This is a genomic window from Paraburkholderia sp. FW306-02-B (assembly GCF_058782725.1).
Genome location: NZ_JBYSXZ010000002.1, coordinates 1,093,985 through 1,149,021, shown reverse-complemented (window position 1 = coordinate 1,149,021; position 55,037 = coordinate 1,093,985). Strand labels below are relative to the sequence as shown.

General features: G+C 61.5%; 56 protein-coding genes and 3 pseudogenes (2 of these 59 running past the window's edge). 35 read left to right on the top strand and 24 right to left on the bottom strand.

Going from position 1 to position 55,037, the window contains the following annotated elements:
• The 5 genes in view from AC3WOG_RS26225 to AC3WOG_RS26205 are tightly spaced (at most 48 nt apart) and all read left to right on the top strand, a layout consistent with a single transcriptional unit that may run on beyond the window.
• Positions 1-6: the 3' portion of an ArsI/CadI family heavy metal resistance metalloenzyme gene (locus AC3WOG_RS26225; protein ID WP_492580785.1), read on the top strand. 435 nt of this gene lie to the left of the window's left edge; only the last 6 of its 441 coding nucleotides appear in the window; its start codon lies off the left edge, out of view; it ends in the stop codon at positions 4-6.
• Positions 7-33: 27 nt separating this feature from the next.
• Entirely contained in the window at positions 34-555 is a 522-nt protein-coding gene (locus tag AC3WOG_RS26220) for an arsenate reductase ArsC (protein ID WP_492580784.1), read from the top strand.
• Positions 542-1,627, top strand: coding sequence for an ACR3 family arsenite efflux transporter (gene arsB, locus AC3WOG_RS26215; RefSeq protein WP_492580783.1), 1,086 nt, complete (start codon positions 542-544; stop codon positions 1,625-1,627). Before AC3WOG_RS26220 ends, arsB begins: the two co-directional genes overlap by 14 nt.
• Positions 1,602-2,171 carry an arsenic resistance N-acetyltransferase ArsN2 gene (arsN2, locus tag AC3WOG_RS26210; RefSeq protein WP_492580782.1) on the top strand — a complete coding sequence of 190 codons (570 nt, stop codon included), beginning with the start codon at positions 1,602-1,604 and terminating at the stop codon, positions 2,169-2,171. Before arsB ends, arsN2 begins: the two co-directional genes overlap by 26 nt.
• Positions 2,172-2,219: 48 nt before the next feature.
• The gene (locus tag AC3WOG_RS26205) at positions 2,220-3,191 is read left to right on the top strand and encodes a hypothetical protein (protein ID WP_492580781.1); all 972 of its coding nucleotides are present in this window, start codon (positions 2,220-2,222) and stop codon (positions 3,189-3,191) included.
• 96 nt (positions 3,192-3,287) lie between these two features.
• Here AC3WOG_RS26205 and AC3WOG_RS26200 read toward each other — a convergent pair whose 3' ends face one another.
• The gene (locus AC3WOG_RS26200; RefSeq protein WP_492582454.1) at positions 3,288-3,710 is read right to left on the bottom strand and encodes a winged helix-turn-helix transcriptional regulator; all 423 of its coding nucleotides are present in this window, start codon (positions 3,708-3,710) and stop codon (positions 3,288-3,290) included.
• Between the two features lie 131 nt (positions 3,711-3,841).
• Between AC3WOG_RS26200 and AC3WOG_RS26195 the strand changes: the two genes are divergently transcribed.
• Together AC3WOG_RS26195 and AC3WOG_RS26190 are read left to right on the top strand one after the other, a co-directional pair.
• Positions 3,842-4,072, top strand: a complete 231-nt coding sequence (locus AC3WOG_RS26195) for a tautomerase family protein (RefSeq protein ID WP_492580780.1) — start codon at positions 3,842-3,844, stop codon at positions 4,070-4,072.
• 146 nt (positions 4,073-4,218) lie between these two features.
• Positions 4,219-4,788, top strand: a complete 570-nt coding sequence (locus tag AC3WOG_RS26190; RefSeq protein WP_492580779.1) for a cysteine hydrolase family protein — start codon at positions 4,219-4,221, stop codon at positions 4,786-4,788.
• Positions 4,789-5,095: 307 nt separating this feature from the next.
• Here the strand turns inward: AC3WOG_RS26190 and AC3WOG_RS26185 are convergent, their stop codons facing one another.
• Positions 5,096-5,605, bottom strand: a complete 510-nt coding sequence (locus AC3WOG_RS26185) for a DUF1269 domain-containing protein (RefSeq protein WP_492580778.1) — start codon at positions 5,603-5,605, stop codon at positions 5,096-5,098.
• Between the two features lie 152 nt (positions 5,606-5,757).
• On the opposite strand from AC3WOG_RS26185, the pseudogene AC3WOG_RS26180 reads away from it, so the two are divergent.
• The 6 genes and pseudogenes from AC3WOG_RS26180 to AC3WOG_RS26155 all read left to right on the top strand — a co-directional run.
• Positions 5,758-5,973 (top strand): annotated as a pseudogene (locus tag AC3WOG_RS26180) (transposase); the annotation flags it as partial.
• Between the two features lie 439 nt (positions 5,974-6,412).
• A complete protein-coding gene (locus tag AC3WOG_RS26175; RefSeq protein ID WP_492580777.1) occupies positions 6,413-7,561 on the top strand; it encodes a c-type cytochrome in 1,149 nt (382 codons plus the stop codon).
• 13 nt (positions 7,562-7,574) lie between these two features.
• The gene (gene ctaD, locus AC3WOG_RS26170) at positions 7,575-9,329 is read left to right on the top strand and encodes a cytochrome c oxidase subunit I (protein WP_492580776.1); all 1,755 of its coding nucleotides are present in this window, start codon (positions 7,575-7,577) and stop codon (positions 9,327-9,329) included.
• Entirely contained in the window at positions 9,326-9,937 is a 612-nt protein-coding gene (locus AC3WOG_RS26165) for a cytochrome c oxidase subunit 3 (protein WP_492580775.1), read from the top strand. Before ctaD ends, AC3WOG_RS26165 begins: the two co-directional genes overlap by 4 nt.
• Positions 9,934-10,641, top strand: a complete 708-nt coding sequence (locus AC3WOG_RS26160) for a heme-copper oxidase subunit III family protein (protein ID WP_492580774.1) — start codon at positions 9,934-9,936, stop codon at positions 10,639-10,641. Before AC3WOG_RS26165 ends, AC3WOG_RS26160 begins: the two co-directional genes overlap by 4 nt.
• Positions 10,642-10,649: 8 nt before the next feature.
• Positions 10,650-10,991 carry a cytochrome C oxidase subunit IV family protein gene (locus AC3WOG_RS26155; protein WP_172167237.1) on the top strand — a complete coding sequence of 114 codons (342 nt, stop codon included), beginning with the start codon at positions 10,650-10,652 and terminating at the stop codon, positions 10,989-10,991.
• 19 nt (positions 10,992-11,010) lie between these two features.
• Here the strand turns inward: AC3WOG_RS26155 and AC3WOG_RS26150 are convergent.
• The 3 genes and pseudogenes from AC3WOG_RS26150 to AC3WOG_RS26140 all read right to left on the bottom strand — a co-directional run.
• Positions 11,011-11,115, bottom strand: a pseudogene (locus AC3WOG_RS26150) (PLP-dependent transferase); the annotation flags it as partial.
• 156 nt (positions 11,116-11,271) lie between these two features.
• Positions 11,272-11,829 (bottom strand): hypothetical protein, encoded by a 558-nt coding sequence (locus tag AC3WOG_RS26145; protein ID WP_492580773.1) that lies wholly within the window; start codon positions 11,827-11,829, stop codon positions 11,272-11,274.
• Positions 11,830-11,924: 95 nt separating this feature from the next.
• Positions 11,925-12,059: a hypothetical protein gene (locus tag AC3WOG_RS26140; protein ID WP_492580772.1), complete on the bottom strand. Its 135-nt coding sequence runs from the start codon at positions 12,057-12,059 to the stop codon at positions 11,925-11,927.
• A gap of 927 nt (positions 12,060-12,986) precedes the next feature.
• Here AC3WOG_RS26140 and AC3WOG_RS26135 point away from each other — a divergent pair.
• A complete protein-coding gene (locus tag AC3WOG_RS26135) occupies positions 12,987-13,508 on the top strand; it encodes a hypothetical protein (protein WP_492580771.1) in 522 nt (173 codons plus the stop codon).
• A gap of 85 nt (positions 13,509-13,593) precedes the next feature.
• Here AC3WOG_RS26135 and AC3WOG_RS26130 read toward each other — a convergent pair whose 3' ends face one another.
• Positions 13,594-14,772: an acyltransferase family protein gene (locus tag AC3WOG_RS26130; protein WP_492580770.1), complete on the bottom strand. Its 1,179-nt coding sequence runs from the start codon at positions 14,770-14,772 to the stop codon at positions 13,594-13,596.
• Positions 14,773-15,143: 371 nt separating this feature from the next.
• Here AC3WOG_RS26130 and AC3WOG_RS26125 point away from each other — a divergent pair, with 371 nt between their 5' ends.
• The 6 genes from AC3WOG_RS26125 (at position 15,144) to AC3WOG_RS26100 (ending at position 21,441) form a co-directional block, all read left to right on the top strand.
• Complete coding sequence (locus tag AC3WOG_RS26125) at positions 15,144-16,907, top strand: SulP family inorganic anion transporter (RefSeq protein WP_492580769.1); 1,764 nt, start codon at positions 15,144-15,146, stop codon at positions 16,905-16,907.
• Positions 16,908-17,377: 470 nt separating this feature from the next.
• Positions 17,378-17,935 (top strand): UvrD-helicase domain-containing protein, encoded by a 558-nt coding sequence (locus tag AC3WOG_RS26120; protein WP_492580768.1) that lies wholly within the window; start codon positions 17,378-17,380, stop codon positions 17,933-17,935.
• A gap of 38 nt (positions 17,936-17,973) precedes the next feature.
• Positions 17,974-18,384 carry a hypothetical protein gene (locus AC3WOG_RS26115; RefSeq protein WP_492580767.1) on the top strand — a complete coding sequence of 137 codons (411 nt, stop codon included), beginning with the start codon at positions 17,974-17,976 and terminating at the stop codon, positions 18,382-18,384.
• Between the two features lie 698 nt (positions 18,385-19,082).
• Positions 19,083-19,259 (top strand): hypothetical protein, encoded by a 177-nt coding sequence (locus AC3WOG_RS26110; protein WP_492580766.1) that lies wholly within the window; start codon positions 19,083-19,085, stop codon positions 19,257-19,259.
• The gene (locus tag AC3WOG_RS26105) at positions 19,256-19,414 is read left to right on the top strand and encodes a hypothetical protein (RefSeq protein ID WP_492580765.1); all 159 of its coding nucleotides are present in this window, start codon (positions 19,256-19,258) and stop codon (positions 19,412-19,414) included. Before AC3WOG_RS26110 ends, AC3WOG_RS26105 begins: the two co-directional genes overlap by 4 nt.
• Positions 19,415-20,256: 842 nt before the next feature.
• Positions 20,257-21,441, top strand: coding sequence for a sialidase family protein (locus AC3WOG_RS26100; protein ID WP_492580764.1), 1,185 nt, complete (start codon positions 20,257-20,259; stop codon positions 21,439-21,441).
• Positions 21,442-21,971: 530 nt separating this feature from the next.
• On the opposite strand, the gene AC3WOG_RS26095 is transcribed toward AC3WOG_RS26100, so the two are convergent.
• From AC3WOG_RS26095 to AC3WOG_RS26085, 3 genes are all read right to left on the bottom strand, one after another.
• The gene (locus tag AC3WOG_RS26095; RefSeq protein ID WP_492580763.1) at positions 21,972-22,742 is read right to left on the bottom strand and encodes a methyltransferase domain-containing protein; all 771 of its coding nucleotides are present in this window, start codon (positions 22,740-22,742) and stop codon (positions 21,972-21,974) included.
• Between the two features lie 531 nt (positions 22,743-23,273).
• Complete coding sequence (locus tag AC3WOG_RS26090) at positions 23,274-24,902, bottom strand: hypothetical protein (protein WP_492580762.1); 1,629 nt, start codon at positions 24,900-24,902, stop codon at positions 23,274-23,276.
• A 1,045-nt stretch (positions 24,903-25,947) separates the two neighbouring features.
• A complete protein-coding gene (locus AC3WOG_RS26085) occupies positions 25,948-26,712 on the bottom strand; it encodes a molybdate ABC transporter substrate-binding protein (RefSeq protein ID WP_492580761.1) in 765 nt (254 codons plus the stop codon).
• A gap of 107 nt (positions 26,713-26,819) precedes the next feature.
• On the opposite strand from AC3WOG_RS26085, the gene AC3WOG_RS26080 reads away from it, so the two are divergent.
• The 3 genes from AC3WOG_RS26080 to AC3WOG_RS26070 all read left to right on the top strand — a co-directional run bounded on the left by AC3WOG_RS26080 (position 26,820) and on the right by AC3WOG_RS26070 (position 29,290).
• The gene (locus tag AC3WOG_RS26080; protein ID WP_492580760.1) at positions 26,820-27,800 is read left to right on the top strand and encodes a LysR family transcriptional regulator; all 981 of its coding nucleotides are present in this window, start codon (positions 26,820-26,822) and stop codon (positions 27,798-27,800) included.
• A complete protein-coding gene (locus AC3WOG_RS26075; RefSeq protein WP_492582563.1) occupies positions 27,772-27,957 on the top strand; it encodes a hypothetical protein in 186 nt (61 codons plus the stop codon). The genes AC3WOG_RS26080 and AC3WOG_RS26075 overlap by 29 nt, the downstream gene beginning before the upstream one ends.
• 538 nt (positions 27,958-28,495) lie before the next feature.
• Entirely contained in the window at positions 28,496-29,290 is a 795-nt protein-coding gene (locus tag AC3WOG_RS26070) for a DUF899 domain-containing protein (RefSeq protein ID WP_492580759.1), read from the top strand.
• Between the two features lie 177 nt (positions 29,291-29,467).
• Here the strand turns inward: AC3WOG_RS26070 and AC3WOG_RS26065 are convergent, their stop codons facing one another.
• Positions 29,468-30,487: a nitrilase-related carbon-nitrogen hydrolase gene (locus tag AC3WOG_RS26065; protein WP_492582453.1), complete on the bottom strand. Its 1,020-nt coding sequence runs from the start codon at positions 30,485-30,487 to the stop codon at positions 29,468-29,470.
• Between the two features lie 92 nt (positions 30,488-30,579).
• On the opposite strand from AC3WOG_RS26065, the gene AC3WOG_RS26060 reads away from it, so the two are divergent.
• Positions 30,580-31,449, top strand: coding sequence for a LysR family transcriptional regulator (locus AC3WOG_RS26060; RefSeq protein WP_492580758.1), 870 nt, complete (start codon positions 30,580-30,582; stop codon positions 31,447-31,449).
• Between the two features lie 326 nt (positions 31,450-31,775).
• Here the strand turns inward: AC3WOG_RS26060 and AC3WOG_RS26055 are convergent, their stop codons facing one another.
• Genes AC3WOG_RS26055 through AC3WOG_RS26030 form a run of 6 tightly spaced genes read right to left on the bottom strand, consistent with a single transcriptional unit; the run spans position 31,776 to position 37,374 of the window.
• Complete coding sequence (locus AC3WOG_RS26055; RefSeq protein ID WP_492580757.1) at positions 31,776-31,997, bottom strand: zinc ribbon domain-containing protein; 222 nt, start codon at positions 31,995-31,997, stop codon at positions 31,776-31,778.
• A 6-nt stretch (positions 31,998-32,003) separates the two neighbouring features.
• Positions 32,004-33,425, bottom strand: coding sequence for a dihydropyrimidinase (hydA, locus tag AC3WOG_RS26050; protein WP_492580756.1), 1,422 nt, complete (start codon positions 33,423-33,425; stop codon positions 32,004-32,006).
• Entirely contained in the window at positions 33,422-34,372 is a 951-nt protein-coding gene (locus AC3WOG_RS26045; protein ID WP_492580755.1) for a dihydrodipicolinate synthase family protein, read from the bottom strand. The genes hydA and AC3WOG_RS26045 overlap by 4 nt, the downstream gene beginning before the upstream one ends.
• Positions 34,369-35,529, bottom strand: coding sequence for an NAD(P)/FAD-dependent oxidoreductase (locus AC3WOG_RS26040; protein ID WP_492580754.1), 1,161 nt, complete (start codon positions 35,527-35,529; stop codon positions 34,369-34,371). Before AC3WOG_RS26040 ends, AC3WOG_RS26045 begins: the two co-directional genes overlap by 4 nt.
• The gene (locus AC3WOG_RS26035) at positions 35,526-36,950 is read right to left on the bottom strand and encodes an FAD-dependent oxidoreductase (protein ID WP_492580753.1); all 1,425 of its coding nucleotides are present in this window, start codon (positions 36,948-36,950) and stop codon (positions 35,526-35,528) included. The genes AC3WOG_RS26040 and AC3WOG_RS26035 overlap by 4 nt, the downstream gene beginning before the upstream one ends.
• Positions 36,940-37,374, bottom strand: coding sequence for a (2Fe-2S)-binding protein (locus tag AC3WOG_RS26030; protein ID WP_492580752.1), 435 nt, complete (start codon positions 37,372-37,374; stop codon positions 36,940-36,942). The genes AC3WOG_RS26035 and AC3WOG_RS26030 overlap by 11 nt, the downstream gene beginning before the upstream one ends.
• 30 nt (positions 37,375-37,404) lie before the next feature.
• On the opposite strand from AC3WOG_RS26030, the gene AC3WOG_RS26025 reads away from it, so the two are divergent.
• The 5 genes from AC3WOG_RS26025 (at position 37,405) to AC3WOG_RS26005 (ending at position 41,757) form a co-directional block, all read left to right on the top strand.
• Positions 37,405-38,235: a transporter substrate-binding domain-containing protein gene (locus AC3WOG_RS26025; RefSeq protein WP_492580751.1), complete on the top strand. Its 831-nt coding sequence runs from the start codon at positions 37,405-37,407 to the stop codon at positions 38,233-38,235.
• 69 nt (positions 38,236-38,304) lie between these two features.
• Positions 38,305-38,973 carry an amino acid ABC transporter permease gene (locus AC3WOG_RS26020; protein WP_492580750.1) on the top strand — a complete coding sequence of 223 codons (669 nt, stop codon included), beginning with the start codon at positions 38,305-38,307 and terminating at the stop codon, positions 38,971-38,973.
• Positions 38,973-39,662 (top strand): amino acid ABC transporter permease, encoded by a 690-nt coding sequence (locus tag AC3WOG_RS26015; RefSeq protein ID WP_492580749.1) that lies wholly within the window; start codon positions 38,973-38,975, stop codon positions 39,660-39,662. The genes AC3WOG_RS26020 and AC3WOG_RS26015 overlap by 1 nt, the downstream gene beginning before the upstream one ends.
• Complete coding sequence (locus AC3WOG_RS26010; RefSeq protein WP_492580748.1) at positions 39,640-40,377, top strand: amino acid ABC transporter ATP-binding protein; 738 nt, start codon at positions 39,640-39,642, stop codon at positions 40,375-40,377. Before AC3WOG_RS26015 ends, AC3WOG_RS26010 begins: the two co-directional genes overlap by 23 nt.
• Before the next feature lie 141 nt (positions 40,378-40,518).
• Positions 40,519-41,757 (top strand): ArgE/DapE family deacylase, encoded by a 1,239-nt coding sequence (locus AC3WOG_RS26005; protein ID WP_492580747.1) that lies wholly within the window; start codon positions 40,519-40,521, stop codon positions 41,755-41,757.
• Between the two features lie 15 nt (positions 41,758-41,772).
• On the opposite strand, the gene AC3WOG_RS26000 is transcribed toward AC3WOG_RS26005, so the two are convergent.
• Positions 41,773-42,363 carry a GntR family transcriptional regulator gene (locus AC3WOG_RS26000; RefSeq protein ID WP_492580746.1) on the bottom strand — a complete coding sequence of 197 codons (591 nt, stop codon included), beginning with the start codon at positions 42,361-42,363 and terminating at the stop codon, positions 41,773-41,775.
• A gap of 658 nt (positions 42,364-43,021) precedes the next feature.
• Between AC3WOG_RS26000 and AC3WOG_RS25995 the strand changes: the two genes are divergently transcribed.
• Positions 43,022-43,519 (top strand): ester cyclase, encoded by a 498-nt coding sequence (locus tag AC3WOG_RS25995; RefSeq protein WP_492580745.1) that lies wholly within the window; start codon positions 43,022-43,024, stop codon positions 43,517-43,519.
• Between the two features lie 348 nt (positions 43,520-43,867).
• Here AC3WOG_RS25995 and AC3WOG_RS25990 read toward each other — a convergent pair whose 3' ends face one another.
• Positions 43,868-44,350, bottom strand: a complete 483-nt coding sequence (locus AC3WOG_RS25990) for a lipocalin-like domain-containing protein (protein ID WP_492580744.1) — start codon at positions 44,348-44,350, stop codon at positions 43,868-43,870.
• Positions 44,351-44,785: 435 nt separating this feature from the next.
• On the opposite strand from AC3WOG_RS25990, the gene AC3WOG_RS25985 reads away from it, so the two are divergent.
• Positions 44,786-45,103: a hypothetical protein gene (locus AC3WOG_RS25985; RefSeq protein WP_492580743.1), complete on the top strand. Its 318-nt coding sequence runs from the start codon at positions 44,786-44,788 to the stop codon at positions 45,101-45,103.
• A 167-nt stretch (positions 45,104-45,270) separates the two neighbouring features.
• Positions 45,271-45,531, top strand: coding sequence for a transcriptional regulator (locus AC3WOG_RS25980; protein WP_492580742.1), 261 nt, complete (start codon positions 45,271-45,273; stop codon positions 45,529-45,531).
• A 497-nt stretch (positions 45,532-46,028) separates the two neighbouring features.
• Here AC3WOG_RS25980 and AC3WOG_RS25975 read toward each other — a convergent pair whose 3' ends face one another.
• Together AC3WOG_RS25975 and AC3WOG_RS25970 are read right to left on the bottom strand one after the other, a co-directional pair.
• Positions 46,029-46,787, bottom strand: coding sequence for an SDR family oxidoreductase (locus AC3WOG_RS25975; RefSeq protein WP_492580741.1), 759 nt, complete (start codon positions 46,785-46,787; stop codon positions 46,029-46,031).
• A gap of 65 nt (positions 46,788-46,852) precedes the next feature.
• A complete protein-coding gene (locus AC3WOG_RS25970; protein WP_492580740.1) occupies positions 46,853-47,602 on the bottom strand; it encodes an SDR family oxidoreductase in 750 nt (249 codons plus the stop codon).
• A gap of 101 nt (positions 47,603-47,703) precedes the next feature.
• Between AC3WOG_RS25970 and AC3WOG_RS25965 the strand changes: the two genes are divergently transcribed.
• The 3 genes from AC3WOG_RS25965 (at position 47,704) to AC3WOG_RS25955 (ending at position 51,547) form a co-directional block, all read left to right on the top strand.
• On the top strand, positions 47,704-48,621 hold the full coding sequence (locus tag AC3WOG_RS25965) for an AraC family transcriptional regulator (protein WP_492580739.1): 918 nt from the start codon (positions 47,704-47,706) through the stop codon (positions 48,619-48,621).
• 1,094 nt (positions 48,622-49,715) lie between these two features.
• On the top strand, positions 49,716-50,876 hold the full coding sequence (locus tag AC3WOG_RS25960; protein ID WP_492580738.1) for a porin: 1,161 nt from the start codon (positions 49,716-49,718) through the stop codon (positions 50,874-50,876).
• Between the two features lie 251 nt (positions 50,877-51,127).
• Positions 51,128-51,547 carry a DUF1801 domain-containing protein gene (locus AC3WOG_RS25955; protein WP_492582452.1) on the top strand — a complete coding sequence of 140 codons (420 nt, stop codon included), beginning with the start codon at positions 51,128-51,130 and terminating at the stop codon, positions 51,545-51,547.
• Between the two features lie 60 nt (positions 51,548-51,607).
• Here the strand turns inward: AC3WOG_RS25955 and AC3WOG_RS25950 are convergent, their stop codons facing one another.
• From AC3WOG_RS25950 to AC3WOG_RS25935, 4 genes and pseudogenes are all read right to left on the bottom strand, one after another.
• A complete protein-coding gene (locus AC3WOG_RS25950) occupies positions 51,608-52,468 on the bottom strand; it encodes a class I SAM-dependent methyltransferase (protein WP_492580737.1) in 861 nt (286 codons plus the stop codon).
• A 113-nt stretch (positions 52,469-52,581) separates the two neighbouring features.
• The gene (locus tag AC3WOG_RS25945) at positions 52,582-53,820 is read right to left on the bottom strand and encodes an EAL and HDOD domain-containing protein (RefSeq protein WP_492580736.1); all 1,239 of its coding nucleotides are present in this window, start codon (positions 53,818-53,820) and stop codon (positions 52,582-52,584) included.
• 606 nt (positions 53,821-54,426) lie between these two features.
• Positions 54,427-54,684: pseudogene (locus tag AC3WOG_RS25940) on the bottom strand (PhzF family phenazine biosynthesis protein); the annotation flags it as partial.
• Positions 54,685-54,998: 314 nt separating this feature from the next.
• Positions 54,999-55,037 carry the final stretch of an acyl-CoA synthetase gene (locus AC3WOG_RS25935; RefSeq protein ID WP_492580735.1) on the bottom strand. Its footprint extends 1,602 nt past the window's final position, so 39 of the gene's 1,641 nt are visible here — the last part of the coding sequence; the start codon falls outside the window, past its right edge — the gene reads right to left on this strand; the stop codon is at positions 54,999-55,001.

The window sequence follows — 55,037 nt, the reverse complement described above, 5'->3', positions numbered from 1 at the left end:
GGCTGAACCCATCGTGACCTTCCGGAGCCACCCGTGAGCGATAAACCTTACTCGATCCTCATTCTCTGCACGGGCAACAGCTCGCGCAGCGTTATGGCCGAAGCGATCTTCAACGTGCTGGGAAAGGGGAAGTTTCGGGCGTATAGCGCGGGCAGTCACCCTTCCGGCACCGTCAATCCGTTCGCGATTGAGCGGTGCAAAGCGCTCGGCTATGACACGTCGCAGTTACGTAGCAAGAGCTGGGATGAGTTCGCGACACCTCACGCCCCGCATATGGATTTCGTTATCACGGTCTGCGACGAAGCTGCGGGCGAAGTCTGTCCGATCTGGCCGGGCAAGCCGATGACGGCCCATTGGGGGTTTGAAGATCCGGCCGCTTTCGAGGGCAGCGACGAAGACAAGCGCAAGGTCTTCAGCAAAGTCTATCGGCAGATCATGAACCGGGCGAGTCAGTTCGTGAACCTGCCGCTGCACGTGCTGGACCATAACGCGATTCAGCGTGAGATGCGCGCCATCGGTGAGAAGCCCGCAGAGGAATCAAATGAGCAGCACTGATACGGCGTTCGGCGGCGCACGGCCGGCGATTGGATTTTTCGAACGTTACCTGACGGTCTGGGTCGCGCTCTGTATCGTGGGCGGCATCCTGTTCGGGCAGGTACTTCCTCAAGTCTTCCAGACGATCGGTCGCATGGAAGTGGCGCAGGTCAATCTCCCGGTCGGGGTGCTGATCTGGGTGATGATCATCCCAATGCTGGTCAAGATCGATTTTGCCGCGATGACCCAGGTTAAGAGCCAGTGGCGCGGCATCGGCGTCACGCTGTTCGTGAACTGGTTCGTTAAGCCGTTCTCGATGGCATTGCTCGGCTGGATCTTCATCCGCCACGTATTCGCGTCGTGGCTTCCCGCCGAGCAGCTCGACAGCTATATCGCGGGCCTGATCCTGCTGGCGGCCGCGCCCTGCACGGCGATGGTGTTCGTCTGGTCGCAACTCTGCAAGGGCGATCCGTATTTCACGCTATCGCAAGTGGCGCTCAACGACTCGATCATGATCGTGGCTTTCGCGCCGCTCGTCGCGCTTCTGCTCGGCCTGTCGGCCATCACGGTGCCGTGGGATACGCTGATCATCTCAGTTGGTCTGTACATCATTATCCCGGTCATCCTCGCGCAACTGCTGCGCCGGCGTTTGCTGGCCGAAGGTGAAGCGCATTTCCGGCAGGCTGTCGCTCGTCTCGGTCCGTATTCGATCAGCGCCCTGCTCGCGACCCTCGTGCTGCTCTTCGCCTTCCAGGGCCAGGCGATCGTCAAGGAGCCGCTAGTTATCGCCATGCTCGCGGTGCCAATCCTCATCCAGGTGTTTTTCAATTCCGGCCTTGCGTACCTGTTGAATCGCCGGCTCGGCGTCGCGCACTGTGTTGCGGGCCCGTCCAGTCTGATCGGCGCAAGCAATTTCTTCGAGCTTGCGGTGGCCACGGCAATCAGCCTGTTCGGCTTCCACTCCGGCGCGGCTCTGGCCACGGTGGTCGGCGTGCTGATCGAGGTACCTGTGATGCTGTTCGTTGTTGGTGTCGTCAACCGCTCGCAGCATTGGTACGAAGCAAAAAGTGGCACGAAAGGACAACAGGTATGAGCGTTACGAACTTCCCAGAAGCAATTCGGTAACCATCAACTCAAGTGCGAGTGAGCATGCAGCCATGAAGATAAGAACGGCCAGCGACGCTGACCTGCGCGAAATCCGAAAGCTTCTACGCGCCAATGGCTTATTGGTGGAGGACGTTTCAACGTCGCTCATCGACGGATTTCTGGTCGCGGAAGATGCGAGCGGATCCGTCATCGGCAGCATCGGACTTGAGCAACTCGGCTCCAGTGTGCTGTTGAGATCGCTTGCTGTCGCGTCACAGGTGCGCGGAACGGGCATCGCACGGGAACTGGTCGTACGGCTCGAAGACAAGGTGCGCTCTTGCGGCCAACTGGATGTCTGGCTACTGACAACGACTGCGGAGCATTTTTTTGAACGAGCCGGCTATGAGCGGGTAACCCGAAACGAAGTGCCAGGCGAAGTGCAGCTTTGCAGGCAATTCGCCATTCTGTGTCCTTCGACGGCTACCTGTATGCGAAAGCGGCTTCGCGCGATGCACGCCTCGTCCATCGTCGAACAGCCGCCATCGAACTGATTTCTGCCGTTCGACCTAAGCTTGTCAACGGCTCCTGTTGGCCGAACCTTGCCGATCGTCTGGCGATCGAACGGTGCTTGCCAGGAGCGGGCCGCACGCGGACACATTGCCTCCGTTCGGACCAACGTCACTACCCGTCCGCTTAAGCAGCGAACCGGCCTGAAACTTTTGACGCCGCCTCTTCTGGTGCTGGGTCGACGAGTGCCCTGGTTCGGCACGGTCTGTCAAGATGCGCACCGCCCCATCGAAGCGTTTGTGGCGAAAACACACACCGCATATTTTGCTCTGAATACCCCGCAAACGATTGCTTATACTCTGTGTACCTCTTTCTCCGAGGCGCATCGTATGCGGCAGGAATGGCTTGAATATCTCCAGCGACTTGGCTGGAACACTCCGATGATTTTGGCGCTGGCGTCAGGGGCAGTCGGCTCTGTCATAACGCTCGTGTGGATCTCAGCAAGGGATGCCATGGAGCGCAAGCGTCAGCGACGCGACACTGCATTGGAACTTGCGTTATCGCTGGAAAGCTACGCTCGAACCTGTCGGACAATGATGCATAAGGCCGCCTGGGCGACATCGGAGCCGGTCGGCCCTATGAGCCGCGAAGCCAGCCAGGGCGTGTCCATCCCCGTCTTTGCCTATCCGGACAAGCTTCAGTGGCACGTCCTGAGCCGCAAAGTTATCTCCGAGCTGCGCGAGTACCCGGCAACGGTGTACGCCGCTCGGGAGTATGTGGAAGCGTTCCGCGAATTCGGTGAGCCGATCGACGTTTGTGGCCAGGTTGAATACGAATGTGCAAAGGCTGCGATGGCAGCGTTAGCACTTGCTCGGACCACGCGCCGGCGGCACGGCGCCGCGACGTGGAAGCCGGGCGCCAAAGATTCAGCCATGGAGCGCGAACTGTCCGACTTCATCGCGAACGCTGAAGAAAAGCGCAAGGCGTCGCTCGAGCGTCGAACGGAGTCCACTGTTGGTCGGCGAGCTGACGCGCAACCGTTCAATCAGGCGCTACGCACCTGAAACCTGGACCAGACAAGCGGATATCAATCTGTCAGGCGCCTCATGACCCGGAGCGGACCGTCACCGTTGCGTAAAGCGGCCATTCGAAGTGCACAGCTACAAGCAAATCCGCAATGCGATATTTGACCCTGCAACAATGCGGCCATCCTCAGTCACAAAAGCGTTTTTCACCCGCCGCCCTGAAGCCTGCTCGACGAGGGAGACACGCCTCTGCGCTGACTGTAGATATGTCTGCCCCCAGTCCAACAGCATCAGCAACACTGGCCCGAGGCTTTGGCCCTTCTCCGTGAGAACGTATTCATTACGTTCGCGCTCTCCTGGTTCCCGGTACGGGCGCGGCATCAAAATGCCTGCATTCGTCAGGAGTTCAAGCCGACTGCTCAGCGCATGTTTTGACGCTCCAATGTCTTCGCGTATCGCGTCGAAGCGCGTCACTCCATAAAACGCCTCGCGAAGAATCAACAAGACCCAACGATCACCTAGTAGGTCGGCCGCACGCGCAAGACCGCATTCATTCACCGCAACGAGCGGGCGATTTCGCTGTCTCTCCGAGATTCGTGATGCTTCCTTTGACACACTCTATCCCCCAATGCTAATCTGGGTCTGATTTTCAGACTCAGATATTTTACTCAATTTCCTGGAGCGACGTTATGCCTTTTGTCCACGTACAGACGATCGACGGCATTCTTTCGGGGGACCAGAAAGCCGAGATGCTCAGGCGTATCACTGATTTGATGGTCGAAATCGAGGGGCGCGGTGACCCGTCATTTCGCTCTTCAGTGTGGGTGAGAATTGATGAGCATGCGCCGTCGCAATGGAGCATCGGTGGCATCATGCCAACGTCCGAAATGATCGCGTCAAAGTTCCCCTCAATCGCATAGGCGACGGCATTTCGGCCTGAGACCAAATGACCGTTCGTGGCCGCACCAAGCCGATCAGATGCCGCGCGTCCGGGCTCGCGGCAGACTTGCGGTAAAGTCCTGAATCGAATCGCTTCGCGACAACGTTCGCTCACGCAGAATCAAAAATGACTGCCTTGCTACGCCCGGCCGGCGCCCTCCTTTTGCTGGTGGATCTTCAGAAAGCAATAGACCACCCAAGCTGGGGGTGCAGAAACAACCCGCTTGCCGAGATTCAAATTGCACGTTTGCTCAGCCACTGGCGAAGCAATGACTGGCCGGTATGGCACATTCGGCACGACTCGACGGAACCCGGCTCGCATTATCGACCGGGCCAAGTTGGACATGACTTCAAGCCTGAGGCCGCTCCTGTCGCCGGCGAGCCTGTAATCCCGAAACGGACCAACAATGCCTTTATAGGTACGAATCTAGAAACGCAACTCCGCGTGCAAGGTCATGACACGCTAGTGATCGTCGGCGTCATCACCAATAATTCTGTCGAGGCGACGGTTCGTATGGCCGGCAACCTGGGCTTCTCAACCTACCTCGTAGCGGATTGCTGCTTCACGTTTGATCGAAGGGACTGGAACGGCAACCTGAGAAGCGCGGAAGACGTGCACGCGATGTCGCTTGCCAATCTAGACCCGGAATACTGCACCGTCATCACCGCCGAGACGTTGCTGGGCACGGACAAGTAAGCTGGTCCGCTTCCGATGTTGCGCCAGAAATTCAAGCAGATTCAGGCCCGCCTGCCATACGATCAAATTAGGCCGATTCTCGAAGTCGTAGTTATGGCTTTCAAACAAATGGCCGTGAGGGCCGATCAATGACGGCCGCTATCTACTGTTCGTCCACCGATTGAACGATCTAGCCTGTGATGTCGAACGTCTCATACTGGCCGATCACTGCCTCATGCGTTCGGCATCGATTGGCCGGCCTCTGCCTTTCTGCAATCGGCTGCAGTCGACCCAAAGGGGGCGCCGATGGCCTCGTCTCGACTGCTTCTCAGGGGAAGATCGGTGTCGTGGGCTCCGCGCCTTCGAGATAGGCCTTCGGAAAATGCTGCGCGACCCTCTGCTCGATCTCATGTTCACGCGATCCAGGCACGTCGGCCATGATCAAGAGCTGGCCGTCACGTATGGCGCCACGAAAGCGCTCGAGTCGTGCATTCGGTTCGTCGACGCCGATCATCGCGGCCGTCCAGGCCCCGAAGCCGGCACCTGCCAACGTCAATGCGACGACGGCTCCGCCCGCAATTGCGAGCTCCGCGGGAGGAAACACCAGTGCCACGAGGCCGAGAAGCGCGCCGGTCGCACCGCCGAGCGCCACGCCGCGTTCGAGCGAGTGCACGACGTCGCTGCTTTGCAGCAAGGATGCCTCGGGTAACTGTTCGAGTGCGACACTGTGATTCGCGAGGACATGGATATGTCGCCATGTGATCCGCGCCCGCAGCAAGTCGTCTACGATCGCCTTCGCCGTCGTCGTGTCAGGTACGAGGAAATAAAGACGTCTCATGTCGGCTCTCCATCAATCCAGCATTCCCCCAACGGGTCGATGCTGTTTATCGTACGCCTGCCGCAGGCAATCAGAGGGCGTAGGTGACCTGCCCTGGAATTTTCGGACCAGCTGAAACTTGAGAGAATGGCTTCCAACGGAGAATGGAAGTCATGAAGAAGAGCCGGTTTACCGACGAGCAGATGATCACGATCCTGCGTGAGGCAGACAAGGCGCCAGTCGCCGAGGTCGCAAAGAAGCACGGGATCAGCGAGCAGACGATCTACAACTGGCGGCAGCATTTCGGCGGTCTGGAGGCTGCCGATGTGAAGCGGCTCAAACAGCTCGAGCAGGAGAATGCGCGGCTGAAGAAAATGCTGGCGGAGCGGGGTTCCGGACTTGTTGGCAAACCTGCTGTTCGGTGCGGTCACCGCCATCGTCTACGGCATGCTGGAACGGCGCACGCAGGACGCGATGCACTGACGCGCCGTTTTTTCCCGCCGCGCCGATAGGGTCTGTTCACGTGTGCGACGTACGCACGCGTGAACAGACCCTAAACACCCGGCGCCCTCGGGAGACGGCCGCCTCGGCAACCAATGCTGGAGGCGGCCGTTTTGCATTGCATCGCAGCAAGTGACTCCTCCATTCGCGCGATCCGTATATGGGGGCACTTCCCCCTTGCGCTGCCTTGCACGATGCAGAGGAGAGGACTACCTTTGCTCTAGAGACGTGCCGGCGCAAACAGTACCGAAGTACGGCAAGGCGGCACAACGACGCCAGGAGCGTTTTGTTAGCGGCTCCAGCGAGTGACACGCAGCGAGGTGGCCTATGTCGCTTGCGATTACCCTGATCCTGATCATCGTATTGGCGGTGGGGTTTCACTTTGCCAGTCCCTGGTGGATCACGCCGATCGCCTCGAACTGGGTGCGCATGGACGACATGCTGACGATCACGATCGTCATTACCGGCGCGTTTTTTATCGCGATCAACCTGTTCATCGTGATCGCACTGGTGCGCTACCGCCACCGCAGGGGTCATCGCGCTGCTTACGAGCCGCACAACAAGCGGCTGGAATGGTGGCTGATCGGCCTGACCGCTGTCGGCGTGGCAGCGCTGTTGGCACCGGGGCTCTTCGTCTATGCGGATTACATACGGCCGCCGTCCAACGTGCTGCAGATGGAAGTGCTCGCCCAGCAATGGCAATGGCGCTTCCGCTTTGCCGGCCCCGGTGGCAAGCTGGGCACGACGGACGTGCGCTACATCAGCAACGACAACCCCTTCGGCCTGAACCCCGGCGACCCCAACGGCCGTGACAACTACCTGATCGAGACGCCCGAGGTGCACCTGCCGCTCAACCGGCCGATCCAGGTCCTGACACGGTCGCGCGACGTGCTGCACGACTTCTACGTACCGCCGTTCCGTGCGCGCATGAACATAGTGCCCGGCATGGTGACCACCTTCTGGTTTACGCCGACCAAGGCAGGGCGTTACGACATCCTGTGCGCGCAGCTTTGCGGTATCGGGCACTCCAACATGCGCGGCGTGGTGGTGGTGGAAGACGAAGCATCGTTCTCGCGCTGGCTGGCGCAGCAGAGCACGTTCGCGCAGCGGCAGCAGGCCAAGGTGCAGGCCGCACCCGCCGCTGCAGGCGGCAGCGCCCAGGCGCTCGCTGACCAGGGCAAGACGCTCGCAGAGGCCAAGGGCTGCATCGCCTGCCATACCGTGGACGGCAGTCCGCGCGTGGGCCCCACCTGGAAGGGCCTGTACGGCAAGACCGAAACGATGGCCGACGGCAGCACCGCGAAGGTGGACGAAGCCTATCTGCGCGCCTTCATCCGCGACCCGAAGGCCCGCGTCGTGAAGGGCTTCGCACCCATCATGCCGAACTTCGACCTGAGCGAGCAGGAGCTGACCGCGCTGGTGACCTACATCGAATCGCAAGGCGGCCCGGCCGCCAGCAGCGCAGCCCAACCCTAGCGGAGCAGACGCAATGTCCTACGCGCACACCGACCACGTCCCGCAAAGCTTCTGGACGCGCTATGTCTGGAGCCAGGACCACAAGGTCATCGCCGTGCAGTATTCGCTGACGGCCATCGCCGTCGGCCTGGTCGGCCTTGTGTTGTCGGACCTGATGCGGTTGCAGCTCGGCTTTCCGGGCAAGTTCAGTTTCATCGACGCCAACCACTACTACCAGTTCGTGACCATGCACGGGATGATCATGGTGATCTACCTGCTGACAGCGCTGTTTCTGGGCGGCTTCGGCAACTACCTGATCCCGCTGATGCTGGGCGCCCGCGACATGGTGTTCCCGTTTCTCAACATGCTGAGCTACTGGGTCTACCTGCTGGCCGTGCTGGTGCTGATGGCGAGCTTCTTCGTGCCAGGCGGGCCGACCGGCGCGGGCTGGACGCTGTATCCACCCCAGGCCATCCTGCCGGGCACGCCGGGCGTGGAATGGGGCATCGTGTTGATGCTGGTGTCGCTGGCGATCTTCATCGTCGCGACAACGATGGGCGGCTTGAATTACGTCACCACCACGCTGCAGGCGCGCACGCGCGGCATGACGCTCATGCGCATGCCGCTCACGGTGTGGGGCATCTTCGTGGCGACCATCATGGCGCTGCTGGCGTTTCCGGCGCTGTTCGTGTCGGCGGTGATGATGCTGCTCGACAAGACACTCGGCACCAGCTTCTTCATACCGGCCGTGGTGTCGATGGGGCAGACGCTCAAGCATGCCGGCGGCAGCCCGCTGCTGTTCCAGCACCTGTTCTGGTTCTTCGGGCATCCGGAGGTCTACATCGTCGCGCTGCCGGCCTTTGGCATCGTGTCGGACCTCATCGGCACGCACGCGCGCAAGAGCATCTTCGGCTACAGGATGATGGTGTGGGCCATCATCATCATCGGTGCGTTGAGCTTCGTGGTCTGGGCGCACCACATGTTCATCGCCGGCATGAATCCGTACTTCGGCTTCTTCTTTGCCACCACCACGCTCATCATCGCCGTCCCGACCGCCCTCAAAGTCTACAACTGGGTGCTGACGCTGTGGCGCGGCGATATCCACCTGACCGTGCCGATGCTGTTTGCCATCGGCTTCATCAGCACCTTCGTCCTGGGTGGGCTGACCGGGCTCTACCTCGGCAACGTGAGCGTGGACATTCCGCTGTCGAACACGTACTTCGTGGTGGCGCACTTCCATATGGTGATGGCCGTGTCGCCGATCCTTGTGGTGTTTGGCGGCATCTACCACTGGTATCCGAAGGTGACGGGCCGCATGCTCAACGACACGCTCGGGCGCGCGCACTTCTGGGTTACCTTCCTCGGCACCTATGCGATCTACTTCCCGATGCACTATCTCGGCATCCTGGGCATGCCGCGGCGGTATTACGCGTATGAGGGCTACAGCTTCATTCCACCTTCGGCGCAGACGCTCAACACCTTCATCACCGTCGTTGCGCTGATCGTTGGGGCGGCGCAGTTGCTGTTCTTGTACAACCTGGCGTGGAGCCTCGTGCGCGGCAAGCGTGCCGACAGCAACCCGTGGCGGGCCACCACGCTGGAATGGCAGACGCCGCAAACGCCGCCAGTGCACGGCAACTGGGGCGCCGCGCCGCCCGTCGTCTACCGCTGGGCGTACGAATACAGCCTGCCGGGGCACGAGGAAGACTTCGTCCCGCAAAACCAGCCGCCTGCGACGGCGCCTGAACCGGCCCACCCGGCACTTCAACCCGGCGAGGCACGCGAATGACCACACTGCCCCGCCCCTTCGTTCCTGACGCGCCACCTGTCTTGCCGAATGCGAGCCGCATCGGCCTGATCGTCTTCATGGCGGTGGCAACGACATTGTTTTCACTGCTGCTGCTCGCCTATGCAATGCGCATGCGCGAGCCCGACTGGCAGCCGATCCCGCATCCGGCGCTGCTGTGGTGGAACACCGGTGCGCTGGTGCTGGCAAGCATTGCCATGCAGCGTGCCCGGCAGATGACCTTGCACCGCGCGGCGTGGCTGGTGTCCAGCGGTGTGCTGGCGGCCGTGTTCGTGATCGGACAACTGACCGCCTGGCGCATGCTGTCGGCGGCCGGGCAGACCGTCACCGTCAATCCTTCCAATAGCTTCCTCTACCTGCTCACCGGCCTGCACGGGTTGCATGTGCTGGGCGGGCTGGTGGCCTGGGCGGTGACGATCGCGCGTCTCCAGCGCGGGGACCCCTTCCGGGCCCAGCGCGCCATCGCGCTGTGCGCCATCTACTGGCATTTCCTGCTGGCTGTCTGGCTCGTGCTGCTGGCGGCGATGTGGTGGATCACCCCTGGGTTCGTCGCCGCCATCTGCGGGCCGCTGTATGGAGCCGCGCCATGACCACGCCCACGCTCCCCACCGAATCCGCTGCCACCACGCCCACCGACGCCGGGGCTGACGGCTGGCGCGGCATCGTCACGGACTGGTCGGCCGACCGCGAAGCCTTCAAGGTGCCGTGGGGCAAGGCGATGATGTGGATCTTCCTGCTGTCGGACACCTTCATCTTCAGCAGCTTCCTGATCGGCTACATGACGGTGCGCATGTCGACCACGGTGCCGTGGCCTGACCCTTCCAAGGTGTTCGCGCTCACTGTGGGCGGCGTGGATGTGCCCTTGCTGCTGATCGCCATCATGACGTTCATCCTGATCAGCAGCAGCGGCACCATGGCGATGGCTGTCAACTTTGGCTACCGGCGCAACGCAAAGCGCGCCGCCGCACTGTTGCTGGCGACCGCGCTGCTGGGCGCGACCTTCGTGTCGATGCAGGCCTTCGAATGGACCAAGCTGATCGTCCATGAAGGTATCCGCCCCTGGGGCAACCCGATGGGCGCGGCGCAGTTTGGCGCGTGCTTCTTCATGATCACCGGGTTCCACGGCTTTCACGTGAGCTGCGGTGTGATCTACCTGCTGCTGATCGCACGCAAGATCCTGCAGCCGGGGTTCACCGAGCACGGCAACTTCCAGATCGTCGAGATTGCCGGCTTGTACTGGCACTTCGTCGACCTGGTGTGGGTGTTCATCTTTGCGCTGTTCTATTTGTGGTAACGCAGACCATGGACCACACCGATCCCGCCCATCGACCCGACGCCGCGCACGGCCAGCAGCATCCGATCGGCATCTACCTGAAGATCTGGGGCCTGCTGTTCGTACTGAGCACGATGTCGTACATGGTGGATTACTTCCACGTGCAGGGCCTGCTGCGCTGGGCGCTGATCGTCGTGCTCATGATCGCCAAGGCCGGGCTGATCGTGTCGATTTTCATGCACATGATGTGGGAGCGGCTGGCGCTGGTGTACGCCATCCTGATACCGCCCCTGTGCCTGCTGGTGCTGCTGGTGCTGATGGCTGCCGAAGCGCATCACACCTTCGGCATGCGGGAACTCTTCTTCCACTGACCCCTTCGCCGACCGTTCCTCAGGCGACGGCCGTTGCGTCCAGCGCCTGGGTGAAATCAGTCAGCAGGTCGGCTTCGTCTTCAATGCCGACCGGGACGCGCACCAGCGAATCGGCAATGCCCATCGGGAGTGCATACTTTCACGCAGCAGCGGGGTTCATGGATCTATCCGCATGGGGCGTGCCTGGAACGCACCGCTCTGAATACAAAACGACCCGACAAATGTCGGGCCGTTTTTGTTTCCTGGCTCGCTGAAAATCTCAGCAAAAAACACCTTCAAATCAGGCGTGCTTCTCACTGAATTCGTTGAGCGGCACAGGCTGCCTGAGCGGATCGAAGTCGGCCCACCGCCCTTGTTGCCAGCGGCCGGTCGCGCGTTCGATCGCCGCGCCTCCCGCATCGCGCAGCACCCGTGCGGCGTCCGACTGGCTGTCCGGCGACACGTGTACGGCCACCAGCACGCCGGAATCACGGGTTTCTTCGTTGCTGGCTTCACGCGTGCGCACCATCGCGCCGACCAATGAACCGACATACGCACTCACCCCGGCCGCGATCAGCGACACGATAAGCGGCGCCGAAAACGCCGCGAAGATCCCGACGCCGACCACGGCGCCAACCGCTGCGCCAATCGTGATGCCTATCTCGGCACCCTTCGGCGCCTCCCTCGCGTTTGCGTCGGCGCTGGTATCGCCGCCGGGCCGAAAACGTGCGTGCTGGCCGGGCGGATTGACGAAAAACAGGGTGACGTCCTCCTCGACGAAACCGGCATTGAAGAGCCGTTGCGCCGCGTCTTCAGCGGCGGGGAATGTCGTAAAGCGTGCTGCGACGATGAGTGACATGTGGCCTCCTTCCATCGTTGTCTAGCGGTTGCAGACTATGCCGCCCCACCTCACCCGCGCCGAGGCACAGGTGCATGCGGTGGCACGCGCCGGGACTATGCCGTGGTGCCGCGGTCGGGTTCCATGCCGTCCACTCTGAACAGTCCGCTATGTAACACTACGCCTTTGCCGCCGTTCTGGTCGAGCGCTTCCGCGCGCACCATCGGCCGGATAGCGTCCGATGATGCCATGCGTGCAGGCGCGGCCGGGCATCGCGCCCGAATGCGCGCCTTTCAACCGGCTGCTCGATCGTCAATTGGGGTCGCTAGCGATGGCCTTGAAGGCCAGCGTCCGCGCGATACATTTCGCGCTGCGCCCGGTGTGTTGCCGGAGGCGAATCTCCCACCTGCGAGAGGTACGTCTGTTCGGTAGCGCTCCACGCCCGTCGTTCGAAGGGTCATGCCGTTTTCCTGTTCTTCACAGGATTGATCGTGTGGCCGGTGTGCGAAGCGGGTATAACACGCGGCTACCGTTCGGTCGCGCTCGACGGGCCACGTCAGCAGTCTGCGGTTTCGCTGAAGGCAGCCAGATACTGGGCTTGGGGCGGTACGTCCTGCGTCTCCGATAGAAGTAAGATGGTGGTTGCCGGTCACGTCAGCATAGGAGGAAATCATGCCCTCAGACCCGACCACACGACCGATTCACCAGCCCGGGCTTCCGGACCACCCCGTCCACGGCGTTACGCCAGGCACCAGGTCACCGGCGCCGAAAGCCACGCCGGGCACTCCGGGTGATGTTCCTGATGCAGCGGAAGCTGAACCGGTCCCGCACGAGCATCTACCGAGCAGGTCAGACGACAATTGAGCGACCTGCGTGTTTAACCCGAGGCCGCCCGGATGTGTTCCGCGGGGCCGACCTGGAGCGACGGCATCGACCGGAGATCAGTGCGGCACGCCGTATAAACCGTGTACCGCCTCAGCCGGGTTTAGCCCCGCGTTATACAGGCCCCGCGCACGCTCAATCAGTTCACCGTTGGCTCCATACATCACGCCACGTCGTCGCCAGAACGAGGATCATCCGTCGGGGTGGCGATAGCCATGCGGCGCTATCAGTCTCGCGAGTTGGAGGACTAGAATGAATTATTCGAATCAATCGGGAGAAAAATTGTGCAACTTCACATGGATTCCCACCATTTCACACACGGCCAGCCCGACTGGCGGGCAGCCGTGCTGGCAGGCGTCATCGCGGGCGCTGTGTTCCTGGCGTTAGGGGTTATCCTGATGGCACTGACGACGGGCGGAAGTCTGCTGGAGCCCCCACGCATGGTCGCCGCGATCATTCTGGGACGAGGCGCATTGCAATCGCCGCAAGCATTCTCAATTGGCATCGTGCTCGCGGCCTTTGTGGTGCATTTTGCCCTTGCCATCGGATTGGCGCTTATCCTCGGTCTGATCATGACGTCATTCAACCTTGACTCGAGCATGGGAATGGCTTCACTGGCGGGTGGCGCTTTCGCTGCAGCCGTTTACCTGATTAATTTCTACGGCATGACACGGTTTTTTCCGTGGTTCGCAGAAGCGCGCAACTGGGCCAGCCTGTTCGTTCACATCGTCTTCGGTATCGTGACGGCGAACCTGTACATGAGACTGGAGCGCAACACATCCCGCAGGGTCAAGGCGGACGCGGGCGGCCCGTCGTAGTCCGGTGCCCTGCTGATCGACCGGTCTCCAGAGCAGATAAGGCTCGCTGCGCAACAACATGAGCACCTCGTCGAGATCGTCACGCTCAGCCACTCCGGTGAAAGCGCCGGTCGACATGTGCGAGGATGCTGCGCGATAGACGCGTCGCGCGTCCCTGAATCATCCGGTCGGAGACGCGTGAGAGCACATACGACGCGGCGAGCACCGCCAGCACCGTCGCGACGAAGAGCACGAGCGACGTCTCCCGGCCGCTCTGCCCGAACACGCGCTCGAAAAAGTGCAACGTCACGTAGACGCAGATGAAGTGCCACAGGTAGATACCGTAGCTTTCGCGGCCCAGCGCGTCGGCACAGCGACGCATGTACGCCCCGCGAGCATCGTCGCCCGGCGCGGGGCGGCTGCGCGAGCAGACGAATAACAGAAACGCGACTGCGCTGCACGCGGCGAAGACCGGCGCGAGTTCATGTGCTTTCGCGAGCCACACACCAAGCGCCGCCGTCGCGAGCGCGAAACCTGAGGCGAGCGAAAAAATCAGCCACGCTGTGCGCCACGTCACGCTGGATGCGCCCGTTAGATGCGACCGGAACGCGTACCACGCCCACATTCCAACGATGAAGCATGGCCCTTGTACTGGCGGCCAGAAATAGCTGAACGAGTTGTTCGTCACATGACAGTCGAGCGTGCCGTGACAGTCGCCGATCGACAACGCGATGACCGACAGTGCCAGCAACAAAGCTGTCGCGATCAGTAACCGCGTGCGGTTCATCGCGACGAAAAACAGCAGCGGCGCGATCAGATAGAACAGCATCTCGACACCGATCGACCACCCTCCCGGCACCACGTTGTTGATCGCGGTCGGCGACAGCGCGTGCAGAAACAGCACGTTGAGCAGGATATCCGTTGCGCCGTGGGCGCCGAGCACCCATGCGGGTTCGTAGCCTGACTGTGTCGCGCCGTAACTGATCAGTCCATACACGGCGATTGCGGCGTAATACATTGGGGCAATGCGAAAGAAACGCTTGATATAGAAACGCAATGTGACGTGCCGTGCACCCGCGCAACGCCCGTGGTCTGCTTCAAGCGTCATGAAGATCGTGATCGCGCTGATCACGAAGAACAGCTGCACGCCGTATTGGCCCATGCGCGCCAGCAGCGTGACGCTGTGAGGCAGATTGGGAAACTGGAACGACAGGTGTACTGCAACGACACCGACGATCGCGAGCGCCCGGCCACCGTCGAGCGCGGCAACACGTCCTTTTTCCATCGATACGTCCTCCTCGCGGTTCGTGCCGCCCGATCAGGCGGCTGCGAGCTTCGTGGACAAGGCGCGGTTCGCGGAAGTTCCTACTTTTTTGCTACAGGATGGCTGTGGACCGCGACACGCGCGATTCGATCGGTGGTGCCGCGACGCATCGCCGTGAATGTCGTTGATCTGCATCCACTCGGCGTGATGCAGCTTCCAACCCAACCGCGACGATCGGTTCATGCGATCATCAGCAATGGCTCGACCAACCGTTCGCATCCGATTTCATTTTCCTCGCCGGGGACCCGAAGCCGTGCTTCGCGGTTGCGGGGTGGATCACTGCGAGCCGCATTTCCGATCACCAGCCGCTCTGGTTCGACCTGCGCTGCCCCGTGAAACCAGACACCAGTAAGCCCGAGCGGCCATCGAATCACGCCGGGCGTATCGTATCGCGCTGGGTCAACGGGCTTGCTGTGGCACGGAACTACCGGCTTGCATGGCTGCCCCACGACGCGATCGCGGGCCTCAGCCTGAGCGCCGTCCTCGTGCCTGCGGGAATGGCCTACGCGGAAGCCGCCGGGTTGCCGGCCGTATCCGGGCTCTATGCATCGTTCGCGGCGCTGCTTGCCTACGCCCTTTTCGGCCCGAGCCGGATCCTCGTGCTGGGTCCGGACTCCGCGCTGGTCGCGCTGATCGCCGCGAGCGTCGCGCCGCTTGCGCACGGCAATACGGAGCACGCGCTCGCCCTCGCGGGCGGCCTTGCTCTACTGTCCGGCGCGATCTGCATGGTGGTCGGCATGCTTAAGCTGGGCTTCGTCACCGAACTGCTGTCGTTGCCGATCCGCTACGGCTATCTCAACGGCATCGTGCTGACGATCGTACTCGGACAAACACCCAAGTTGCTGGGCTTCCAGGTGCACGGCGCTTCATTTCCGCAGCAGGTGCGCGAACTCGTGAGCGGCGTCGTCGCGGGCAAGACCAATGAACTGGCCGTTACGATCGGCGTCGCGGCGCTCGTCGTGATCCTGGGCTGCAGGCGCTACTTGCCAAAGGTGCCCGGCGTGCTCATTGCGGTCGCGGGTGCGTCAGTAGCGGTCGCCGCGCTGGATCTCGCAAAGCGCTTCGGGATTGCGGTCGTCGGCAACGTGCCGCAAGGGCTGCCGGCGCTGCGCATTCCGGCGCTCGCACTCAACGAATGGGCGGCGCTTCTCGGCGGTGCTGCCGCCGTCGCGCTCGTTTCGTTCACCGATATCAGCATCCTGTCGCGCACCTATGAGGCGCGCAGCGGGGAAGCAGTCGATCGCAACCAGGAATTCGTCGCGCTTGGGCTCGCGAACATCGCGGCGGGCATCGCGCATGGGTTCGCCGTGAGCGCGAGCGGTTCGCGCACACCGGTCGCGGAGGCGGCGGGGGCGAAGACGCAGGCGACGGGTGTCGTCGCCGCGTTGACCGTCGCGGGGCTGTTGCTGTTCACTCCACAGGCACTGCGTAACACACCGCAGGCAGCACTTGCCGCGGTCGTTATCGCCGCCTGTCTCGGGCTGCTCGAGGTGCGCGGCGTGTGGCGGCTTTATCGACTCAGGCCGAGCGAGTTCGTGCAATCGATCGTTTGTCTGGTCGGTGTCGCGATGATCGGCGTCGTGAACGGCATCGGCGTTGCGCTTGCGCTCGCGGTTCTCGGCTTCCTGTGGCGCGGGTGGCGTCCGTATTGCGCTGTGCTTGGTCGCGTCGATCATATGAAGGGCTATCACGATGCCGCCCGCCATCCGGAAGCCCGCCGCATTCCCGGGCTCGTCCTGCTGCGATGGGATGCGCCGCTTTTCTTCGCAAACACGGAGATTTTTCGCGAGCGCATGCTGCAGGCAGTGCGCGAAGCGCCGACGAAAACCGCGTGGATCGTGATCGCAGCTGAGCCGGTGACAGACGTTGACCTCAGCGCCGCCGATTCGCTCGCCCGACTCCATGACGAACTGCTTGCATTGAACGTGACGCTATGCTTCGCGGAGCTGAAGGGGCCTGTGAAGGACAGCCTGAAGCATTACGGCCTGTTCGAGATGATCGGCGAGCAACACTTCTTTCCTACTGTCGGGCAGGCGGTGAACCGCTATCTGGAGTCGCATCCGGTCGGTTGGCACGACTGGGAAGATGAGGCGTAGGCGTGCCGCATTACCAAGGCAGCGTGGTATTTATTCTGGTGTACATGGGACGGCGTTGTCACATTATTGACCTTTCCGTAAATCATGAGATTAGCTGTATTAGCCTGAATAAGGGACCGCTCGATCCGGGAGCACAAACTTACTGGTGCCGGATTGAATACGCGTCATTGTGGGAAAAGCGGGCGTAACTGGCTGTACAAGGTCCGGAACGATGCCAGCCGCCGCCACAGTGTCGAATGCCGGTCAGCGTCAGGATAGAACTCCTCCAACACCAGCGGCGTACGGATTACGACAGAGAAATCGCCGTCAGCCGCTAGCCACCCGAGACGGGCGGCGCCAAGCGCAGCGACGGACTGGGCAGGTTCTGCCGCTCGGCGCAGCTGCGGCCGGAGGCTTCCCACATCCCTGTCGACGAAAAGGTACATGAAAATGCGGCCGACTGGCTGCGCGAATCGTTGCTTCCCTGCGTAGTGCGCCTGTGGAATGAAAGCACTGCCCCCCGCGGGCGCAGCGTCATTGCGCCGGACGTCTATCCAAAAGTCTGGGCGCAGACCGAACCGCGTATCGATGCGGACTTCATCCTGTTCGACGAGGCGCAGGACAGCGATGGCGTCATGCTCTCGGTGCTTGGCCTCCAGCGCCACGCGCAGATCATCTACGTCGGCGACCCCTACCAGCAAATCTATGAATGGCGCGGCGCAGTCAATGCAATGGCCCAGATCGACGCGCCCGAGCGTACGCTAACCGAATCCTTCCGCTTCGGACCCGTGGTCGCTGCGCTCGCCAGCCGTATTCTGGGATTGCTTCACGAGCGCACACCCATTCGCGGTCAGGACACAATCGGTTCGATTTTGGTGGACGACCCTAATGTCTCTCCGCCCGTCGACGCCATTTTGTGTCGAAAGAACGTGACGGCCATCTGGCAACTGGCCGCGGGCGTCGAAGCCGGTTATAAGCCGGCGATCCGGATGAATCCCACAGAGATTGTGGCGTGTGGTGAACGGCGTCGATCGCGGCGCTGGCACTAAACTATTAGTGTCGGTATCGTCCGAGGAGGTGTCCATCGATGGCAATCGAAGTCAAGGATCCCAACTACGAGCTCGGCGAGAAAGCGACATATGTCACCGTCAACGGCGTCAAGTATGCGGTCGTGCGCGCGGACGCCTGGTTCGACCAGATCGGGTCCGGGAACGCCCCTGCGCGGTGTGGCAAATCGCTGTCGGTTCCGCTGGGGGACGTAATCAAGGGCAGTGGAAAATTTTACGGCGTGAAAACTGTCAAGCTCGCCCTCAACCCGGTCCATCCGGCCTATCACGCAGCGGTGCACAGGGCGACTTACTACCCTGCAGATCATGTGACGTTCACGGCCGTTTCCAGGAAGAAGCTGCGCCCTAGCAGTTCGGCGCATAGCAAAACCGGCCGTGTCGGGCGTGGCAAGGTCGGCGTGGGCGGCATGCGTACCAAGTCGCACGGCTGACGGCGCGCGGGTCGAGTCGCATCCTCTCCAGTTCGAGGAACTAGCGGGACGCGTCCCGCATTTCTTTGGTCGCCCTCGCCTTGTCCTTCCGCCAGCTTAGGAAGTTAGTCACCGCAGCCACGATGAACGTGACGATAGTGGAGGCCGACGACGCAATGAGTGTCTTTTCCTCAGTATCTAGCGAGGGCGTTGTCGGTTGGGATTGGGAAGCGGATGAGAATGGGACTGCCGGGGCGCTTCCCGACAAGGCTTGTGATGCGCTTTTCAACTGCACGACGGTTACTTGCGGCAGTTGGTTCACCGACATGTAACGCACGAAAAGGGCGGCTGTTATGCAAAAAAAGCCCACAAAGAGACCAAGGAATAACCGACAAAACAGCTCGACCCTAGTGGAGTTTGCCACGCCTGCCTCCGTCTTCGTCGACGGTTGCCGCACCCTTATATTGCGCCAGAATCTCGCGCTCCGCGAGTCGACGTTGGAAGGCGATGCGAACCTCGTTCTCCCTGTCCGCAGGCGCGATCTACGTGGCTTGCGAATACTTCGAAATTCGCTGCTGCGATGGCACCGGTGCACTGAACTGTTCCCGAGCCACGTTGCCTAATTTTCGCGATCTTCGCTGAATTGCCCCGTCCGGCACGAGCAGGCGGCGCTGCGGTTTAAATAACCCGGTGTCGGAAGAAACCATGAGTGGATCACCATGCGAAAACTCACCCCCGCCGGCCAGCAATTGATCGAAGAAGTAGCCCAGCGACATGGGTTCAGCACGGATGCCGTGATGAGCATGCTGGAGTCCGTGATTCGCGGTAACGGCAGCATGGCCCAGTTCAATCACCCCGAATTTGGTGGCTCCGGCCAGAGGATGCAGGGGGAATGACCATGGTCTCCGGCATGTTCAACAACTACCTGAAAGGCCGGGTCGATGGGCTCTGTTCCGAGCTTTCCCGCCTGATGGCAAATCAGCCCGACCTTATTCGCGGCGGCAGCTTCCAGTCGCAGAGCCAGGGTACTCAGCAGCCGCGCAAAGCGTGACTCATCGCCCCCTCCGATCCATCAGTATTCCGCAGAAACTGGCGACGCTTCACGCATTGCCTTTCCCTGTCGCCGACCGGTTGTCCACAACTTGGGCCGCCGACGGTCGGGTCATCTTCTTCCTGCCATGGACCTTATTGCGGGTATGAAAGCAGTGGGGCAGAGCCCGGTTCTGCCGTCGAAAGCGCACGTTGATTTGAGGCGCCATGCTTCTACAAGCACATACATGCTCTGACCGATCTTCTGCATGCCCCATGCCACGTCAATAGAGGTGGGAACGCCGCGTGACTAACTGGCATCCGTAATGAATTTTTCACACAAATGAGGCTGCCGCGACCTAGTGTGTTTCTGCAGGTGAATCTCTCGGTGGATGGCAGCAAGCGGTGGTTTTGCGGCGGGGCAAGTCGTTTTTCGCACGTGAATCGGCCGTTCACACTGCGAGAGTCATGGTGCCGGTGATGTGCATCCGGTGAATGGATCGCCCGCGGCCACCTGGACGGGCGGGCGATCCATTCACCGGATGCACTGCCGACAAAGTGCACGCGCAGGAGACCGCATTCGGGAGCGTCCTTTATCCAGCCACGTCGATCGAGCCATGGGTGGCGGCCGATCCAACCAACGCGGATCGCCTCCTCGTCGGCCACCAGCAGGACCGGTAGGACGACGGTGGCTCACGCGGAACCGTCGGCGTTGTCTCCAAAGATGCGGGCAGCAACTGGACCAATTCGATCCCGACCGGCGTTACCGACTGCACCGGGGGTGCATTCAGTCGCGCGTCGGATCCCTGGGTAGACTTTGCGCAAGACGGAACGGCCTTCTTCATGTCGCTGGCGGTGGACCCCATGAAGCCGACGACTCCGTTTGGAGCACGCAATAGCGGGATGCTGGTCAGCCGCTCCGTCGACCACGGCGCGACGTGGCAAACTCCGGTTACGCTGATCCGCAACAACTCGCCGCACGTGCTAAATGACAAGAACTCGCTCACGGCCGATCCGACCGCGAACCGATACGTCTATGCGGTGTGGGATCAGTTGAGCGTCTTCCCGCACAGCAGCGACGCTGCTCAATTGCTTGCGGAAAACGATGGTGTCGCAATCGCGCGCAAATTGCTTAACGCTGCAGCGGGCGGTGCTCCGGTCTTTAAGTTCAATTTCACCGGCCCGACCTTCTTCTCGCGATCCACCGACAACGGCGTGACCTGGAGCACGGCCGCCCCGATCTACCAGCCGGGCACGAACAAACAGACAATCGACAACATCGTGCAGGTGTTGCCTGATGGGACCCTGCTCGATTTCTTCACCGCGATCAATGTCACGGCGCCTGGCGTTGCCAACGTAGGCTATATAAAGTCCACGGATAAGGGGGCGAACTGGAGCGGACCGGCGTTCGCCAGCGATATTCAAGTGTCCGGAGTGGTCACTCCGGACACCAGCCAGCCGATACGCGATGCCTCTATCCTCTACAGTGTCGCTGTGAACCGGGTCACGGGGGCAATCTATCTCGCCTGGCAGGACGATCGCTTTTCGAAGGCCATGTGCCCCACCTCCACAAGTTCCACTGGGTCAATCCCGATCGACGGGATCGTTTTCAGCGAGTCGGATAACGGCGGGGTCACCTGGTCGCCGCCGGTGATGATCAACAAGACGCCGACGAATGCCACGAACGCGTGCCGTCAGCAGGCCTTCATCCCCGCGGTGGTGGCGTCGGGCGACGGCAGGACGATCGTGGTGACGTACTACGACTTTCGTAATGACGGGAAGACATCTGGCATCGAGGGCACCGACTATTTCGCGCTCTTCTGCTCTACCTCCACCTCGTGCACGGACTCTGCCAACTGGGGCGATGAGAAGCAACTGACCGAAACCTCGTTCAACATACTTGATGCTCCGGTGGCGCGTGGCCATTTCCTCGGCGATTACATGGGCTTGGCTGCTAGCGGGCCGAATACCGTGTACCCAGTATTCGGCATAGCCACGGGTCACAACGTGACGGCCGAGTTCACCCGCAAAATCTTCAATTTGCCGTGAGCGCAACGGGCGGCGACTGGAGGAGGGTCGCCGCCCAGTCCTCCGGGATGCGCCAGGGTCCCGGCAACAGCTCATATGAGGAGGGGAATGCGCGAGCTCGCTGCGATGATGCAGCAGTGTTTTCGTTGCTTGATCACCTTGGACGCCCGTTCCCTGCACTCCCGAACCGCAAGATCTTTTTCATGATCTCCGTCCCTTTTTCTGAGACCAGCCAATCGGAAATGAACACGTATGGGAGAAGCCAATGGTTCGGCCAATGACCGCCTGTCAGTAACAGGTAGCGAACGTCCGCAGCAGGATGTGAATCGGACGTTTCCATGAACGAGCACCAGCCTCAGCGAAGGACCGCTCGTGGCCGTACTCTGCCCGATGACACCAGACTCAAACTGCCCGGCGCACAACCGCGCATGCCGGAGCAGCAGTGCCCCTCCGCGCCACGACAGCCAGACGCTGACGCACTGTCGTCGCCGACGGGTCGTCTGGCGACATTTCCGCCCCGCGGAGACATTTGAAATCGAAGACGGAGCCGATCACGGTTTGTCCGCACGTAGTGAGACGCTCCTGACGCCGAATTTCTCTGTTGCCCGCTGGGCGTTGTCAGACAGGAAGCGATACTGGTCGTTGACGTGTTGCGCGACGACTTGCAGACCGGCTGCCTCGATCGCCTGCCTGTAGCGGTCGACTTGCCAGGCACCACCGATGCAGGCGGCCCACAGGGTCGTGTTGCATGAAATGCTTTCAGGCAGATCGACATCGGTCACGATGTCGGCAATCGCAAGCCGGCCTCCCGGGCGCAGCAGCCGCGCCACCTCGCGGAACACCTGGGGCTTGTCCACGGCAAGGTTGATCACGCCATTGCTGATCACCACGTCGAAGCAGCCATCTTCAAACGGCGCGGCGTCGATGTAGCCCTTGACATAAGTGATGTTGCGCACGCCGTGGCGTCGGCGAAGCGCTTCGGCCTTGGCGCGCTGGGCATCGGTCATGTCCAGTCCGATCACCATACCCGTCGGTCCGGTCAACAGGCTGGCGACGAAGGTATCCATGCCCGAGCCACTGCCGAGATCGAGCACGCGCGCGCCCTCCATCTCGTCGAGCAGGTGAAAGAAGTAGCCGACGCCGGCGAACGAATCGATGGCCTCGGCGGGGACGAGGTCCAGGTCGGCCGTCGGGTAGCCGAGCCGCTCGGCCAGCGCACGGCCCATTTCGAAGTGGAATTCGCCGTGTGGATTCTCGGCGACGTCGCAGTACATCGCCTGCACCTTGCTTTCGAGTTCGCTGCGATCGACTTGGGTGGACATGGAGACCTCCAGTTCGGCAGGCGCCGACTATTGCAAACGGCATTCAAAGCGCCCGGGTCGACGGCGCTCCCTTGGGAAGGATAGGTCACAATCGATCCAAGCGTGCCATGTCCATCATGGCTGATTGCGCGCGCCCTCGCAGGCCGGCTGTGGGGTCGCTTCGGTGTGTCGGGGTTGTCTTGCACAGCCGCGCCGCCCGTCTCCGCATAGCCGATCATGTGCGTCTTCGCACCGTGGCCAGCGACGCACGGCGCCTGGTCCTTTCGTCTTCGTCATTAGACGTTGCGATGACAGTAGCCGTGCAAGACTCCGACTACAACGGGGCACACCGAGGCTTACCTCATCAGGTTGTTCGTTGCCTGCCCGCACGCGTCGCGGCGGGCTCGCAGTCCTGCGTACAACGGCAGGCATTGAACAAACTTCAACGCCCTCGGACGATCGTCGCCGGTCCGGAGTCGACCCGTTTCTGACATTCGACACATCGCTGCCTCAACGGCAGCTTCCGAGGTGCATCGGTCAATGCATGCCGCCTTAATGCTGGTCAAGATAGAGCTTGGCCAGGCGTACCTCCGGCCGGACCGTGTCCGCGTTTTGCGTAAGCGCGACAAGCTTCCCGTAATAGAGCTGCGCCTTCTGCTTATCGTGCGCCAGGTTAGCCGCTTTCGCCGCACCATATAGGCCTCGCAGCCGGTTGGGGGTTGCTTGCATCGATACCTCGTACTCCTTCAGCGCATCGGCAGGTCGCTTCAGATCGAGCAACATCTCGCCCAGCAGCTCGCGCATCGGGTAAAGCCTGTTCTCCATCGCGACGTGCTTTTCGCTGCTGTCCTCCAGGTCGGCCGCGGCGCGCATCTGCTCGAGCCCCTGATCGTCCTTGCGCTGGGCATGCGCCAGCCACGCCGAAACGGCCAGGATCTGCACCTGGACCTGCTCGCCCCAGTACGGCTGGTTTGACTGTTCGAGCTTGGCGCGCAACTGCGTGAGCATGTCGATATTCGTCTGCACCATGTCCACCTTCCCGCTGCGAGCGCAGCCTAGCGCGCGGGCGAAATACGTGATTGCCTCGGCTTGCGGCCAGCGACTGGCGCGCGGCTCAAGCGTGGCCGCCTCTTGCCAGGCGCCGCGCTCGAGCGCGTAGCGTGCCGGAATGGCTGCCAGCGCGGTATAGGTTGCCACTCGGTCAAATGGAAATTGCGTGGCAGCATTGGCGTCGTCACGGACTTGTCGTGCACGCGCGTCCTGGCCCAGCTGTAGATAGGCGTACTCCATGAAATCCCATGAATGGGGTGCCGATGGGTGGGTGGCGCCCGGCCAGCTTCTGGCGGCTTCTTCCTGCATTACCTTCAGTGCCGCTTCGTTCGACTTGATGGATGGTTCCCACATGCCGAGCATCGAGTAGATGTGCGAGGGCATGTGCAGTGCGTGCGGCGCCGCCGGAGCGATTTGCGCGTATTTGTTGGCAAACGGCAGCCCGCGTTGCGCGAGCGGTGCGTAGTCGTAGCTGTGGATCAAGTAGTGCGCGACACCGGGGTGGTCCGGCTGCTCACGGTAGATTTTCTCCAGGATCGCCGCAGCCTCGAGTTGATTAGCGTACGTCTTGTCGCTGGGCTGCGCGGCCTCGTTGAGCGCAAGCGCGTAGAAAATCGCGGCTTCCGAATCGTCGGGATATTTCTGCGTCAAGCGGGCCATCGCGTGCTCGTACGCCAACGTTCGCTGGCTTTGGGGGACCTTGTCGTAGTCTTTGTAAAACGCCTCGGCTGCCAGTAGCCAGTCGCGCTCCCGTTCGGTCTTGGGACCCAGCGCCAAGCCCTTTTCCACTGCTTCCCAGCCGCGCTTGAGTGCCGCCTCGTCGAAAGGCGGGACCAGCGGATTCTGGCGCTGGGCAATCGCAAGGCCCCAGTACGCTATTGCACATTGCGGATCGATCCGGGTCACGGCCTCGAACGCCTTGAGCGTCGACGGGTAAAAGAATGAATGCAGCATCGCCAGTGCCTTCTCGAACTGGACTTGTGCCGCAGGGCTGCATGAAGTGGGGAACTTCACGGTGCCGAACTTCCCGCCACCCGTCTCCGCACCGGCGTGTTCTTCGTGTTGGGCAAGCGCCGGAGCGGCCGCGAGGGCCGCGAGCACGCATGCGCTGATTAGCTGCTTGTGATGCATGATGACCTCCTCCGCAGGGCGAAGGGCAAACCTCACGCGAGATCGTCGCAAATGGTGGTGCTGGGCGGCCAGGCAGTGTTGCCCGTCGCGGTGACATTGCTGTTTGAGCGGGCTCGGGTCGCCGCGGACGACTCTGACAGGAGGAGTTGATTGGCGAACTCTCTTTGTTCTAGTCAAGGCGGTACGTGCCAACAAGCTCGGAAACCCCTAGCTTTGTCGCGGCGTGGCTTGAAAAGGAATGTGGTTCAAGCCAACGCATTTTTCTTGTGACCCGCGATGAAAAACGAAACAACATAACAAAGTCAGCATCCGGTTGAATATGCGCTTGCGCACATGTGTGACGCTAACCTCATCCGGGGATGTACGTTCTACCCTTTCGTGCTGCGCCACCTATGTTGAAGATGCACGCATGCCGTTGCAGCATCTTCTGGCTACGCGTGCGGCACGACGCACAGTGTTCGCCGTCAATCGGCGGTGCGTGAACGCCTATTAGAAGATCAATATGAAGACTGCCACCTTGGCGCGCAGCGGCTTCGCCTGCCCCCGACTGGAATGCGTTGGCCCTTTTGTCAGGTCCTGGATAGATGGCCCGACCACGCGTAAGGATCTAGCGTGACCCATTGCAATAGCGGCAGAGATCGGGGGGCTTGAACTGCCGGTCCGGATAATGGAGGTGAACGGACATGGCGAACGCATTTAGGCAGAAATGGATGCAGATCATCTTGGCTGTGATGGTCCTCGCCCTCCCCGGCATTGCAGGCGCCACATTGACATTCAGCAGCATCGTCGTGTTCGGTACCAGCCTGTCCGACCCGGGCGATGCGTTCACGCTGCTGGCTCACCCACCGGCGGGAATGAATCTGGAGGGCAACGTCACTCAGACCAAGCCGCCCTACGACACCCTCGACGAGTCGCTGGTACCGAGTGCCCCTTACGCAAAGGGAGGGCACCACTTCAGCAACGGTGCGACATGGATCGAGCAGTTTGCAGGCGTGGAGCGGACATTCGGGAAATCAGTTTGGAGCGCCGCGTTGATCCGACTTGATCACGGGCTTGCGCGCTCCAGGCCCTTAGCCTCAAGCACAGAGGTCGCTTTGGGTTCCATGAGAAGCCGGATTAGTGCCTCTGAGGCTTTGGCATCGCCTGTGTGTGCGCTGACGCCTGCCGAATACACCGTGTCGTGCTGCAATTCCCGAGGGAGAACACCCACCAGCCTGACACCGCGGACACCGACGATGTTTGGCACGGTTATAACCGTGGCATCGGCCGCACCTTTTGCTACGGCTTCGATCACGTCACCCCCCGGCACTGCCACGAGACGGGGCTTTACCTTCTCCGCGATCCCCAGCCGGTCAAGGAGACTGAGGAGATACGCTCCACTGGCGCTCTCGGGCGACCACGAGAGCGAGCGGGCACCAAGCAGCGCCTGCCGGAACGCATCTACCGTGCTGATATCAGGGGGCAGCATGCCGGCACGCATCGCCATGCCGACCATCGCTTTCGCGATGTCGGTGCGTGTCCCTGCAGCAATCCTGCCTTGCCCGATCAGATCGTCGACTTGCGCGGGTAAGAGAATGACTACGTCAAACGCCTCGCCTGCTTCTATCTGCCGTTTCAGCGTTGCCGCGTTGTCAAACCTGGTGACAAGCCTGTGGCCGGTTTGCTGTTCAAATGCGGGCCCCAGTTCTTCGAGGGTCGACTTCAATGTGGGCGTACTGAGTACTTTGAGCCCTTCGGCCCCTACCGTCGGGGTGTGGGTAAGGGCAAGCAGGGCGGCGAGGCAGACGCTCGCCAGCACACGGACTCCCATGGCAGTCTCCTTGTTTGATCCCTTCGCCGACAACAACGTAGTGACTTCGCAATGCCGTTTCTGATGGAATCATAGTCTGTCCGGTGATAAGCAGATAATTTCAAATTATGATCGTGCGATCAGGAAATCGAATAGAAGGGGTTGACATGGAAAATGATCGACTCAGGCGGCGACTGAAACTACGCGATCTGGACACGTTGATGACAGTGGCCAATGCAGGTGGGATGCGAAAGGCTGCCGAGCAGCTTCACATGTCCCAGCCGGCCGTCTCGAAGGCTATCGCGGACCTGGAAGGCGTTCTCGGTGTGCGGCTCGTCGATCGCAGTCGGCATGGTGTGGAGCCGACAGTGTTCGGACGCGCACTGCTCAAACGTGGCGCTGCGATTTTCGACGAATTGCGTCACGGCATCAGCGAGATGGAGTTCCTCGCCGACCCTGACGCAGGCGAGCTGCACGTCGGATGCGTCGAGACGATTACTGCAGGGTTTGCCGCCGCGATCGTTGAGAGAATGTCGTGTCAGCATCCGCGTCTCATCTTCTCGGTTGCATCGGGCGACGCGCCCGTTCTGGAAGCGCATTTCCTGCGCGAACGTATCTGCGAACTGGCTATCGCGAGACCGTTCACGGCGGCTCCCGGCCCGGACATGGATGGCGAGCCGCTGTTTCATGAGCGGCTCAGGGTCGTGGTGTCGAACCGGAGCGAGTGGGCAGCGCGGCGCCGGCCCGCGCTCGCGGAGCTGGTCAACGCGCCATGGATCCTGTCGCCCAACGAGATCGGACAGCATTCGCCGGTGGTCGAGGCATTCCGCGCGATCGGTGCGGAACTGCCGGTCGCGCGCGTTCTGACCGGATCCCTCAATCTGCGCCGCAGCCTGCTACAAACCGGACGATTCGTGACCGTGATGCCGCACTCACTGCTGCGTTTCGGCCCGGACAAGGCGTGGATCAAGGTGTTGCCGATAGACCTGCCGACGTGGGAGGTGCCTACCATGATCATCACGGTGAAGAACCACACGCTGAGTCCGGTTGCCGAACGGTTTGTGGATCAGGCACGCACGCTTGCAAAGTCGCTCGCTGCTGTTCAGTGAACGATTCAGCTCGGCGGCTGGCGACAATGTCGTCGCGCTGACCGGTTGCTCCGTAACGAAAGCACCACAGACCAACGTTCTCGGAACGTTACTTGCTGCCATCACGTTGCGTCCGTTCACCGAAGTCCAAGCGGGCATCCGTCGTTATGCCAATTGATCTTTGCCAGCAATCCGCGGCTATCTATAAAGGCCGAAGTTTCCTCGTCACACCAATCCCTGCAGATGTCTCCTTGCTGATGAATGCCGGACACTCGGAAAGTAGATTTGCCGATCGGCCATAGGCTGCTTGTGGCCGGTTTGTGCCTGTCTGCCATCGGCAGAAGTCGACCCCAAACGGGAATTCGCGCGCCCTCGGCCGAACGCACGTCCACGACCCAAACCGGGCCTCGCGCTCATTTGAGCGCGTTCCGGAAAGCGGCCGTGCTGGGCCATCGCGAAACCCCGAAGCGCGAGCGCAGGAGCCTCGTCGCGCAACGCCACGCGGTTCAACGCGCCGAGGGGGTCCCCGCTTCGAGCCCACGCGCCGCGGCTGTCGTCAGCGACTCCATCGGAATACCGCCACACTTGTTACTCCCAACGTTCGATTTCCGGTGCCAAGCTATCTCACACCCAACAACGAGCGATGAGCAGCGAATCGAATCGCGCTTCAGCCACGCGGCGCCGGAATTCACCCAAACCAGGAGATTGCAAAAGCCATGACTACATCAACTGAGAACGGACGGCAAGGCGGGCAGCCTGCCATGCACACACCACCGGTCGTGTCGCCGCAGGCGTGGGAGGCGGCCCGCGAACAGCTGCTCGTGAAGGAAAAGGCCCAGACCCGCGCCCGTGACGCACTGGCCGCCGAGCGCCGGCGAATGCCGTGGATGGCCGTGGAGACGGCGTATGCGTTCGAGGGGCCTGCGGGCAAGGCCAGCCTGCTCGACCTGTTCGACGGTCGACGCCAGCTGATCGTCTACCGCGCCTTCTTCGAGCCGGGCGTGTTCGGCTGGCCCGACCACGCCTGCCGGGGCTGCTCCATGGTGGCCGACCAGGTCGCCCACGTCGCCCACCTGAACGCCCGCGACACCACCCTCGTCTTCGTCTCGCGTGCGCCTCAGGCGGACATCGCGCGGCTGAAGGCGCGGATGGGTTGGCAGATACCGTGGTTCACCCTCACGGACAGCTTCGACGCCGACTTCGGCGTGGCCGAGTGGCACGGCACGAACGTGTTCTACCGCGACGGCGACCGCGTGTTCCGCACCTACTTCATCAACAACCGCGGCGACGAGCAGATGGGGGGCACCTGGAACTACCTCGACATCACGCCGCTGGGCCGGCAGGAGGTCTGGGAGGACTCGCCCGAGGGCTACCCGCAGACCCCGACCTACAAGTGGTGGAACTGGCACGACAGCTACGTCGCGGACGCAGCGCCCGACAAGAAGTGGGTCGAGGTGTCGGATGCCGGAGAGGCGGCGTTCCGGAACCAGGACACGAGCACGAAGCCATGAGCCAGGCCTGTTCCGGTGGATCCGACGGGCGGCGACGGCCGGTCAGAGGGGACCGCGATCGGCCGTCGCGCGAAGGTCCGCTATGAAGAGCGGTCGCGAATGTCCGGTACAGCGGCAAACCCGCTTACTGCATTCGAACTGGAAGCGAAAGTATTCATGTCGAATTCGTGACTAACGCTAACCTATCCGTCGGTTGCGTCCAACCTGCGCAAAACTGAGCGCGATCGCACCTCTTGAAGAGACGCCCCGTGGTTCGAAAGTTGTCGCATGATGGTCAGATTGGGTCAGCAGCCCGTAGAGATCCGGGCGGCGAGCCGTAAGCCATTGCTGACCGGCACTTCTGTCGATCAGGCCAGAATCCAGATCGGCTGAAATGATTGCGTCTCCCCTGCTGCCACTCTCGGCCAGAATGCGACCGCATGGATCGACGATCATCCCTGTCCCGGTCGGACATTCGCGGTCGTTGATTTCCTCCCCGTCGCTCAATACGACAAACACTCCGTTGTCGCCGGCCCTCGCCGGCAGCCAGCGACGCAGCCAGTCCGCGGCGTCGCCGTCGGCTCTTGCGTCCGCGACGCTCCCGTCAGAGTCACGGCGAAGCGATTGTTCCATCGAGACAGGCTGCATCCGGTGATGGCCTGCGCGGTTCGCGCCGTACCTTCGATGTGGAGCAATAAGCAGCGTTGCGCCCATGAGCGCCGTCATGCGCACGTTCTCGATCAGATAATTGTCGCCGCCGATGAGGATGCCGATGCGAATCCCCCACGACGTATCGAAGACGGTGAACCGATCTCCGCTACAGATCCGCCGATGTTCGAACGCATGCAGCTTACGGTGGCAATAGCGCAGGCCACCCGGCAGGCAAACCACGTAGCTGTTGAACAACCGCCCATCCGTCGCACGCTCGATCATGCCGACGCCGGCGGCCACGCCCGTGCGTTCGACTGCATCGGCAACCGCGCCGACCGAAGGTCCGTCGAGCGGTTCTGCCAGCGCATCGAGTTCAGCGCGATGAAGCTTCGTCATGCTTGCGTACCCGACGATACAGGCCTCCGGAAAGACCACCAGGCCGATGTCCTTACGAGCGGCAAGCGCCAGGCAGTCCGCAATGCGCGCGACGTTCTGCGAGGTGTCGCCGCGACGAGATACAAGCGGGATGGATGCAACGCGAAGTACTGGAGCAGACGGGAAGGACATCTTCATGACCTGATGGACGGAACAACGCTATTGGAGCGCTCGACGTTCGATAAGTAAAATGAACATTTCGACGTATTCAATCACTTATTGGAATGGAACTCAGATTACTACGCGCCTTTCTGACCGTCGCGGAACTCCGCCACTTTGGGCATGCAGCCGAAGTGCTCTGCCTCAGCCAGCCCGCTCTCAGCAAGCAGATTGCGGCGTTGGAGGCGAGCCTTGGTGCCCGGCTGTTCGAGCGCGGCAGGCATGGCGCGGAACTCACCACCTTCGGCGCGGGGTTTCTCTCCGACGCCCAGGCTCTCGTACGCGATGCGGACGACATTCTTGCGCGTGCGCGCGAGGCGAGCAGCGGAACGCGCGGCTATTTACGCGTCGGTCTCGGACTCTCGACCCTTACCCGGGTACCGCAACTCATCGCCGAATTCCGCAGGCTCTATCCGAACGTTAGCGTCACACTCAACGATGTTTCTTCCGCGGAGCAGACCCGGCGGCTTCTCGCCGGTAAGCTCGACGTCGGTTTCCTGCGCTTGCCGGCTGACGCGGGGCTGTCTGCGTTTCCGGTACTCGATGAGGCACTGGCACTGGCGATACCACAGCACGCGCGCTGGAAACGCGTTCCGTCAAATCTGAATGAGTTGAACGAGCTCGGATTCATCGCGCTTGCGCGCGGACGTGGTCCAGGACTGGCTGCGCAAATCGATCACTGGTGTGGTGAGCATGGTTTCGCGCCTAGAGTGATTCAGCAAACCGACGACATCCAGTCGGTCCTCGCCGGTGTCGCGGCGGGCGTCGGCGCGGCGTTCCTGCCCTCGCGAGCGCAATACCTGTTGCGTGACGCCAGGGTGCTGCCGTTACGTGATGCGGCCGCTCAGTGGCGTGTCGGGCTCGCCTGGCAGTTTGCGCGCGACGAAGCGGTGGTGACGCGTTTCGTCGCGTTCGTGCGCGCGGCGATGAAGTAAGCGCCTTGAACGGACCACGAGCGACTGAAATCGGTTGAAAACTCCGCCAAACGGCCGCTACTGAGCGTGGATCTTGATTGGCTGCTTCTGGCCGGACAGCCATATGCAACTGGCATAACCCGACTCACTTCCGCCGCTCGACCCGGCGCGACTTCAACGGCAGCTTCCAAGGTGCAACGGTCGTTTGCGCAGTTGGGTCGGCTGGCACGTGCTCGGTCTTTACTGCCACTCGAGGACTGATTGAAAACCCCGGGCACCGCCGTGGCTCGGACATCTGCTTGCGAGAAAGCTGAACAATTAATCCCATCGCCGTTCAAGTAAACTTTCTAAAGACAGCAACCACAGCCACCTTGATGCCTGAAGCCATAGGCCCCTTCGTCCGCCGGCATTTTCCCGGCGCGCTGCGCAAGCAGCACCGTCGAACCACTGACGATGCGCGGCGACAACAGGCCGCACTCCGGGCACGACATTCGCTCATCACGCCTGGAAACCGGGCGAATGGAATCGAACGTCCCGCATGCATCGCAGGCATACTCATAGATTGGCATGGTGTTCTACCAATGACCGCCAAGTTCACCGCGCGCGACAAACTTTCCCTGACCGGTCCGTCCGACCCAGTCGCCATTGTCGATCAGCAATTCCCCCCGTAGCAGCACTTTCTTCACCCGGCCCGTGACCGCGCGACCTTCGAACAACGTGAAGTCGCAATCGCCGTGTTGCGTGTCCGCGCTGATCATGTGCGACTCGTGCGGATCGAACAGGACGATATCGGCGTCGCTGCCGATCGCAAGCGTTCCCTTCTTCGGGAACAGGCCGAAAAGCTTGGCTGGCGCAGTCGACATCAACTCGACGAAGCGATTCAGCGAAATGCGACCGCCTCGTACGCCGCCGTCGTAGACCACCGTCATGCGCGTTTCGACGCCAGGCACGCCGTTCGGAATCTTCGAAAAATCATCGCGTCCAAGCGGCTTCTGGTTGACATTGCCGCGGTGACCCTCCTTCATGCAATACGGACAGTGATCGGTCGAGATCAGTTGCAGATCGTCGGTCTTGAGCGCAGTCCAGAGCGCGTTCTGCGCCTCTTTCGAGCGCAGTGGCGGACTCATCACGTAACGCGCGAGCTCGAAGCTGTCGTCGGCGTACGCTGATTCATCGAAGAACAGATAGTGCGGGCAGGTCTCCGCGAACACGGGAATACCTAAGTCGCGCGCTTCGATCACATGCTTCAATGCCTCTTTCGCCGAAAGGTGTACGAAAAAAACGGGTGCTTCGGCGAGTTCGGCGAGCTTGATGCCGCGATGCGTCGCTTCGCCCTCCATGATCGCAGGCCGCGTCAGCGCGTGATAACGCGGCGCGGTATGGCCCTGCGCGAGCGCCTCGCGAATCAGCAGGTCGATAACCGTGCCGTTCTCGGCATGCAACGCGATCATGCCGCCGTGCTGGCCGACCATCCGCATCGCCTGAAAAATGGCGGCGTCGTCCGACATAACCGTGCCGGGATAAGCCATGAACATCTTGAAGCTCGATACGCCTTCGTGACGGATCGCATATTGCATGTCGCCGAGCACGCGCTCGTCCACCTGCGTCACGATCACGTGAAAGCCGTAGTCGATGCTCGCCGCTGACGATGCCTTCGATTGCGCCCGCGAGATCGCATCGAGAGGGCTCGTGCCGGCGGTTTGCAATGCGAAGTCGATGATCGTCGTGGTTCCGCCGAAGGCCGCCGAACGCGTGCCCGATGCAAAGTTGTCGCAGGTCACCGAGGCCCCGAAGGTGTTCTCCATGTGCGTATGGCAATCGACGCCTCCGGGAAACACCAGCAGCCCTGCCGCGTCGATCACGTTCACATCCGGTCCCCCGTCGAGATTCAGTCCGATGCTGACGATGCGCTCGCCTTCCACGAGGATGTCGGCGATGTAGTCGTCAACGGCCGTAATGATGCGGCCGCCTTTGATGAGGGTTGGGGTCAGGCTCATGAGTCACTCCGTTGAGCGTCGGTTGCGATGGCGAGCGCGTCTTCGAGACGTGTCAGCTCTGCGTGGGAAAGCGGCGGGATCGGAGGGCGCATCGACGGATGCGGGAAGTGGCCCAGCAGATGCAGGCAGGCTTTCAGGCGCGCATTGGCGTACGAGCCGGGCGCGGTTCCGTAGATGACCTTCGCAAGCGGATAGATGCGCGCATGAAGCTGCTGCGCGCGGCCGAGATCACCGTGTTCGACAGCGCGATACAGCGCCACGATCAGTTCGGGAACAACGGCCGCAAGGCTGACGAGGCTACCTTCGGTGCCGATTGCAAAACAGGTGAACAGGTGTTCGTCGCCGGAAGCCATCACGGCCACATGCGGCGCGATCGATTTAACGAGCCGGCGGTTCGCTTCGTAGGCAGCAGTCTCCCAACTGCCTTCCTTGATGGCCACGACCTCGGGCAAGCCGACGAGCGCGGCGAGCATCTGCGGCGTGTAGGCCATGCCGCCCGTGGCGACGCCGGCCTGGTAAAGCATCATGGGCAGGCGGGCCTCGGCGTTGGCGATCCGGTGATGCATCAGCACGGTGTCGAGATCGGTCGATAGCGCCCATGAGAACGGCGGAAACAGCAGCATGGCATCGGCGCCGGCCTGTCTTGCGTCGTTTGCGTGGGCCTGCGCCTCATAGCTGTCCTCGGCATTCACGCCGGCTACAATGATCGAGCGATCGCCGCAGACGGCATGCGCAATTTCCACGACGCGCCGCTTGTCTGCGGCCGAGAGCGTGAAATTCTCGCCGGCATGACCATTCACCAGAAGTCCGGCAATACCGTCGACGCTCGCCACCGCCTCCATATGCCGTTCGAGTGCCGCTTCGTCCAGGTGTCGCCCATCCGCGTCGAGGGGGCACAGCGTAGCGGCATAGACGCCGTTGAATGGGTCGGCATGCGTGGGGATCATTCTGTCTTTTCCCAATGAGGTTGGACGGCTGCATCGTCATGAACGACGAGCCGCGCCGGATCGAACAGGGGCAACTCGGGTTCTTCGCCGAGCATGGTCTGGGCAAGCAGCTTGCCCATGTAGGGACCGCTGGTGTAACCGGAGTGCGCGCAGCCGATCACCCACGCATCCGGGGAACCGGGGAGCGCACCGATCATCGGCATGGCGTCGGCGGTTTCGGATTCGAGGCCGAGCCAGATGCGGGCCACGCGCGCCTTGGCGAGCGCGGGAATCACATGCTGCGCGAGCCGGAGATTGCCGATCAGGTTGTCCGGCACGGTTTCCACGCCGCCACGCACGCGATCGCCGATGCCTTGCCAGCCGCCGCCTATCAGGACACTGCCGTTGGCGAACTGCTTCATCGACAGCAGGCCGTTCGCGATGCTCAGCACCGACTTCATCACGGGCGGCATGCGTTCAGTGACGATCAACTGATTGACGAGCGTCTTGACGGGAATGTGGATGCCGAGCATCGCGAGCAGGGGCTCCAGCCACACGCCGCCCGCCATCACCAGACGCGTCGCGTCGATACGGATGGCGTCGTCCGGGCCGTACACCTGATACATCCCCGCGACGCGCTCGATGCGCGTTACCGGTGTCTGCTCGAAAACGTGCACACCCGCTTCGCGCAACGCCGCATGGAAAGCGCGGCCCGTGAGATAGGCACTGGCGAAGCCGTCGGTTGCACAGTACGCGGCTTGCAGCATCGCTGGATTCAGGCCTGGCTCGACGGCGAGCGCGGCATCCCGGTCGAGCAGATCGATCCGCGCGCCGTACTCGCGCCTCGCCGCCGCGCGTTGCTGCAGCAGCACTTTCTCGGACTCCGTGAAGGCAAGCGCGAGGCCGGGAGCCGACGTGGCGAGCACGCCGTGGCCTAGCCACGTGTCGGTGTTCATCCACATTTTCCACCCGCGGATCGCATAGGGAACGAGCGCGGCGCGGGTCATATGCAGCGTCAGCGTGCCGGCGTTCACGCCCGACGCGCCACGGCACAGCGCGTCGCGTTCGATCACCGCCACTCGCATGCCGGCTCGCGCGAGAAATAGTGCGGTGGTGCATCCCATCACGCCGCCGCCGAGCACGGCGACATCGAATGCGGTCGTCGTCGGCTGGTTCATAACGGCGCAGCCTTCGGGATCGGAATGTCGTCGTAGCTGAACTCGCCGGTAAGCGCTTCAACCGTCACAGGCCGCAACGGCGTGCGGGCGGAAAAACAGCCCGCGCGTTCGCGCGAGCCGCCGCATGCGCGTGCGGCAAGCAGTTCCGCCGCCACGTCCCCGCACGTGCGACCCTGGCACGGTCCCATGCCGCAGCGCGTCCAGGCCTTGAGCTGGTTCACGTCGTGCGCGCCGGCGTCGCAGGCGGCGTCGATTTCGGCGCGCGTCACGTCCTCGCATCGACAGACGATGGTTTGCGGCCCAATGCCGTCGGTATGGCCGGCTCGTAGCGCCATCAATTGCGCCATCGCGCGACCGAAGCGCGCCGCCTTGAGATGCGCCCGACGCACGGACGACAGACGTGACCGGAGCCCGGCGATGTCCGTGCCGCCAAGCTCGATGGCGCAGGCGAGTCCTGCGAGCGTGCCGTGGTGGCTCGCCGCGGCCGCGCCGGCGATGCCTGCGCCGTCGCCCGTCACGTAGAGCCGCGGGCGCGAGGTGCGGCAGTCCTCGTCGGTGATGGCGATCCAGCCGCCCGCCTGCCGCGAGTACCGGTGCTCCGCGCGCAGGAGACGCGTGATTTCGGTTGACGGGGTCAGCCCATGACCGACCGCGATGCAGTCGGCGACCACGCCGATGCGCTCTCCTGAGACGGGCCGGCCTGCTGCGTCACACGGCGCCAGAGTCGCGCGCAGCCGATCGCCGGCGGGCTCGACTTTGACTATCGTGTGCCGCGAATGAATCGGCACGCCTGCGCGGCGAATCTCGCGCCACCAGTGGAAACCCTCGCGCATCAGATCGGGGCGCGACGCCATGGCGGGCAGCGCGCGGGCCCAATCGCCGAGGCCCGCGATATCCGCAATCGCTTCGACCTTGCCACCGCTTTCTATCGTCTTCGCCGCGACGGCCGCAAGCAACGGCCCGCAACCTGCGACGAGCGTCGAACGGCCCGGCAGGATGCCTTGCGATTTGAGAAGGATCGTGGCGGCGGCCAGCCCGATGACACCGGGCGTGGTCCACCCGTCGAAGGGCACGACACGTTCCGTGGTTCCCGCTGCGACGATCAGCGCGCGACCGGTGCAATGCACGGGGCCGGTGGGGCCCGCGGCATCGACGCGATAGTCGCCGGTGACGGCCCAGACCACGTGATCGAAGTAGGTAGCGACCGCGCTTTCGGCGAGCTCGCGCCGCAGCACGTCGCCTGCTTGCTGGTCCGCACCCGACGGAACAGCGGCGTTGACCGGCGCCCGATAAACCTGCCCGCCGGCCGCCGGGTTCTCATCGAACAGCGCAACCTTAAGACCTGCTGCCGACGCAGCCAGTGCCGCGTTCACACCGGCCGGGCCGCCGCCGAGCACGAGGACGTCGAACTCAGATATCAAGGCCGGTCTCCGGTACCTTGTCGACGTGCATTCCATCAGTGGCCGTCGTCCGGCATGCAAGCACGCGGCGATCATCGACTATGACGAGACACTCCTGACAAGACCCCATCAAACAGAACATGCCGCGCGGCGCATCATTGCGCGGACTCGTCCGCAAGGTCTTCGTACCCGCAGCGAACAGCGCAACCGCCACGCTTTCGCCTTGGCAGGCCCGCACCGGTCGGCCGTCGAAGAGAAACCTCACAGTCGCCGCGCCGCCTGTCTTGTCGATGCGCATGGTCTTCTCACCCAGCATGAGACATGCTCCCTTGACAACTAATTTCGTCGATGTTTTTATCTTATCGTATACGTTTCGTATACACAAAATGGCCAAAATAAAGACGGTCCGGGAAGCGTCCGAACCGTGCACCAGAACGGTCAGCATTCGCCCCCGAACCTATTACGGAGTTGCCGCATGAAATCCTCGATCCTCCTCACCCGCATGCTCGCCGTGGGTATTGCCGCCTGCGCGTTGCTCGGCTCGTTCGACGCCAGCGCCCGCACGCTCGACGAAATCATCGCGTCGAAGAAGATCGTGTTCGGCATCAACCCGAACCTGCCGCCGCTCGGCATTTACGACGCGAAAAACAACATCGACGGCTTCGATGTCAGCATTGCCAAGAAGATTGCCGACTCGCTCGGCGTGAAGCTCGAAATCGTTCCGGTTGGCTCGAACGATCGCGTGCCGTTTCTGATGACCGACAAGATCGACGCGGTGATGGGCGGCATGACGCGCAACGCGGACCGCCTGAAGGTGATCGACTTCACCGACCCGGTCAACACCGAAGTGCTAGGTGTCCTGACGACACAGGCGACGTCCTATTCAGACTGGACCCAGTTGAACGATCCGGCGGTACGCCTCGTGCAGGTACGCGGCACGACGCCTATCCAGTTGATCCATGACAAACTGCCCAAGGCGCAACTCCTGATTCTCGACAACTACCCGGATGCGGTTCGCGCGATCGCCCAGGGCCGCGCCGATGCATTGATCGACGTGCTCGACTTCATGCTGAGCTACACGAAGAACTACCCGACGAAATGGCGCGTGGTGGATGCGCCGATCGAAGTGGACTACGACTGCATCGGCGTGCAAAAGGGCAATACGGCGCTCACGCAGCGTCTGAACAAGGAAGTCGGCGCGTTGCAGAAGAACGGCTTTGTCGCCGCAAGCTGGAAGAAGTGGTTCGGCGGCGCCATGCTGCACGACCCGACCGCCTCACCTACGCCTGTTGCGGCCGCGCAGTAAGCGAAACTGGCGACAGCGCTCGTCGCCGTGACGGACGAGCGCTGCGCATCCGGCAGGAGCCACTATTCGATGACCCTACATTTCGAGCCCATCCTCCAGCAGTGGCCTTATCTGCTTGCCGGCGCATGGCTCAGCCTGCAGATCGCCGTGCTCGCGTTTGCGTTCGGCATGATCATCGGCCTCGTCTGTGCTTCAGTGTTGCGCTACGGGCCGGTGTTTCTGCGCAAGGTGGTGATGGTTTACGTGATATTCGCGACCAATACGCCGCAACTCGTGCAGATCTTTTTCCTGTTCTTCGCTCTGCCTGAGATCGGCGTGACCCTGTCGCCGTTCACAGCGGTGTTGATCGGGGCGACGTTCAATGCGGGCGCATATCTGTGCGAGATCCAGCGCGCGGGTTTCAATTCGGTCCGGCTGATGGAGATCGAAGCCGCCGAAGTGCTCGGCTTCTCCACGCCGCAGATCGTGCGGCACGTGATTTTTCCGCACGTGCTGAAGGTGATGTTCCCGCCGCTGTCGAACCAGTTCATCGTCATGACGCTCGGCACGTCGATGGCATCGATCTTCGGTGTCGAGGAACTGACGGGGCGCACGTATAACCTCAGTTCGCAGACCTATCTCTCGGTCGAAGCGTTCAGCGTGGCCGCCGTTCTGTATGTCGCCGTCACACTGATCGCGACTTTCGCGCTGGCAATGATCGGGCGCTATGTCTGCCGCGCCAAAATCAAGGTGTTCTGATGTTCGCTTCCTCACAGGCCGAAATCGCACAACTGTTTTCTTTTTACAACCTGCTGTTGCTGGTGGAAGGGCTCGCTGCAACCTTCGTGCTGTCGGCAGTCGGCTGCTTTACGGGCTTTCTGGCGGGCTTTGTCATAGCGATTGTCCGCGTCACACATTCCCGCACGATGGCGCCTCTGCGCGCCCTCGCCTTTGTCTATTGCTTCCTGTTTCGCCGCATTCCGTTTCTGGTCACGCTGATGCTCGTGTTCTTCGCGAGCCAAACGTCGAAGGCGAATCTCTCGACGTTTTCCGTCGCGTCGCTGAGCGTCTGCCTGATCGCGTCCGCCTACCTTGGCGAGATCATTCGAAGCGGACTCGAATCGGTCCATAAAAATCAATGGGAAGCCGCGCAGACGCTGAATTTCTCGTACTTCGAATTGCTGCGCTTCGTCATCGTGCCGCAAGCGTGGCGCGTGATAGTGCCGCCCACGTTCGGGTTCTTCGTCATGTTCATCAAGGACACGGCGCTCGCCTCGCAGATCGGCGTGATGGAACTGACGTCCGCCGGTAAGGTGCTGACCAACAAGGGTTTTTCCTCGTGGCTCGTGTACGGAACGGTGTTGGTGCTTTATTTTGTGATGTCGTACCCGTTGGCGCGCTTGGGTAAGCGCCTGGAGAAGAAACTTGCCGCAACTCGAAATCGTTGATCTGAAGGCGTCGTATGGGCCGCACACGGTCCTCGAACGCATCAACCTGTCGGTCGAGAAAGGTGAAATTGTCAGCCTGATTGGGCCGTCCGGATCGGGCAAGAGCACGTTGCTGCGCGTTCTACTGGGGCTGTTGCCGCCAGAGCATGGCAGCGTCCGGCTGAACGGCGATCTCGTGAACTATGCGGACAAGGCGGCCGTACGGTCGTTGCGCTCGGAAATCGCGATCGTCTTTCAGCAATACAACCTGTTCCAGAACATGACCGTGCTGGACAACGTGATGATCACGCCTACCCGGATCAAGGGGTGGCCGCGCAAGCAGGTGGAAGAGGATGCCATCCGGCTACTCACGCGCGTGGGCCTGGAACACAGGCTGAAAGCGTATCCGGACGAGTTGTCAGGTGGTCAGCAGCAACGTGTGGCAATCGCCCGCGCGCTGGCGCTAAAGCCGAACGTGCTGTTTCTCGATGAAGTCACGGCCGCGCTCGACCCCGAACTCGTCACTGAAGTACTCGATACGATTCGCGCTCTGGCGTCGGAGGGCATCACCATGTTCATTGTGTCGCACGAGATGAGTTTCGTGCGCGAGGTGTCGTCGAAAGTGGTGTTCATGGCCGGCGGCCATGTGATCGAGACAGGCTCGCCGCGGCAGGTCTTCGATGCTCCGCAGGAAGCTCGCACGCGCGAATTCGTCGGCAAGATCCTGCGTCACTGACGAATGCGATGGATCGGCGAGTTGCCAGCGGGCCGCATGGCGTCCCGCGAGACGGATCGGCGCGACCGCCGTCATTGCCAGCAGCATAGCGTTGCGCTTTTTCAAACCTGCCATACCGGTTCTCAAGTCATCCAGGTCACCATGAATCAACATCTGCTTACCTCGGCGCTGCTGGCGAGCATCGATCGCCACTTCGATACCGAAGTCGAATTTCTTTCCACGCTTGTCAAGATGCCATCGGACAATCCGCCGGGTGACTGCGCGAGCCACGCCGAAAAGGCGGCGCTCGCGCTCGAGTCGTTTGGCCTTACGGTCGAACGCTATCCGGTCCCACACGCCGACGTCGCGCGCGCCGGTATGATCAGCGCGACGAATCTGGTCGTCCGGCATCGTTTCGGCGAAGGACCGGTCATCGCGCTGAACGCGCACGGCGATGTCGTCCCACCCGGCGATGGCTGGTCCGTTGATCCCTACGGCGCCGAGATCCATGATGGCTGGCTGTTCGGACGCGGCGCCGCGGTATCGAAGTCGGACTTCGCGACCTATGCGTTCGCGTTGAAGGCGTTGATCGACAGCCAGGCGGAACTCGACGGAACCGTCGAGTTGCACCTGACCTACGACGAGGAGAGCGGCGGCCTGATCGGCCCAGCGTGGCTGCTGAGGGAAGGCATCGTGAAGCCGGACTACGCGATCTGCGCCGGTTTCTCCTATTCGATCACCACCGCGCACAATGGCGCGATTCACCTCGAAGTCGTCGTGCGCGGAAAATCCGCGCACGCGGCACGGCCCGACACCGGGCACGATGCGTTGGAAGCCGCGACGGCAGTGCTCAACGCGCTGTACGGACATCGCGAGGCGTTGAAAACGATCCGCTCCAGCACGCCCGGCATCGATCATCCGACGCTCGTGGTGGGTTTGATCGAAGGCGGGATCAATACAAACGTGGTGCCGGACAAGGTCAGCTTGCGCGTGGACCGGCGGGTGATCCCGGAAGAAGATCCAGGAACGGTGCGGTCGCAGTTAAGAAGGTTGATAGACGACGCGGTAGCAGGCTTGCCGGGCATTTCGGCAAATGTGCGCGAAGTGCTGGCGACGTCGCCGCTGCGTCCCATAGAAGGGGCCGAGCGCCTGTCGGCAGCATTGCAGCGCGCCGCGAAGACGACGTTGCAGCAGGATATTCCGACCGAGGGCGTTCCGCTCTACACCGATGCGCGACTGTATTGCGAGGCGGGTGTTCCGACAGTTATCTACGGAGCGGGGCCGCGCACGCTGCTGGAAGCGAACGGTCATCGAGCCGATGAACGTGTGGCACTTGAAGATCTGCGTATCGCCACCCAAACGATCGCGCTCGCACTCGCAGATCTGCTGGCGCGAGCCTGATCGAGCAGATCCGGTTCAGGGACCGCTGCCTTCACTCAGACGGTTAAGCACGAAACGGCGCAGGTTCTGTAGGTGCGTGCGAACGGCGGCGCGTGCAGCATCTGTGTCGTCGGCAGCGTACGCTTCGAGGATCGCAAGGTGCTCGGCACGATCTTCCTCGATTCGATTGAAAGGCGTCGTGAGTTCGAACAGCCGGCTGTTCGTGCGCACAACTTCGATCATCCGCGCGAGCACTTCATTGCCGCTTGCATGTGCCATCATCGTGTGCACCTGATCGTCGATCTGCCAGTGTTCCTGCTCCTGCTGCCCACTGCGCAAAGCTTTGATCTTCTTTATCAGTTGCTGGATCTGCTTTTTGTCGATCTTGCCGATGGCAAGGCCGACGGCCTCCGCTTCGAGCAGTTCGCGCACCTTCATTGCCTGTAAATATTCCTGCGCGCTGACGAAGCGCACCGAATAAGAGCGGGCCCCGGCGCGCGTCAACAGCCCCTCGCCTTCAAGCCGCAGCAATGCTTCGCGCATGGGCGTGCGGGAAATGTTGAGCTCCTCGGCCAGCCGCCCTTCAACGACAGCGCCGCCGCTTCGTAATGCCTTGTCGAGGATCATTCGCCGCAAAGTCTGATAGGCCAGTTCCCCCAGTTTTTCCGGGGTTGTCAGGGAAGATGCTGTCACGTCGTCTCACTCACTTCAGATGTACGGTATACGCATTGTATGCGATCGAACCATCATCTTCGCTTCGCCATGCGCGATTGGCCGTTGTCTGAGCGCAGGTGACGCTCAAATGTCCACATTGATGCGCGGTCGAACGACTGAGATTGGCCGCATTGAGCCGGATGACGACTGTCTCAGGTCGACCCGGAAGCGACACTCGCCTGCTCCGAAGCTGCCGTTCAGGATGCGACGACGGTAGCGCAACGTGTAGATGCTGCGGATTAGCCTGTCGAACTCGAAGATCGCCCGCCGCGTCGGATTTGGCGCGGTGTAGGTACATACCATCGCGGGCTGGCCTGGATGAACGCATGTGATGCGGCGGACGATGCAGGACGGCGGCGACCTGGACTTCGATATGGTGTCGGCGTTCAGCGTTGAATTTGTCCGGTATTGCCAGCGCGCCATGTTTCGTGGACCACCATCCTACCGGGGAGCCATCGCCTCGATGCACCAACGCCGGAGAACGCGGCTCATCTGATGCTGTCGACAATTCTTGACTCTGCGTGAATGGGCGAATACGCTCGAACTCCATGACTCTTGAAAAGGAGTGCTCATGGACAGGCGAAACATGATGCGCGGCCTGGTGATTTCCGGTGCCGGATTCTCGGTCATGACGCCGTCGCTGGCCGCGCCAGACCTGATGGTAAAGACTCTCGCCGAGCAATTCGCCGGGACTTTGAGCGCGCATGATATCGACGCGTTCGCGGCGCTGTACGCAGACGATTTCGTCAATCACCAGAGAACTGCCGCCTTGCCGCCTCCTCCAGTCGGCACGCGACCAAAGGATGCGGCGGTGGCGTACTTTGCAAGCCGCCTCAAAGGAATGCCCGACCTCGCCGTGTCGATCGAGGTGATGGTGGGCAATGGGGATATGTTCGCGGCCAGCTTCGTCTACGAGGGCACGCATCAGGGCGTGTATTTCGGTATCGCGCCGACCGGAAAGAAATTGCGGTTCACGTCCTGCGACATCTTTCGTGTCGCCGACGGAAAGATCGCGGAGCACTGGGGTATGGGCGACATCGCGGGCACGCTGGCGCAATTGAAATCGTAAGAGGCGGCAGCGACGTCAGTTCAGCAGGGGGCTCCACGCCGGGTCGCTCGCAGAGGACGGGGTTGGCACCGCGAATTCCTGGCGGCCGGGAATGCCCATCACGTAGATTTGGCGACGTTGATGCCGCAGGTGTTTGCCTGCGGCGTCCGCTTCATATCCACAGGATTCCTCCGCGGGATAAGGGCTCGAATAATCCCGCAATGCGAAATCAATCCGAGCCTAGAACCTTTAATTAGCAACACTATCGGCATGCTAAGTGCCCGTCAGCCAGAAAGGGCTGATCGATAAAAACCAGCCCCACTTGCTCGGGGCTGCGGCACGCAACAACGAACGCGCTTCAGCGCAATGCTACTTGACGCGCGCCCAGACTACGTCACCCTGGCCACCGCCGCTCGATGGTGCGTTGACGGTATAGGTCAGTTGATCCCCGGAAACCTTGAACGCCCGCTTGAACGTACTGCCGTCGTAATTCGGGAATGTGCCGACCTCGACATTGAATGTAATGGTTTTGTCGTTCGCGTCCACCGTGTACTTGCCGAAATGCGCGATGCTGCCGCCTACGATCGCCTTATTTTCCTCTGCGGTCCCTTTGACTCGCGTACCCGCGGCGACTTTCGGCAGCGTCGCGCGTGCGAGGATGATGGAATAGTGGCCGTCCGGTCCCAGGATCAGCTGGCCGCGCGGATTGTCGCCGAACTGCGCGGCCGAGACGAGGGTATAAGTGCCGGCGACGCTCCTGGCGTCCTGCGCGGCTGCGTTCCCGGTAGACAATGCGAATGCCGCGATCAGCAGCAAAGCGGAAACTGCGAAAAGGTTGTTGCTGTTATTCATGGTCATCCTCGCAGGTGTTTTGGCGCCACGGGCTCAGCCCCAAGCGTCCTTAAACAGGATAGGTGAGTTAGAGCAAATTAGAGGGGCCGTGGTCGAATTTTGTCTCGGTGCACCGCATCGAGAAGGCAAGCGGCCGCTCTCTCCTGCTTAATTCCGTACGAATTGTTTTGCAAATCGTGGCACAAACCTATCCGGCTTTCACCCGTACCCACTACTACATCCAGGATGCTGACAGGAACGGCACGAACTACCTGTCTGTCCATGCGGGATGCGTTCACTATGGGTCTATGTTGACTGTCCGCTCCTGGCCGTCTGTTGCCTGTCGTTGCCACAGCATCCGATCCCTTTCAAGAGCGGGCACAAGCGCCCTGCTAGTGCGGCTTTCGTGGTTGCAATGGGGCTACACTGAAAGAGCAATCGAAGCAGGAGAAAGCCATGACAAACTCTGACCCTACGAGCACCTTCCGAGGGCTGCCGCTTACCGCGGAACAGGACGCGGAAGTAAGACACTACATAAAGGTCCGAAGGCAGCGTGGGCTGCCGTGGGATACGTCTGAACTGAACGCGATGCTCAAAGACATGCTGCAGCCCCCAGGTGACGGCAACGACGAATTCGATGCCCCGGCAGACGAAACGAAAGCTGCCGCCGAGCGCGCAATGGCGTCGGTTGACGAAGCGATGGAACCCATCGAGGCGAGCGAGGAACGGAATGCAGCCATGGAGTCGGAAAGCATGAAAGGGGCCAAGCGATAGAACGGCAAGCAATAGTGACGCTTGCTTCCTGGCAGCACCGATACGGGGGCGATTACGACGCGTACCTCATGGGTGCGGTGCGCAGATTTCCACACTTGAGCGGGTGTCGTCGGTCCCCATCACGATAGGACTCCACGACGTCTCCGTTGAACACAAGGGGGCCGAACATGCGGCTGATCGAACCGGATGAACACAAAGACTTTCTAGCGACCCTGGAGCGCAGTGGTTTGGCAGAAGGCGATTTCGCTCTTCTGGAAACAGATACGACGGACCCGAAAGGTGACGAGAACCTTGGTCTACAGGGCTACGTCACGATAGTCCGGCTATCGACGCAAGTCACGAAGGAATACGTGATCGGCGACGAAAGCGATTGGCTACAGCATTTCACGAAAGATCTCGAAGCGGGCGTCTTCAACAGGCCGGAATGAGAGTTCGAATGCTATCGAAGTGCCGGTGAAAGATGACCTGGCCACGCGGGTACCCGGAAAAAAAGCGGCATATTCAAGCCGCACTCGGCAGAACAGCTTCGTCTCCGGCCCACCGGTTGCGTCTGGCCGGGCTGCGGCCGTCGGCACTGACGGCCCTCGACCCTGAACCGCCGTTCGAACTCGCGCCACAGCAACGGCTGCTTCCGAGGCGCAACTGCCGGTCACCTCATCGAATTTGCCGAGTGGCCGCTTGGCCGACATCAATCCGATGACGGCTAAACGCAACGCAGTGACCGATGGTTTAGGCGAACAGCCGTCAAGATGTGGATTCTCAGACAGACGTCCATCCAGGAAACGCAAGATCAGTTGTTCAGCGGTTTCCACACTGGAAGATCGCAACCAGGCAGCGCTCCGCCGACCCTGCGCCTCCCAGCGCATCATTTGCATTCGCCCCGGCCCAATCCATCGCCCCCTTCGATCACGCGCTCGAGACTACATCACCACGGAATCGTTTTGTTTTCCCAGCGCGTGAACGTCCCTGTCGGGCTGTCCGGGCCCAGCAGCGCGACGCGCACCGCCTCGCGCGCGCCCTCCTCGACAGTCTCCGTGCCCGCATATCCGTTGAGGTTCGTCCTGGTAAAGCCCGGAGAGACAGCATTGACCTTGATCCCCTCCGGCTCCAGTTCGATCGCCATGGCGACCGTCAAAGCGTTGAGAGCCGTCTTGGACGCCGGGTAGACTGGGCCGAAGATCGCGCGGTAGGCGAAAGCCAGGTCCGAGTTCGTTGTCAGCGACCCAACGCCGCTCGACACGTTGACGATGCGGGCTGCCGGCGCCTTGCGCAGGAGCAGCAGCATCGCCTGGTAAACGGCGAGGACGCCAAACACGTTGGTGTCCCACACCGCGCGCATTTCGTCGAGGGACACGTTGCTCGGGCGGGTCGTCCTCGCGTACTCCTCGACGGACTGGCCGGGCTGCTTGTTCGTATTCGAGATCGCCGCGTTGTTGATGAGCACATCAAGGCGACCGAACTCCTTGCGGATGCGCTCCGCCGCAGCAGCGATCGAAGCCTGATCCGTCACGTCGAGCTGAAGCGCGCGTGCGTCCGACCCCACCTCCGTCGCCGCAGCCTCGCCGCGCTCGAGATTGCGCGACCCGACCAGCACAGTGAAACCGTGCGCCACGAGATCTTTTGCGATCTGAAGGCCGATTCCTTGATTCGCCCCGGTGACCAGAGCGATGGGTTTGTCCTGCATGGCAATCTCCATGTTGTATTGCGTTATAGCGTGGCCCTGAAATTCAGGGCGGTGGCGCCAGTCGATCAGCGAACCTCGGCCGCCCATGCTTCGGCGTCGGCGCCGGCCGGGATGCGCATCGGCGATGACGGGTCGGTCGCCGCGCGCCACACCGCTTCGGCGACGTCCTGTGCGTGGGTAATCGGGGAAGACGTATCCCCCAGCCGTGCGACGACCTCCTTGACGAGATCGGCATAGGTTTCGTGGTCAAAGCCGTGTATGTGGGCGCGCGCGTTCTCGCCGAAGCGGGTGTCGGGCGCACGGCCCGGCAGCACCAGGTGTGCCCGCACGCCGAACTGCTCGAGTTCCAGCGCCATCGATTCGGTGAATGCATTCACCGCCACCTTGCTCGCACGGTACGCGGCGAGCAGGGGCAGTGCCTTCAACGTCACGCTCGACGTGACGTTCACGACGACGCCGGCCTTGCGCTGCCGGAACTGGGGCAGCACCGCTTGCGTCAATGCGATCGTGCCGAAGGTGTTGGTCTCGAAGAGCTCGCGCACCGTCGCGAGCGGGACGAGTTCGGCCGGGGAAGCCGCGCCGAAGCCCGCGTTGTTCACGAGGACGTCGATCGGGCCCGCGACCTCGACCGCCTCGCGAATGCTCTCCGGATTCGTGACGTCGAGCGCCAGCACGCGCAGGCGGACTGACGGCGGCAGCACGTCGGCGCGCGGCGTGCGCATCGTGGCGACGACCTGCCAGTCGCGGGCCAGGAAGTAGCGGGCGATCTCGAGGCCGAAACCGGAAGAGCAGCCGGTGATCAGGACGGTTTGCATGGGAATTCCTGTGAGGTGGTTTGCGTGAGCTCCTACGATAGGTCTCCGAGGCCGTACTTGCTACAATCAATAATCCGAATTTCATTTGCAGGAGTCCGGCGATGATCGATCCGTTGGCCGAGGTGGTGGCGCTGCTGCAGCCGGGTGCCCGGTTCTCGAAACTCGTCCTCGGCGCGAGCCCCTGGCGCACCGGTCGTTCGAATGCCGGCCAGCCGTTCTATTGCGTGATCCTCGAGGGCGGGTGCCGCATCGCAATCGACGGACACGAGCCCATCGAACTCCAGTCGGGTGACTTCGTCCTGATTCCCGCGGCCTACGGCGTCGCGTTGTCCAGCCTCGAGCCGCCGCCGGGCCTGGAAACGCCGGCGCCCGTCGCGCTGGGCAACGGTGAATTCAGAATCGGCCCCCCGGGCAATCCGATCGACGCGCGGATGATGGCGGGTCACTGCAGCTTCGGTTCGCCGGATGCGCCCCTGCTGGTCTCGCTGCTGCCGCAAATCATGCATGTCCGCGGCGAACAGCGGCTGGCCACGCTCGTGCAACTCGTGCGAGAGGAATCACGCGAGCAGCGGCCCGCGCGCGAAGTCGTGCTCTCACGGCTGCTGGAAGTGCTGCTCATCGAGGCGCTGCGTTCCACGGCAGGAAGAACGAACGCGTCACCGGGTCTCGTGAGCGGGCTCGCCGACTGCCGCCTCGCGGCCGCGATCCGCGGGATGCACGCACGCCCGACGCACGCGTGGACCGTCGCCGAGCTCGCGAAGGAGGCCGCGCTCTCGCGCTCGACCTTCTTCGAGCGCTTCAGCCGCGCGGTCGGCGTCGCGCCGATGGAATATCTGCTCACCTGGCGCATGGCACTCGCGAAGGATCTGCTGCGCCGTAACAAAGGCCGTGTCGCCGAGATCGCGGAGCGCGTCGGCTATAGCTCCGCCAGCACCTTCAGCGTTGCCTTCACGCGGCACGTTGGCCGGCCGCCGACGCAGTACGCGCGCGAGGAGCAGGCGGCCGCGAACGACGCGTAAAGCGGCGCAAACAGGCTGTTCCCGGATCTGGACGCGCGTCTCTGGCTCAACCAGGTCCCACACGCACATACTGCGCGATGCCCAGATAGCTCGGTGGGCGGCCGGGTATTCGCTTCTCGCCTTCGAGTTTGACAAGTGGAACGGCTGCGACGGGTCGAACGACTGAAACGGCTCGCGCAGTAAAGGGGCGCCTCGTCGACTTTGCGGTCTGACAGCTTGGGGAGTAACAATAAGCGTGCTCTTTCCTGAATCGATATCCGACGGACCGATGACAGCCTGCGCGTTGCCCGCACCGTTCGAACCAAACGCATGTCCCCAGCCCGCGGATCCATACACGTCCGTACGCTTGCTCAGCAGATAATCGGCTGCGAGCTTGCCGTCAGGCCACGGTAGACCGGTGCGGGCGGCGCAGCGTTCGCCGGCCGGAGGGGAATGCGGTTCATCGAGGTGTTCTCCACTTGAAGTCGACCGCCCCACCTTCTGCAACCGGATGCTACGGAGTGCTACGCTGCAGCCGGCAATGGAGTCGGTCACTGCTGCGCGAATGCCTGGCGGAGATGTTCCGCAGGTTTTCGCGCAGCCACATAAACACAATATCAATCGCTAGTTCACCTGTGAAATAGGCCAATATCGGTCTGCCATTGCGTTACTGCATGACTGCCTTTCACTGTCCGGCGTCGACGAGCGCCTTCGGCGCTGCGTGTTGCTGCAAACCCCATTAATTGCATACGCGCATCCGACGAGCCGTCCGTGCCCACGACCTTGATCGCCGGCTTACGGCCTTCACGCGGTGCCCCGCCGTCTTTATTTTTTTGACGCGCTATTTATTTTCGACGCCATATCATCGGAGGGTTCGTTTTCGTCCGCACTGGCTATAACGCGTCCAGTTCGCCGATTTGAAAACCACGCTGTAAACCAGCATTCCCCATTGGGGCCATTGGAATTGCGTTGCACGCAATAATCAACAAACGAGTTCTAAAGTTTTCGCAATTAGCGTGGCAAAGGATTGCAAAAACATTACATGCCCCTTTATGGCGCTGGTCGATAGAGCAATTGATTCCCTCAATCACCGCTAAATCATGGAGCCAACAAGTATGAAAAAGTCTTTACTCGCGATCGCGCTCTCCGGAGCCTTTACTATTTCGGTGCACGCGGAAAGCAGCGTGACACTCTACGGTCTCATCGATACGGGCCTGGTCTACACGAACAATCAGCTCGGACATAGCAACTGGCAGGAAGTGACCAGCTCGACACAGAACACGGTCTTCGGCCTCAAGGGTTCGGAGGATCTTGGCGGTGGTTTGCACGCGGTCTTCAAGCTGGAGCAAGGATTCCTTCTGAATAACGGCACCCAGGCGTTCTCCGGCGATGGCTTCGGCTCTCAGGCATGGGTCGGATTGCAAAGCGATCCATACGGCACCTTGACGTTCGGCCGCCAGTTCGACGTGATGAACGACCTCGTCGGACCGCTCACGGCAGGGTCCAACACGTGGGGCGGCAACATGGCCGCGCATCCGTTCGAAAACGACAACCTTGCTGCGGACTCGGTCGTTGTCAACAATACCGTCAAGTACGCGAGCCCGGCTTACCACGGCGTCACTTTCGAAACGATGTATGCCTTCAGCAACAAGGCAGGCAGCTTCGCGAACAACCGCTCATACGGCTTCGGCGTTTCGTACTCGGAGGGTCCTGTCAATCTCGCTGCCGGATACCTGCAATTCAACAACGCAGGCAGCGGGGGCGGCGCCGTGACCCAAGGCGATACCAGCGCGAACTTCCTTGCACAACGCCAGCGTATCTGGTCGCTTGGCGGTAACTACACCTTCGGGCCGGCTACCGTCGGATTGGTCTGGAGCCATACCCAGATGGACAACACGTCGGGCGTGTTCTCCTTCGGCACCGGCACTTACCTCGGTGCCAACGACTCTTCCGCTGGAACCCTTGGCGGCTCACTCCGTCTCGACAACTACGAAGTGAACGCGAAGTACGCGATCACGCCGGCGTTGAGCGTGTCGGGCGAATACACCTACACGCATGGCGCATATAACGGCTCGTCGCCGGGATGGAATACGGCGATGCTCCAGACCGATTACGCGCTCAGCAAGCGCACCGACTTCTATCTTGAAGGTGTCTATCAGAACGTGCATGGTGCGCCTGCAGACTCCGTGCTCTCGCATGCCATGATCAACACGCTTTCGCCGTCGTCGACGAACACGCAAGTGGCAGTCACGGTGGGCATGCGTCACGCGTTCTGACCGGCCTCGCATCACGCGACCGGCAATGACGTATGCCTGAGCCCTGTCAGGCATACGTCCCGTTCAACCGCATCAAACGGCGCGCCCCCACATAGCCGGTCGCTCCTGTGACGACGAGCATTGTGCCGCTCCACGTTCCTGCTTGCCGCACACATATCCCGGTAGTAATCTAGGCCCTGCCGAAACGGCGCCCGCCCTCACCACATTGTGGTCGCATGAAACGAGATCAGAATTCAATGCAAAAAGATCCAATGAATCCATCGGAACGGATTGACCAGCTGATCGCAGAAATCACCGACTGGCGTGGCAAAACGTTCGCCAGCATCCGCAAGAACATCCTCGAGGCCGACCGGGAGATAATCGAGGAATGGAAGTGGATGGGAAGCCCAGTGTGGTCTCGCGACGGAATGATCGCGGTCGCCAACGCTCACAAAGGGAAGGTGAAGCTTACCTTTGCCCAAGGGGCGAGTCTTCCAGATCCTGACAAGCTCTTCAACGCGGGCCTCGAAGGCAACGCGAGACGAGCGATCGATTTTTTCGAGGGTGACAAGATCAATGAGCGTGCTCTAAAAAATCTCGTCCGTGCCGCGATTGATTACAACCAGAGCACGTTGAAGAAGAATGCGCCTGCGGGTACTCGAGCGAAAGTACCCAAAAGTACAAAAACATGAAGCTATAGCTTTTTCTCACGTGTGTCGTGCGGTCATGTCGGTCGGAAAGTATGCGGGCAGCTATGTAGTTGCTACCAGCAGTTCCTCCGCATTGTTTGGCGGGCGCAGATCATCTGTCCTGCCCGCGAAGTAGCGCCGGGTAAGATCGGCCGCCGAGACGTGCCGCGCATCTCTAAAGCCGGCTTCGTGGGCCAGCGCCAGGATCTCCGGCGGGGTGAAGAAGCTGAGGAACGGTGTCCCGCTTGCTCGCGCGCCCTTCTCCGCCATCTCGAGCCCGGGACGTACCTCGGGGTCCGCCAGCGCCAGCGGGAGCAGGAACGTCATGGCGAGCGTCGATCCTGGGGCGAGGGCCGCGACCTGGCGCAGCGTGGCCGCGTTCGCATCCCTGGTGAGATACATGCTGACGCCCGTGGAGACCACGATTGCCGGCTTGCTGTCATCGAAGCCGGCAGTCACGAGCCCGTCCCGCCAACTCCCCCCCGCCTCGAAATCGACCGGCACGAAGCGTAGCCAGTCCGGGACGCCGAAGCCGAGCTCGACCAGACGCTGACGCTTCCATGCCTGAGGACCTGGCTGGTCGATCTCGAACACGCTGAGGCGCGACGCGATCTCCGGCCTCCGCTGTGCGAAGCTGTCAAGGCCGGCGCCGAGGATGACATACTGACCAAGCCCGCGGCCGGCCTGTTCCACGACCAGGTCCTCAATGAAGCGAGCGCGAGCCACGATTGAGGCGCGAAAGGGCCGCGTGAACTGCGGGTCCATGTCCCCGCGGCCGCGCCAGTCCTTGTCCGGGGCGAGCAGCTTGAGGCCGATGTCGTCTTCCAGCACGTGCGGCGGGGAGTCGGCCTCGACATGCAGAGCGCGCCACAAGGCGACTCGCGCTGCGGTGCTGTCTGGCGCTACATCTCGCTTGTCGTTCATGACTTTCAATCCTGTTTGTTCGCCTTCGCCTGAAGCTGACCTGCTAGTACTGGGCCATGCCATGCAAGAAAGCGTTGTTGCTTCGGTCCCTTAGCGAATCATGTCAATGCATGTCAATAACACTCGATGATCTTCTGAAGCTTTTCGGGAGAGACCACCAGCCGTTGAAGCCTCAAAGTCGCCGCGTCCGCGTCGCCCCGTTCAAGCAGCGCGGCAATCGACAGCAACTCGCCGAGTACGCCGCCGCCGTTCAGGATGGCCTCGCGGATGGAATCAGAAACGGGTAACTCATCGACAAAGGCGCGAAGCTCCATGTGACAAGCGACATGTAGAAGCGACAGCATGCCCGTAAGATATGCGGTGGCCACCAGCGAAGGCGGTCCGTCCGCCATCGCGTCGATCGCCTCTTCCATAAAATGTGCCCGTCGCTGTGCGAGCAATGCGAGCGGATCCTCCTCGACCGGAAGCCCGTCCCGGTTAGCGTAAAGCAGCAGTCCGCACCAATGCAGCAGCCTGCGGCTGCCGGCTATCGAAAGGGCCTGCTTCAGCGATGAAATGCGCTCCGTTTTGCCGTTAGGCTGTTCACTGCTGTTTGCAAGCCGCAACAGTTGGGCTACCAGCATGGGTGTCTCTTTCAACGCCCGGGCAATACTACCCAGGGGGGCATCGCTGCCGACCAGGTCGAACACATGAAAGATGGCCTTCACCGGGGGCATCGAGCGCTTACCGGAAAGAATCTGCGGCTTCGCGAAATAATAGCCCTGCAGCAAATCACAACCCAGCTGCCGTGCAAGTTCCGCATCCTCTGCGTACTCAACCTTCTCAGCGAGCACGACCTTTCCCGCCCGTTTGAACTGGCTGACCAGCTCCGGTAACTCCGCGCGATCCACGAACAGCCAGTCGATCTTGACGATGTCGACGGACGGAAGGAACCGCCGGATGTCGTCGGTCATGGTCCGAACGTCGTCCAGTGCCAGCTGGAAGCCCGCGCCACGTAACTCACTGCATCGTCGCGAGAGGACCGAACTCGGTTCGACCGACTCCAGGATCTCCAGAACGAAACGCGACGCCGGCAGCACATCGGGGTAGTCCGAGAACAGAAAATCATGTGGGCAGTTAAGAAACGCCGCCTTGTTCCCGACCAGCCGCTCGAGACCGATCGAACCCACTGCACGCTCCACCACCGCTGTCGTAGAGCGCAGGTCGTCATTTATCCGGGCCACCCCGGTGGGTCCATCCCTGAACAGAAGTTCGTACGCGACAACGCGACCAGCCCGATCCATGATCGGTTGACGCGCCACAAACACAGCCGTATCGCCCGGCGCTGTGGCCTCGACTGGTACGCTGATCACGGTTGGCTCCCAATGGAAAGTTTTGCAATAGATGGGACGACGCGTTTCTGCCACCCTTCGCCGGCCTGCACGAGAGGACTGGCGCCCGAATCTGGTCGGCCCATTTTCAAAGTTAGTATGGCAACCCGCTGACCAGAAAGGCTTGTAATAGCCGGCAAGGAAACCGCTTTACGACGCTTGTTCCCGTTTCCGTTCCTGGTAATGTCCGCGGGACATCGCTATAACCACCCGAGAAACAGAAAATACGCTACGGGTGCGCATAAACGTTTGCATCATATTCCGAAATTGTCGACGATCGAGGCGTTGCTGTCGAACGGACGTTTCTGGTCGAGCGCCGTCAGACACGTCCGGCGTAAGTCCAGCCGCAAGAGGTGTTCAGCTACGCTCAAGCTGGCCATTCGACTTCATCGACTTACGGTTGACGTCGCATACGGTTGCTTCCGGCTCGCGCGATTGCTGGACGGGGTTCACATCTGCCGGAAAGCGCCACCTTTTCGCGGCGCACACCCTTAACGACCCTACGGCTGTCCATTCAGCGGAAACTCGATGTCGTCATCAAGCCTCGACGCTGATCGACCGCATAACTACCCCCGCGCCTCCAGCCATCAATCGCGAAATCTTGCTCCCGTCGGCCAAGGTACTGGCTGCTGTTTTCGGCTTGCCTGCATAGGGCGCCGCGAACGTCCACACGTGCTGGTACGCGCTTACCGGTATGACCCCCGCCTTGAACTCGAGCGTGAGGCTGTCGCCGGTCTGGACGACGTCTCGCACCACGTGTGCCGTGCCGAGCGCCGGATGTCCGGCAAATGGCATTTCATAGCCCGGCGTGAAAATGCCAACCTGCGCGCTCGCGCGATCTGACGGCGTGTCACCACTCGGTCAGCGTCATGCGGCTGGTGATGGTCGGACTCCGGCCGTTGGAATCAAGGCGCTTATCCGCTCGACCGGAGCGTTGCCTACAGGCGTTTTCAACGTGTGCGATGTGCCCGAGGACCGCTCCCCGAGCTACCGCGTGACAGCTACGCGAGCGGTCAAGTCTCTATGACGTCTCCCATCAAATCTTTGAGCGCCAGTAAAACGCTGAGCGAGGAAAGCGTTTGTAGGCGGCCTTTTTAGCTCGATGATTTCCTCTGTACGTAGATGTTTCGACTGCTCGGAACAGAGAGTACGCTGGACCACTAAGTCCCATTTTCGCTGACAACTTGCAGACGCAATTC

What these genes read in the sequence shown, in the direction of transcription:
- AC3WOG_RS26085 (WP_492580761.1), bottom strand. Translation starts at nt 26,712, where the DNA reads ATGGGAGTCCGTGTGCTGGCGAGCGTCTGCCTCGCCGCCCTGCTTGCC.
- AC3WOG_RS26065 (WP_492582453.1), bottom strand. Translation starts at nt 30,487, where the DNA reads ATGTCCTTCCCGTCTGCTCCAGTACTTCGCGTTGCATCCATCCCGCTT.
- AC3WOG_RS26045 (WP_492580755.1), bottom strand. Translation starts at nt 34,372, where the DNA reads ATGATCCCCACGCATGCCGACCCATTCAACGGCGTCTATGCCGCTACG.
- AC3WOG_RS26090 (WP_492580762.1), bottom strand. Translation starts at nt 24,902, where the DNA reads ATGCATCACAAGCAGCTAATCAGCGCATGCGTGCTCGCGGCCCTCGCG.
- AC3WOG_RS25970 (WP_492580740.1), bottom strand. Translation starts at nt 47,602, where the DNA reads ATGCAAACCGTCCTGATCACCGGCTGCTCTTCCGGTTTCGGCCTCGAG.
- AC3WOG_RS26030 (WP_492580752.1), bottom strand. Translation starts at nt 37,374, where the DNA reads ATGCTGACCGTTCTGGTGCACGGTTCGGACGCTTCCCGGACCGTCTTT.
- AC3WOG_RS26130 (WP_492580770.1), bottom strand. Translation starts at nt 14,772, where the DNA reads ATGGAAAAAGGACGTGTTGCCGCGCTCGACGGTGGCCGGGCGCTCGCG.
- AC3WOG_RS26100 (WP_492580764.1), top strand. Translation starts at nt 20,257, where the DNA reads ATGAAGCCGACGACTCCGTTTGGAGCACGCAATAGCGGGATGCTGGTC.
- AC3WOG_RS26005 (WP_492580747.1), top strand. Translation starts at nt 40,519, where the DNA reads ATGAATCAACATCTGCTTACCTCGGCGCTGCTGGCGAGCATCGATCGC.
- AC3WOG_RS25955 (WP_492582452.1), top strand. Translation starts at nt 51,128, where the DNA reads ATGAATCCATCGGAACGGATTGACCAGCTGATCGCAGAAATCACCGAC.
- AC3WOG_RS25985 (WP_492580743.1), top strand. Translation starts at nt 44,786, where the DNA reads ATGACAAACTCTGACCCTACGAGCACCTTCCGAGGGCTGCCGCTTACC.
- AC3WOG_RS26145 (WP_492580773.1), bottom strand. Translation starts at nt 11,829, where the DNA reads ATGTCACTCATCGTCGCAGCACGCTTTACGACATTCCCCGCCGCTGAA.
- AC3WOG_RS26000 (WP_492580746.1), bottom strand. Translation starts at nt 42,363, where the DNA reads ATGATCCTCGACAAGGCATTACGAAGCGGCGGCGCTGTCGTTGAAGGG.
- AC3WOG_RS26060 (WP_492580758.1), top strand. Translation starts at nt 30,580, where the DNA reads ATGGAACTCAGATTACTACGCGCCTTTCTGACCGTCGCGGAACTCCGC.
- AC3WOG_RS26195 (WP_492580780.1), top strand. Translation starts at nt 3,842, where the DNA reads ATGCCTTTTGTCCACGTACAGACGATCGACGGCATTCTTTCGGGGGAC.
- arsB (WP_492580783.1), top strand. Translation starts at nt 542, where the DNA reads ATGAGCAGCACTGATACGGCGTTCGGCGGCGCACGGCCGGCGATTGGA.
- AC3WOG_RS26155 (WP_172167237.1), top strand. Translation starts at nt 10,650, where the DNA reads ATGGACCACACCGATCCCGCCCATCGACCCGACGCCGCGCACGGCCAG.
- AC3WOG_RS25995 (WP_492580745.1), top strand. Translation starts at nt 43,022, where the DNA reads ATGGACAGGCGAAACATGATGCGCGGCCTGGTGATTTCCGGTGCCGGA.
- AC3WOG_RS25965 (WP_492580739.1), top strand. Translation starts at nt 47,704, where the DNA reads ATGATCGATCCGTTGGCCGAGGTGGTGGCGCTGCTGCAGCCGGGTGCC.
- hydA (WP_492580756.1), bottom strand. Translation starts at nt 33,425, where the DNA reads ATGAGCCTGACCCCAACCCTCATCAAAGGCGGCCGCATCATTACGGCC.
- AC3WOG_RS26115 (WP_492580767.1), top strand. Translation starts at nt 17,974, where the DNA reads ATGGCAATCGAAGTCAAGGATCCCAACTACGAGCTCGGCGAGAAAGCG.
- AC3WOG_RS26025 (WP_492580751.1), top strand. Translation starts at nt 37,405, where the DNA reads ATGAAATCCTCGATCCTCCTCACCCGCATGCTCGCCGTGGGTATTGCC.
- AC3WOG_RS25960 (WP_492580738.1), top strand. Translation starts at nt 49,716, where the DNA reads ATGAAAAAGTCTTTACTCGCGATCGCGCTCTCCGGAGCCTTTACTATT.
- AC3WOG_RS26105 (WP_492580765.1), top strand. Translation starts at nt 19,256, where the DNA reads ATGACCATGGTCTCCGGCATGTTCAACAACTACCTGAAAGGCCGGGTC.
- AC3WOG_RS26110 (WP_492580766.1), top strand. Translation starts at nt 19,083, where the DNA reads ATGCGAAAACTCACCCCCGCCGGCCAGCAATTGATCGAAGAAGTAGCC.
- ctaD (WP_492580776.1), top strand. Translation starts at nt 7,575, where the DNA reads ATGTCCTACGCGCACACCGACCACGTCCCGCAAAGCTTCTGGACGCGC.
- AC3WOG_RS25980 (WP_492580742.1), top strand. Translation starts at nt 45,271, where the DNA reads ATGCGGCTGATCGAACCGGATGAACACAAAGACTTTCTAGCGACCCTG.
- AC3WOG_RS26095 (WP_492580763.1), bottom strand. Translation starts at nt 22,742, where the DNA reads ATGTCCACCCAAGTCGATCGCAGCGAACTCGAAAGCAAGGTGCAGGCG.
- AC3WOG_RS26165 (WP_492580775.1), top strand. Translation starts at nt 9,326, where the DNA reads ATGACCACACTGCCCCGCCCCTTCGTTCCTGACGCGCCACCTGTCTTG.
- AC3WOG_RS26015 (WP_492580749.1), top strand. Translation starts at nt 38,973, where the DNA reads ATGTTCGCTTCCTCACAGGCCGAAATCGCACAACTGTTTTCTTTTTAC.
- AC3WOG_RS26070 (WP_492580759.1), top strand. Translation starts at nt 28,496, where the DNA reads ATGACTACATCAACTGAGAACGGACGGCAAGGCGGGCAGCCTGCCATG.
- AC3WOG_RS26040 (WP_492580754.1), bottom strand. Translation starts at nt 35,529, where the DNA reads ATGAACCAGCCGACGACGACCGCATTCGATGTCGCCGTGCTCGGCGGC.
- AC3WOG_RS25990 (WP_492580744.1), bottom strand. Translation starts at nt 44,350, where the DNA reads ATGAATAACAGCAACAACCTTTTCGCAGTTTCCGCTTTGCTGCTGATC.
- AC3WOG_RS26080 (WP_492580760.1), top strand. Translation starts at nt 26,820, where the DNA reads ATGATCGTGCGATCAGGAAATCGAATAGAAGGGGTTGACATGGAAAAT.
- AC3WOG_RS26020 (WP_492580750.1), top strand. Translation starts at nt 38,305, where the DNA reads ATGACCCTACATTTCGAGCCCATCCTCCAGCAGTGGCCTTATCTGCTT.
- AC3WOG_RS25975 (WP_492580741.1), bottom strand. Translation starts at nt 46,787, where the DNA reads ATGCAGGACAAACCCATCGCTCTGGTCACCGGGGCGAATCAAGGAATC.
- AC3WOG_RS26055 (WP_492580757.1), bottom strand. Translation starts at nt 31,997, where the DNA reads ATGCCAATCTATGAGTATGCCTGCGATGCATGCGGGACGTTCGATTCC.
- AC3WOG_RS26185 (WP_492580778.1), bottom strand. Translation starts at nt 5,605, where the DNA reads ATGAGACGTCTTTATTTCCTCGTACCTGACACGACGACGGCGAAGGCG.
- AC3WOG_RS26135 (WP_492580771.1), top strand. Translation starts at nt 12,987, where the DNA reads ATGGATTCCCACCATTTCACACACGGCCAGCCCGACTGGCGGGCAGCC.
- AC3WOG_RS25950 (WP_492580737.1), bottom strand. Translation starts at nt 52,468, where the DNA reads ATGAACGACAAGCGAGATGTAGCGCCAGACAGCACCGCAGCGCGAGTC.
- AC3WOG_RS26140 (WP_492580772.1), bottom strand. Translation starts at nt 12,059, where the DNA reads ATGGCATCATCGGACGCTATCCGGCCGATGGTGCGCGCGGAAGCGCTC.
- AC3WOG_RS26160 (WP_492580774.1), top strand. Translation starts at nt 9,934, where the DNA reads ATGACCACGCCCACGCTCCCCACCGAATCCGCTGCCACCACGCCCACC.
- AC3WOG_RS26175 (WP_492580777.1), top strand. Translation starts at nt 6,413, where the DNA reads ATGTCGCTTGCGATTACCCTGATCCTGATCATCGTATTGGCGGTGGGG.
- AC3WOG_RS26190 (WP_492580779.1), top strand. Translation starts at nt 4,219, where the DNA reads ATGACTGCCTTGCTACGCCCGGCCGGCGCCCTCCTTTTGCTGGTGGAT.